We start from the raw sequence: 55150 nt of genomic DNA, 5'->3' as shown, positions 1-55150 counted from the left end.
ACACCGCGCGCATTGCCCCGCCGCCGGCGATCACCCCCCTGCCCGGCCCGGCCCGTCGCAACACGCCCTGAGCGCACTGCGACGGGAAGCAGGCCCAATCCGCCGGCCGCGCACCGCGCCAGCCTGCAGGGATCACCCGGAACCCGGCTTGTCCCGCCGAATTTCCGCCGCGACAGGTTGCCCCGATTGGCCGCAACGCCGGGGAATATGCCACTCGCCCCTTGACCTTTGGGCCGCGCAAGGGTTGAACCCGGCCTGATACCCTAGTGACAGGTGGCGGTCCCCCCAATGGACGATCAGAACAAGAACCTCATCCTCGCAACTGCGCTCAGCTTCGTCGTGATCCTGATCTGGTTCGTGCTGTTCCCGCCACCAGAGCAGGACACCGTCGCGCCGGCGCCCTCGGTGGCCGAAGGCACGGCCACCCCCGGCGACGTTGCCGTCACCCCCGGCGTGGCCGACACCCCGGCGGCTGCCCCCGGCAGCACCCCGGTGACCGAAGAGGCCGCGGCCAAGGTCTCGGACGCACCGCGGATCGCCATCGAGACGCCGCGCCTGTCGGGCAGCATCTCGGCCCAGGGCGGCCGGATCGACACCCTGGCGCTCAAGGATTACCGCGAGACCACCGATGCCGACGCGCCGATCGTCTCGCTGCTGCGTCCCGTGGGCACCCCCGGCGCCTATTACGCGCTGCATGGCTGGGCGCCCGGCCAGGGCCTCGCCATCGCCGACGTGCCCGGCCCCAACACTGAATGGCAGATCGCCGGCAACGCCACCCTGACCCCCGAAACCCCGGTCACCCTGACCTGGGACAACGGCAAGGGCCTGCGCTTCACCAAGCAGATCGCGGTCGACGGCGACTACATGTTCACCGTCACCCAAGGCGTCGAGAACACCTCTGACGCCGCCGTTTCGCTGGCGCCCTACGGCCTGCTGGCCCGCCACGGCGAGCCCGAGGACCTGAAGAACTTCTTCGTCCTGCACGAAGGCGTGGTCGCCATGGCCGACGGCGAATTGTCCGAAATCGACTATGACGGCATGACCGATTTTGACATCGATGCCCGCGAAGGCGTTCCGGCCGAGGTCACGCAAGTGACCGAGAACGGCTGGATCGGCTTTACCGACCACTACTGGATGGCGACCCTCGTGCCGACCCCGGGCGAAGCCTTCCGCGCCGCGGCAAAATACGATCCGCGCCGCAACATCTACCAGACCGAGACCGTGCTGCCGACCCAGAGCCTTGCCGCCGGCGCCAGTGTCGAGGTCACCACCCAGCTCTTTGCCGGTGCCAAGGAATGGGACACCATCCGCGAATACGAGGCGGAAGGCGTCGCAGGCTTCATCGACTCGATCGACTGGGGCTGGTTCTTCTTCCTGACCAAGCCGATCTTTGCCCTGCTGCACTGGCTCAACCAGATCATCGGCAACATGGGCTGGGCGATCATCGCGCTCACCCTGATCATCAAGGCGGTGCTCTTCCCGCTGGCCTACAAGTCCTATGCTTCGATGGCCAAGATGCGCGAACTTCAGCCCGAGATGGAGAAGATCAAGGAGCGCGCCGGCGACGACCGCCAGAAGCTCCAGCAAGAGATGATGGGTCTCTACAAGAAGGAAAAGGTCAACCCGGCCTCCGGCTGCCTGCCGCTTCTGCTGCAGATCCCGATCTTCTTCTCGCTCTACAAGGTGATCTTCGTCACGCTCGAGCTGCGCCATGCGCCCTGGATCGGCTGGATCGACGACCTCTCGGCGCCCGATCCGTCGTCGCTCTACAACCTCTGGGGCCTGCTGCCCTGGGCCGCGCCGGAGCCCGGCACCATCCTCGCGCTGGTCTTCATCGGCATCCTGCCGCTGCTGCTCGGCATCTCGATGTGGCTGCAGCAGAAGCTGAACCCGGCGCCCACCGATCCGACCCAGCAGATGATCTTTGCCTGGATGCCCTGGGTCTTCATGTTCATGCTGGGCAGCTTTGCCTCGGGCCTCGTGGTCTACTGGATTGCCAACAACACGATCACGTTCATCCAGCAGTACCTGATCATGCGCAGCCACGGCTACAAGCCTGACCTCTTCGGCAACATCACCGGCAAGAACAAGAAGAAGAAGGCCGCGGAAGCCGCCAAGAAATGACCGGCAGGATCACCGAAATCCTGCGCTATCCGATCAAGAGCCACGGCCGGGAGGCCGTGGCCCGCGTCGTTCTGAGCGAGGGGCAATCCCTGCCCTGGGACCGGCACTGGGCGGTCGCGCATGAGGCCTCCGAGGCTGATGGCAGCGCTTGGGTGCCCTGCCGCAACTTCACCCGCGGCGCCAAGGTGCCGGGGTTGCAGGCGATGAGCTCCGCTCTCGACGAGGACAGCGGCATCGTGACGCTGACCCATCCCGACCTCGGCGAACTGCGGTTCGACCCGGATACCGAAGGCGACCAGCTGATTGACTGGACCCGGCCGCTGATGCCCGAGGGCCGGATGGGCTCGGACCGGGTGGTGCGGGCCGAGGCGCGGGCGATGACCGACAGCGATTTCGCCTCGGTGACGCTTTGCAACCGCTCGTCGCACCGGGCGGTGTCGCAGCGGATCGGGCGTGACCTGTCGATTCACCGCTGGCGCGGCAATATCTGGTTCGACGGTCTGGCGCCTTGGGAAGAATTCGACTGGATCGGCCGCGAGGTACAGATCGGGTCAGCCGTGGTCCTGGTGCGCGAGCGGACGACCCGCTGCGCCATGACCCAGGCCAACCCCGAAACCGGGGCGCGCGACGCCGATGTGCTCGGCGCGCTGGAGAGCTGGGATCATCGTGATTTCAGCGTGTTGGCCGAAGTGATAAAAGGCGGCGAGATTGCCGTCGGTGACGAGATCGGACGCCTATGATGCAACTGCCCTTCCCCATTGCCGAAGAGCCTGACGACTTTACCAGAGAGGCCGGCCGGCTGCTTTTTGCCGGCGAGAAAGACTTTCTCAAGGGCGTGGTCGCCATGTCCGGCCTGCCGCCGGATGACCGGATCGAGGTCTGCTTTGCCGGGCGCTCGAACGTCGGCAAGTCCAGCCTGATCAATGCGCTGACCGGCCGCAAGGGGATCGCGCGCGCCTCGAACACGCCGGGGCGGACGCAGGAGATCAACTTCTTCACCCTCGCCGAGAGCCATTACCTCGTCGACCTGCCCGGCTATGGCTATGCCAATGCGCCGGTGGCGGTGGTCGAGAAGTGGCAGCGGCTGCTCAAGCAGTACCTGTCGGGCCGGCAATCGCTGCGCCGGGCCTTCGTGCTGATCGATGCGCGCCACGGGGTCAAGAAGGTCGACGAAGAGATCATGACCCTGCTCGACAAGAGCGCGGTGACCTTCCAGGCGGTGCTGACCAAGGCCGACAAGGTCAAGGCGGAGGAGCGTGCGAAGGTGCTCGACCAGGTGCGGGGCCGGCTTTCGGCGCATCCGGCGGCCTATCCCGAGATCGTGGTGACCTCGTCTGAAAAAGGTGACGGGATCGAGACCCTGCGGTCGATCATCGCAACGCTGGTCTGACGCCCCCTCACGCGGAATCAAGGCCGCAGGCCGCCGCGTGATCGCCGACCCGCCCCCCGGGGCGGCGATTTGTCTGGCCTAGTTGCGTCGAACCGATCTGCTTCGGATTTGGCTACCATAAAGCGCGGTCGAACTAACGTGGGATCGCCACCCCGCGGGTCGGCGCACACGCGGCTTGCGCTTTGGGGCTGACGGTAGCCAGTTGGCTTAACGTCTCGGTCTGTTCTTTTTCAGATACGACCGCCCTAAAGCGGATACTAGGGTCTGCGCCCACGCGGCTTGCGTGCCAAGGCCAACCGGCCCCTTGCACCCGCCTTCCGCTATTGTGATAACAACGGTTCAAGAGGGCCGAAAATGAGAACCCAGGACATGAACCGCGATTGGATCGCCACCGCCCGCACGCTGAGCCAGGCGCTGCCCTATCTTCAGCGCTACACCGACGCCATCGTCGTCATCAAGCTCGGCGGTCACGCCATGGGCTCTGACGAGGCGATGGAGGAATTCGCCCGCGACGTGGTGCTGATGCAGCAGGTCGGCGTGAACCCGGTCGTGGTGCACGGCGGCGGCCCGATGATCAACGCGATGCTCGACAAGCTCGACATCCAGAGCTCTTTCGTCAACGGCAAGCGGGTGACCGACAAGGCCACCGTCGAGGTGGTCGAGATGGTGCTCTCGGGCCTCGTCAACAAGCGCATCGTCCAGGCGATCAACGGCCAGGGCGGCAAGGCGGTGGGCGTGTCCGGCAAGGACGCCAACCTGATCGTCTGCGAACAGACCCACCCCGATCTGGGCTTTGTCGGCACGCCCGACAAGATCAACACCGCGGTGCTGCATGACATGTTCCGCTCGAACACCATTCCGGTGATCGCGCCGCTGGGCGCTGGCCGCAATGGCGAGACCTTCAACATCAACGGCGACACCGCCGCCGGTGCCATTGCCGGCGCGCTCAAGGCCGACCGGCTGCTGCTGCTGACCGATGTGGCGGGCGTCAAGAACGCCGAGGGCGAGGTGGTGACCGAGCTGACCGCGGCGCAGATCCGCGAGATGACCGCCGAGGGCGTGATTGCCGGCGGCATGATCCCCAAGACCGAGACGGCGCTCGACGCGATCGAGCGTGGCGTGCGGGCGGTGGTGATCCTCGACGGGCGCGCACCCAATGCCTGCCTGCTCGAGCTTTACACCGAACACGGCGCCGGCTCGCTGATCCGCGACATGCCCAAGACGTGAGTTGTCACATTCGAGCCATGGCATATATTCGCCGCCATGGAGAATGAAGCGCTTATCCGGCTCGGCGTTTTCGCCGCGCTGTTTCTGCTACTGGCCGGGCTCGAGGCCATCGCCCCGCGGCGCGTCCGGCGGCAGCCTCGCACCCGCCGCTGGCTGACCAACTGGGGCATTTCGCTGGCCAATGTGCTGATCCTGCGCGCGCTCGCGCTGGGCCTGCCGCTTCTGGCGGTGGGCGCGGCATTGGATGCCGAGGCGCAGGGATGGGGGCTGTTCAACCTGACCGGCTGGCCGCTCTGGCTCGAGATGATCCTGGCGGTGCTGATCTTCGATTTCGCGATCTGGCTGCAGCATCTGGTGACCCACAAGGTGCCGCTGCTCTGGCGGCTGCACCGGGTGCACCACGCCGATGTCGAGTTCGACGTGACCACCGCGATCCGCTTTCACCCGGTCGAAATCGCGTTGTCGATGCTGCTCAAGATCGGGCTGGTCTATCTGATCGGGCCGGCGGCCTGGGCGGTGGTGATCTTCGAGGTGCTGCTGAACGGCACGGCGATGTTCAACCATTCCAACCTGCGGCTGCCTTTGGGGCTGGACGCGCTGCTGCGGCGGGTGCTGGTGACGCCCGACATGCACCGGGTGCATCATTCGGTGCAGCGCCACGAGCATGACAGCAACTACGGGTTCTCGCTTTCGCTCTGGGACCACATCTTCCGCACCTACCGCGCCCAGCCCGAGGAAGGCCATGACGGCATGACCATCGGGCTGGAATGGCAGGATGCGCGGCCGACGCGACTGGGGTGGAGCCTGTGGCTGCCCTTCTTCAAACGCTAGAGGCCGAGGCCGAGGCGCGGCACTTGCGGGTGTTGGGCGGCTTTCATCCCGGGCCTAGCGACGGCGCGCCCGAGGGCTGCGGCACGCTGCTGATGATCGGCCCGGCAGAGCCCGGCTTCTGGCCGGAGTTCCGCGCCGCGCCGGAGTTCGCCGATGGCGGGCCGGACCCTCTGGACCGCTGGTCGAAGCGGGTTCTGGGCGGCTGGGCAACGGCGCTGGGGGCGCAGGCGCTCTTCCCGTCGAACGGGCCGCCCTACGCGCCCTTCATCGCCTGGGCCAAGGCCACGGGCCGGGTCTGGAACTCCCCCGCCGGTATTCTGGTGCATGACCAAGCCGGGCTGATGGTGTCCTTCCGTGGCGCGTTGGCGCTGCCCGAGCGGGTCGCGCTGCCCCCTGCCCCGCCGCGGCCCTGTGACACTTGCGCCAAGCCCTGTCTCGGTGCCTGCCCGGCGGGGGCGCTGGGGGCTGGCGGGGACTATGACGTGCCGCGCTGCAAGGACTGGCTGGACACGCCCGCAGGCGAGGATTGCATGACGCGAGGATGCGCGCTACGCCGGTCCTGTCCGCTGTCGCAGGCCTATGGCCGGCCCGAGGCGCAATCGGCGTTCCACATGAGGAGCTTTCATTCGCCATGACCCTGCGGTTGATCCTGATGCGCCACGCCAAGTCGAGCTGGGACACGCCCCGGCAGGACGATCATTCGCGGCCTTTGAACGGTCGTGGCCGGCGCTCGGCCGAGGCTTTGGGGGAGTGGCTGCGGAGCAAGGGCTACCAGTCGAATGCGGCGCTGAGTTCCGATGCGGAGCGGACGCGCGAGACCTTTGCGCGGTTGGAGCTGGACTGCCCGGTGCGCTTCACTCCGGCGCTGTACCTCGCGGATACCGGCACGATGCTGGAGCGGCTGCGGCAGGCCGAGGGGCGCTGTGTGCTGATGATCGGTCACAACCCCGGGATCGGCGCCTTTGCCGCGCGGTTGGTGGCGTGTCCGCCGACGCATCCGCGGTTTGACGATTATCCGACCGGCGCGACGCTGGTGGCGGATTTCGCGGGGGATGACTGGAGCGAGGTCGGCTATGGCACCGGGGCGGTGGTCGATTTCGTTGTGCCAAGGGCGCTGCTCTCGGAGTGAGGTGCATTGCACGCTAACAGCGGCTGCAAGCCGCCGCGCGTCATGCCAGAGGCATGCCTTCGACATGACGGGCCGCCCCCCGGCAATGCGCGGTTTGTTCCAGTAGCTGGCTTTGCCCTCCCTATGTCTCTTCTCCCAGCGCGTTAACAGCGGCTGCAAGCCGCCGCAGGGGCCTGCGGGGGCGCATTTTTCAAATGTCGTGACCTCAGTGGCCGAGGATCTGGCTCAGGAAGAGCTTGGTCCGCTCGTTCTGCGGGTTGTTGAAGAACTCTTCCGGCTCGTTCTGTTCGACGATCTGGCCGGCGTCCATGAAGATCACCCGGTTCGCCACCTGCCGCGCAAAGCCCATCTCGTGGGTCACGCAGAGCATCGTCATGCCCTCTTCGGCCAGCGATACCATGGTGTCGAGCACCTCCTTGATCATCTCGGGATCAAGCGCCGAGGTCGGCTCGTCGAACAGCATGATCCGCGGCCGCATGCAGAGCGACCGGGCAATCGCCACCCGCTGCTGCTGACCACCCGAGAGCTGGCCGGGATACTTGTTGGCCTGCTCGGGGATCTTGACCTTCTTGAGGAAGTGCATCGCCACCTCCTCGGCCTCCTTCTTGGGCGTCTTGCGCACCCAGATCGGTGCCAGGGTGCAGTTCTCGAGGATGGTCAGATGCGGGAACAGGTTGAAGTGCTGGAACACCATGCCGACTTCTGACCGGATCTTGTCGATGTTCTTGACGTCGGACGACAGCCGCGTGCCATCGACGGTGATCGAGCCCTTCTGGTGCTCTTCCAGCGCGTTGATGCAGCGGATCAGCGTCGACTTGCCGGAGCCCGAGGGCCCGGCAATGACGATCCGCTCACCGCGGTGAACGGTCAGGTTGATGTCGCGCAACACGTGGAACGTGCCGTACCACTTGTTCATGTTCTCGATCTGGATGGCGACTTCGTTGGAGATTTCCATCTGGGTTTGTGCAGCTTGAGCCATGGACAATCCCTCCTCTTAACGGTGATCGGTCTGAAGCTGACGCTCCAGCCATTGTGAATATTGCGAGATCGAGTAGCAGACGATGAAGAACAGGAAGACCGCAAAGCCCCAGAGTTCCCAATAGACGCCGTTCCACTCGGTCGAGGCGAGGATCGGACCACGGATCATGCCGACAAGGTCGAACATCGAGATCACCGAAACCAGCGTGGTGTCCTTGAACAGGCCCACCGCCACGTTGACGATGCCGGGGATCGAGATCTTCAGCGCCTGTGGCATGATGATCAGCCGGGTTGCCTGGGCATAGTCGAGCCCGAGCGAATCCGCCGCCTCGTATTGCCCGCGCGGCAATGCGGCCAGACCACCTCGGATCACCTCGGCGATATAAGCCGAGGAGAAGGCGGTGATCATGATGATCACCCGGATGATCAGGTCAAAGCTGGTGCCCGGCGGCAGGAAGTAGGCCAGGACCACGTTGGCCACGAAGAGCAGCGTGATCAGCGGCACGCCGCGGATGAACTCGATGAAGAGCACGCAGATCCACTTGATGATCGGCATGTCCGACTGCCGCCCCAGCGCCAGCAGGATGCCGAAGGGCAGCGACAGCGACACGCAGACCGTGCCGAGGATCATGTTCAGCATGAAGCCGCCCATGTCGCGCGAGGCCACGCTCTCCAGCGCCAGCAGGCCCGGCGCCGCATCGACGATGAAGCCGCCGATGAACCAGGTCACCACGGCCGCCACCAGAAAGGCCAGCGCGCCCATGGCAAAGCTCTGATGCTCGAACTTCTTGAAAGCGACATAACCCGCCACGAAGCCCGCCAGCGCCACCAGCGGCGCGAGGATCGTGCCGCCCCAGATCAGCCAGAAGGCGATGAAGGGATAAAGTGCGGTGAAATAGAGCATCGGCCGGGGCAGCTTGTTGAACAGCACCGGTGCCGCGGCGAGACCGAGGAACAGGAAGGCCAGGATCAGCCGCCAGTACTGGTCCTGCGGATACTTGAAGCCGAACAGCAGCTGGTTCCAGCGTTCGGTCAGCACCGAGAAGCAGCCGCCGGTGGCGCCTTGCAGGATCTCGCGGCATTCGGCCAGCGAGTCGGTGCGCCAAATGCCATTGGCAAACCACGGCAGGGCGCCGGCGACGATCTTGTAGATCACGAAGATCGCGATCAGCGTCATCAGCGTGTTGGCCCAGCCGCGGAACAGGTTTTCCCGCATCCAGTGGACGACGCCCACTTCGGAGGCCGGCGGATCCTGTTCCGGCAGCATGGTCTCGCGCACGTAAGCGACGGAATGTGCGTGCATGTCACTCATGGCTCAGCGCTCCTTCAGCTTCACGGCGTTGTTGTAGACGTTCATCACCGCCGAGATCGCCAGCGAGATCGTGAGATAGAACAACATCAGCAGCAGCACGCATTCGATGGCGCGGCCGGTCTGGTTCAGCGTGATGCCGCCCAGGGTGCCGGTCAGGTCCATGTAGCCCACGGCAATCGCCAGCGACGAGTTCTTGGTGAGGTTCAGGTATTGCGAGATCAGCGGCGGGATGATCACCCGCAGTGCCTGCGGCAGAACCACGAGGTTCATGATCCGGTTCGGACGCAGCCCGAGCGAGGCCGCGGCCTCGGTCTGGCCCTTGCTGACCGCAAGGATGCCGGCGCGGACGTTCTCCGCGATGAAGGCGGCGGTGTAGATCGACAGCGCGAACCACAGCGACAGCAGCGAGTTGCGCATGTAGATGCCGCCCTGGAAGTTGAACCCCGTGAGCGCGGGGTATTCCAGCGAGACCGGCATGCCCATGACAAAGAACATCAGCAGCGTCGGCACAAAGAACAGCGCGGCAGTGGGCCAGGCCCGCGGCAGCAGCACGCCCTCGTCATAAAGCTTCTTGGTGGTGTAGCGGCGGTAGAACACGATCGCCACGAGCGAGACGATGAAGGTGGCAACCACCAGCCACGAACCCGGTTCGAAGATCGGCGCCGGCAGATAGAAGCCGCGGCCGGTAAAGGCAAAGGCGTCCCAGAGCATCGAGGCTTCGGCCGGATCACCGCGGAAATCCCGCGGCTGCGGCAGAACGGCGACAAAGACCGCCATGATGATCAGGATCCAGATCAGCACCGGCACGTTGCGGAAGATCTCGACATAGACCGACATCAGCTTGCGGATCAGCCAGTTCGGCGACAGCCGCAACACGCCCACAAAGACACCGACGATGGTGGCGGCGATACAGCCCATGACGGCGATCAGCAGCGTGTTGAGCACACCGACCACGGCCGCGCGCCAGTGCGGAGACTGGCTGTTGTAGTCGATCAAGGTCTGGTTGATGTCATAGCCTGCCGGCTCTCCGAGGAAATCGTAGGAGATGTTCAGCCCGGCTGCGGCAAGGTTCTGGACGAGGTTCAAACCGAGATAGCCCATGGCGAAGATCAGCAGGATCAGCGCGATGAACTGGAATGTGATGGACCGGTAACGGGTGTCGTTGATCAGCTGGGAAAGCCGGAACGACTCCGCCGGGGGGTCGGTGACGGTCGACATGAGTAGGATCCCTGAGTGTCCGCGGTCGTTTGGGCTGGCGGTTTACCCGCTCTGTCGCCCGGTGCGGTGGTTATTGTGCAAGATGCAACAAGGGCGCGGTGTGACCGCGCCCTTGCCTTGTCTATCTTAGCGGAACGGCGGCGCGTAGAGCAGGCCGCCATCGGTCCACTGTGCGTTCAGACCACGCGACAGACCGACCGGAGTGTTTTCACCGATGTGCTTCTCGAAGAGCTCACCGTAGTTGCCGACGGCCTTGATGGCACGTGCGGCCCAGTCGGCGTCGAGGCCGAGCATCTCGCCCAGGTTGCCTTCGGTGCCGAGCAGACGGTTGATCTCGGGGTTCTCCGTGCCCGACATCATCTCGTCGACATTGGCCGATGTCACGCCCAGCTCTTCTGCCACGATCAGCGCGTTCAGCACCCAGCGGTTCACGTCACCCCATTCGTTGTCGCCATGGCGCACGAGCGGGCCGAGCGGCTCCTTGGAGATGATTTCCGGCAGAACGACGTGGTCACCCGGGTTTTCGAACGCGGCGCGCGTGGCGGCCAGGCCCGAAGCGTCGGTGGTGTAGACGTCGCAGCCCCCTTCGAGATACAGCGGCTGCGCCTCTGCGTTGGTTTCGATCGGCACCGGCTCATAGGTGATGTTGTTCTTGCGGAAGAAGTCCGCGAGGTTGAGCTCGGTGGTGGTGCCGGTCTGAATGCAGACGGTGGCGCCGTCGAGTTCCTTGGCCGAGCTGACACCCATGTCCTTGGGGATCATGAAGCCCTGGCCGTCATAGTAGTTCACCCCGACGAAATCGAACTTCAGGTCGACATCGCGCGAGAAGGTCCAGGTGGTGTTGCGTGCCAGCAGGTCGATCTCGCCCGAAGCAAGCGCGGTGAAGCGCGTCTTGCCGGTGGTCGGGACGAATTCGACAGCCGTCGGGTCGTTCAGCACTGCGGCCGCCACGGCGCGGCAGATGCCGACGTCGAAGCCATCCCAGTTGCCGTTGGCGTCGGGAGCCGCAAAGCCCACCAGACCCGTGGTCACACCACAGTTCAGCGTGCCGCGTGCCTTGACGTCGTCGAGGGTTGCCGCGGCAGCAGCGCCAGCAGCAAGACCGGCGACCGTCACCGCGCCAAAGAATACGGATTTTTTCATGATTACCTCTTCCTGTTTTTTTGAGCCGCCATGTCATTCCAGACGGTCTCAACCGTCCCGAAGGACAGCATCTCATGTGCAAGGAAGCCTCGCTCCCCAACGGGCCGAGTGTGGGCGGATTTCCGCGGTAAGGTCAAGTCTGGCGAAGGACAAATTGCCCGGGGATTGAGCACTATCGCGGCACTGACGCCGGGTCAGTGCATGCCCGATAAGCGCCAGACCTCGGCGGCGTGCAAAAACGCGGCACGTTTCAAAGCGGCTTGATTCTGCGCTTCCTCGTCCTCGCCCCACTGCTCTTCCTGCCAGGTCTCGTCGATCCGCGACAGCGCCCAGAGCGCCTCGGGGCTGGACTGGCCATTGGCGACCGCAAGGCCGATCACCAGCGACCCCGAGAGCGACACAAGATCATGCAGCGCCGCCAGCTGGAAGGGATTGCAGGCATGCACCGCGGCGCGCAGCGGCACCAGCGCCTCCGGCGCCTGGGCCAGGTGCATCACGCCCGAGGTCACCGCCAGCCGGGCGCCATAGGTCTGCCGCGCCCAGTCGAGCAGCGGGTCCCAGCCGGCATCCTGCCGCGCGCGCAGCGCCTCCGGCGCCTCGGCGCGGTAGCACAACAGATCGGTGCCGCCGTACTCGGCGATCATGTCGGCCACTTCGTCCTTCTGCACCGCGACCTTGTCGATCGCCGCGTTGGCCGTGCGGGTAAAGGGCATCTGGCCGGGATCGATCACCTCGTCCACGGCCTCCCACTCGGCGCGGACCGCCTCGGCAAAGCCTTCGGTGGGCAGGATCAGCGGCACCTTGGCCGGTGTCCTGACCGGCCGGCCATCAAGAAAGACGCCGTAGCCATCGGCCTCTGCCCTGGTCTCGACGCTCTTCCAGAACCGTTTCGCCTTCCACTCGCTCATGCGCCCTGCCCCCATCTGTCTGTCAGCACGTCCGGCAGCGCGCTCATGTCGTCGATGATCACATCCGCCGAGGTAAGCGCGCTGACCGGGTGATAGCCCCAGCTCACGCCGATCGCAAAGATGCCGGCCGCGCGCGCCATGTCCATGTCAAAGCTGGTGTCGCCCACCATGACCGCATCCTCTGCCGCGACCCCGGTTTCGGCCAGGGCGGCCTGAAGCATGGCCGGATGCGGCTTGGAGGGATGAAAATCCGCCACTTGTTCGGTCACGAAGCGCCCGGTCAGCCCCTGCGCCTCGAGCAGCGCGGTCAGCCCGCGCCGCGACTTGCCGGTGGCGATGCCGAGCAGCCAGTCGTCCCTGCGGCCGAGCTGCGCCAGAACCTCGGTCACGCCAGGAAAGAGCGGGCCGCTGTGGCCGGCCTGGCGCGCGCCGACATAGGCGTCCTTGTACTGCGCCACCAGTTCGGCGTGCCCCGCGGCGTCCAGGTCCGGTGCCAGCCGCGCCATCGCCACGTCGAGCGACAGGCCGACGATCGACAGGATCGCGTCGCGCGCCGGGGCCGGTCTGCCGACGGCGGCAAAGGCCACTTCCATGGCACCGAGGATATCGCCCTGGCTGTCCACCAGCGTGCCGTCGACGTCGAAGATCACCAGCCGCAAAGGGCTCATTGCAGCGCCTCGAAGGGATCCTCGTCGGCGAGGTCCTCGGTCCAGCCGAAGGTCTCGAAGGTATGGGCGATATGCTCTGGCAGCGGCGCGGTGATGGTGATCGGCTTGCGGGTCTTGGGATGTTCCAGCCGCATGGTGCGGGCATGCAGGTGCAGCTTGTTCGAGATGATCCCGCCCAGCTTGGCACCCCAGCCATCGCCGAGGTTTTCCTGCCCCGAACCGCCGTATTTGCCGTCGCCGATGATCGGATGGCCGATCTCGGCCATATGCGCGCGCAGCTGGTGGGTGCGGCCGGTGATCGGCTCCATCGCCACCCAGGCGGCGCGGCTGGCCACCCGGTAGAGCGTGGCGTACTGGGTGATCGCCCGCTTCGCGCCCGGCGTGCTCTCGATCTCGCGCGGGTGCACCGCGCGCATCTTCTCGCCTTCGCCATGGGCACCGTGACCGCCGGCCTTGACCAGGCCGAACTTGATCTCGCCGAGATAGGGCACCGGCACACCGGCGACGACGGCCCAGTAGATCTTGCGGGTCTCGCGGTGGCGGATCGCGGCGGTCAGCAGACGCGCCATTTCCTGGGTGCGGGCCAGCAGCAGCACGCCCGAGGTGTCCTTGTCGAGCCGGTGCACCAGCCGCGGCTTGTCGTCGTAGCCGAAGCGCAGCGCCTCGGCCAGGCCGTCGACGTGCTTGAGCTGCTTGCTGCCGCCCTGCGTCGGCAGGCCCGGCGGCTTGTTCAGCGCGATGATGTGGTCGTCCTTCCAGATAACGCAGGCGCGGATCATCTCGGCATCGGCGTCCGACACGGTGTCGCGCCGGGGCGCCGGCTTGGAGAGCTCTTCCTCGGGGATCGGCGGAATGCGCACCTCCTGCCCCGGCTCGATCCGGGTCGAGCTCTTGACCCGGCCGCCGTCGACGCGCAGCTCGCCCTTGCGGCACATCTTTTCGATGCGGCCCTGGCTCAGGTGCGGGAACATCCGCCGCAGCCAGCGGTCGATCCGCTGCCCGCCATCGGCCTCACCGACGATCTGTTTCTGGACGCCACTCATGCGAAATACCCCCGGGCCGCCATCAGGCCGGCAAAAAGCGCCGCAATCGCCAGGCCGAGCGAGGCCGAGACGTAAAGCGCCGCGGTGGTCAGTTGACCGCGTTCGAAAAGCGCCACCGCATCAAGCGAGAACGCCGAGAAGGTGGTGAAGCCGCCGAGCACGCCGGTCATCAGCAGCGGTGCGAAGCGGGTGGCATGGTAATGCGCCAGCACCACCACCAGCACGCCCATCAGGAAAGAGCCCAGGACGTTCACGATCAATGTGCCCCAGGGAAAGCCATGCCCGATGACGCGCACCGCGGCCACCCCGGTGAGATAGCGCGCGCTCGCGCCCAATGCGCCGCCAAGGGCGACTTGAAGAAGGGTTGATGTCATGGCGCGTCTGTCGCGCGGCGGTGGCGGCTTGTCAAGCGTGGGGGGTGTCGCGGGACGTGGGGTTGCGAGAGGGATTTGCCGAAGGGTGGACAGTCCTCGCCCCGCCGTCCCGCGCAAGCCGCGCCATCGCCGACCCGCGGGGTGGCGATCTACCCTGCGTTCGGCCGCACTTTATCCCCGCCAAATCCGAAGATGATCTGATCGACGCGCCTACTGCAGACGTATCGCCGCCCCGGGGGGCGGGTCATGCCGGAGGCATGCCTTTGGCATGACGATGGCGCGGCGGCCTGCGGCCTTGATTCCGCGCCCGGCCACAAGCCCGACGTCGTCCCGGGCCTGATCCGGGACCTCCCACCAAACCCTACGTTTCGCGCTTCAGTCGCAGCTTGGTGAAATAATCCACCCGCTTCTTCAACTCGCGCTCGAACCCCCTCTCGACCGGCAGGTACATCACCGGCCGCTTCATCGTCTCGGGGAAGTAGTTCTGCCCGGAAAACCCGTCCTCGGCGTCATGATCATAGGCATAGCCATCTCCGTAGCCCTGCTCCTTCATCAGCTTGGTCGGCGCGTTGAGGATGTGCTTGGGCGGCGGTTCCGAGCCGGTGCGCTTGGCCTCGCGCCGCGCTGCCTTGTAGGCGACATAACCGGCGTTGGATTTCGGTGCCAGCGCCAGGTAGATCAGCGCCTGGGCGATCGCCAGCTCGCCCTCGGGGCTGCCGAGCCGCTCGTAGGTCTCCCAGCTCCGCAGACAGATCGCCTGGGCCTGCGGATCGGCCAGGCCGATGTCCTCGACCGCCATGCGGGTGATCCGCCGGGCCAGGTAGCGCGGGTCCTCGCCCCCTTCGAGCATCCTGGCAAACCAGTAGAGCGCCGCGTCGGGGTCGGAGCCGCGCACCGATTTGTGGAGCGCCGAGATCAGGTTGTAGTGCGCATCGCCCGATTTGTCGTATTGCGCTGCGCGCCGCATCAGTCGCTGCGCCAGGGCTCCGGTGTCGAGCTTGCCCTCGACCTTCCAGGCCATCACCTGTTCGATCAGGTTGAGCAGCGCCCGGCCGTCGCCATCGGCCATTTCGAGCAGCGCCTCGCGCGCCGGGCCGTCCAGCGGCAAGGGCCGGTCGAGGTCCTTCTCGGCGCGCTGCACCAGCCGTTCCAGATCGGCAAGCTCGAGCCGGGTCAGCACCAGCACCTGCGCCCGGCTGAGCAGAGCGGCATTCAGCTCGAACGACGGGTTCTCTGTGGTGGCGCCCACCAGCAGGATGGTGCCATCCTCCATATGCGGCAGAAACCCGTCCTGCTGCGCCTTGTTGAAGCGATGGATTTCGTCGACGAAAAGCAGCGTGCCCTGGCCATTGGCGCGGCGGTGCTTGGCGGCCTCAAAGACCTTGCGGAGTTCCTGCACGCCGGTGAAGATCGCGCTGATCTGGACGAAATGCAGGTCGGTGACATCCGCCAGCAGCCGCGCAATCGTGGTCTTGCCGACGCCGGGCGGACCCCAGAACACCAGCGAGGACAACGCGCCGGATTTCAGCATCACGCCGAGCGGCGCATCGGGGCCCAGCACCTGCTCCTGGCCGATCACCTCGTCCAGCGCCTTGGGCCGCAGCCGGTCGGCCAGCGGGCGCGGGGCGGCGCCAGAGGGGGCCTCGCCGCCTGTGTCAAACAGATCCGCCACCCGCTCAGACCCGGAACCGCAGTGCCAGCCGGCGATTGCCGCGCTGGACCTGAAGCGCCACGCGCCCCGTTGCCTGGCGCAGGATGCGCGCCGCATCGCCGGGCCGCTCGATGACGTAGCGCCCGACGCTCAGCAGGATGTCCCCTGCCCTGAGCCCGACACGCGCGCCCACTGCACCGGGGTCGAGTACGATCACACCCTCGGCGCCCTCGTCCAGCCCCAGCTCGTCGCGCAGTGCCGGGTTGAGCCGCGCCAGCCGCAGCCCTTCGAGCAGCGCGCCGCGGCCCAGCACGGTCTCTTCCCGCGCCGGTTCCTCCGGCGGGGCGATCAGGGTCACGCGGGCCTCGACCGGGCTGCCGTCGCGGATGTAGTCGACCGTGATCCGCGCGCCGATGCCGCGCACCGACATGCGATAGACCATCTCGGCCGGCGTGTTCACCGGGCGGCTGTCGACGGCAAGGATCACGTCGCCGATTTCGAGCCCGACCTCGGCAAAGGGGCTGGCGTCATGCAGGTCCGAGATCACCACACCGCCGGGCAGCGCCAGCCCGAGGCTGTCGGAAAGGTCGGCGTCCACCGCCTGCCCCCTGAACCCGGACCAGGGCCTGAGGAAGCGGTCGTTGCCGGCCCGGGCCTGGGCCATGAACTGCTCGACCAGCGAGGCGGGAATGGCAAAGCCGATGCCGTTCGACCCGCCTGAGCGGGTCAGGATCGAGGTGTTGATGCCGATCAGCCGGCCCTGCACGTCGATCAGCGCGCCGCCGGAGTTGCCGGGGTTGATCGGCGCATCAGTCTGGATGAAATAGCCGCGCATGTTGCCGGTGGCGAGGCCCGAGCGCGCCAGCCCCGAGACGATGCCGGACGACACCGTCTGGCCGACGCCGAAGGGATTGCCGATCGCCAAGGTCAGCTCGCCCACCTCGACGGTATCGCTGTCGCGCAGCTGCAGATGCGGCATGTCGCTGGCACCGTCGAGCTGCAGGATCGCCAGGTCGCTCTGCTCGTCCGACAGCAGCACCGAGGCGCTATATTCGCGCCGGTCATTCAGCACGACGCGGATGTCGGTGGCCTGGCCGATGACGTGGTAGTTCGACACCACGATGCCATCGTCGGACAGGATCACGCCCGAACCCAGCGAGTTCTGCACCCGCGGCTGCGCCTGGGTGAAATTGCGAAAGAACTCGCCGAAGAAGGGATCGTCGGCAAAGGGGCTGCGCCGCGCCTCGACCACCCGGCGGGCATAGATGTTGACGACGGCCGGCGCGGCCTCTCGCACCAGCGGCGCGAAACTCATGGATATTTCGGCCCGGCTTTGCGGCACGCGGGTCTCGGCACCGACGGAGCCGGCGATCAGGGCAAGAGCAACGGCAAGGATCAGACGCATCTTCGCTCCTTCAACGGGGTCCGGGGCTGATATGCCTGTCCGCCCCCGGTGTTTCAAGCCGCACCGGAACCCGAGGTGCTGCCTGCGCGTTGACCGGCTGAACCGCTTGGAGAAGGAGGCTATCATGGCAGACCGCAAAAGGTCACAGGACGGCACGCGCGAAACCGAGAAATACGTCGACGATGCCGCAACCCCCGGCCAGCAGGGCCGCGCTGACGGCAATCTCGAACGCAAGGTCGGCACACGCGATCTGCTGAAGCAGGCCGAGCAGGACAAACCCGGCATCACCCGCGTGCAGAAGCGCGACGAGCTCGACAAGGGAGGATCGTGAGATGGCCCGGATCAAGAACGGCACCTGGATCGTCGTGGCCGACAGCGAAAAGGCCCTGTTCCTGCAGAACCTGACCGACCACGATGACCCGCATCTCGAGGTCACCGACAAGGACGAACAGGACAACCCCTCTGACCGCGAGCAATCGGCCAACCGTCCCGGCCGGATGAACGACACCGGGGTGCAGCAGCGCTCGGCGATGGATGACACCGACTGGCACGAGCTGGCCAAGGAACGCTTTGCCGCCGATCTGGCCGAAAAGCTGTACCAGGAAGCGCACAAGGGCAACTTCGAACGGCTGATCCTCGTAGCCTCGCCGCAGGTCCTGGGTGACCTGCGCAGCGAGATGCACCAAGAGGTCAGCGACAAGGTCGTGGCCGAGATCCCCAAGACCCTGACCAACCACCCGGTCGGCAAGATCGAAGAATTGGTGAAGAAGGAACTCGACGCCGGGTGAGCGCGTTGGTCCAGTGTTAACAAGTAACGGCCAGCCCGACGGGGCTGGCCATTTTCATGCGCCCTGATCTGCGCCTCGCTTGGCAGAGCGGCCATAGCCCGGCCGTCCGGTGGCGCTCTGGGCGACATCGAAGTTCCAGATCACCGCGAAATTGGTGATCAACGCGCCGAGAAACGAGTAGAACAGCTGCGAGGGCGTCAGCACGAAGGCCGAGGCGAGGAACACCAGCGCATCGACGGCAAGCTGGAACCAGCCGGCCTTGAAGCCGGTCTTCTGCTCGATCAGGATGCCGACGATGGTCATCCCCCCGGCCGAGGCATTGTGGCGGAAGACCGCGACCAGCCCGACGCCGCAGCAGGCCCCACCCAGCAACGCCGCCGCCCAGGCTTCGAGCCGCTCGAACAGGATGGTCTGGGCAAAGAGCTGAGACACCACCGAGACGCCCAGCACCACGATCACCGTGCGCAGGGCAAAGACCGGGCCGCGTTTCACCCAGGCCAGCAGCAGGAACGGCAGGCCGACCAGAAAGAACAGCGGGCCGAAGTCGAGCGGCAGCACGTAGGACAGCAAGAGCGCGATCCCGGCGGTCTGGCCGGTGACGAGACCCGCGGATTTCAGAAAGACGACGCCGATGCTCAGCATCACGATGCCGAAGGCCAGCCCCTGTACGTCGAACACCGACAGCCGCATTTTCATTCCGATCTCCGATCACAAGACAAAGAAAAACCCCCGCTGGGTAAAGCGGGGGTTCGAAACCGGCAAGACGGGATCGTCTTACTCTTCGGCTGCTTCCAGCTCGGCCAGGCGGGCCTTGTCGGCGGCGCCTTTGGCGTCGACGTCGCGGTCGACCAGTTCGATGATCGCCATCGGCGCCATGTCACCATAGCGGAAGCCGGCTTTCAGAACGCGGGTGTAGCCACCCTTGCGGTCTGCATAGCGCGGGCCCAGCACTTCGAAGAGCTTGGCAACGTCCTTGTCTTCCTTCAGCGCGGCTGCGGCCTGACGGCGGGCGTGGATGTCGCCGCGCTTGCCAAGCGTGATCAGCTTCTCGACAACGCGCTTGAGTTCTTTTGCCTTGGGCAGGGTGGTCTTGATCTGCTCATGTTCAATGAGCGAGCCGGCCATGTTCGACAGGAGCGCCTTGCGGTGCTCGTGAGTACGGTTCAGGCGGCGGTAACCTCTTGCGTGACGCATGGTATCTTCCTTCAGTTGCCCTCTACGGGCGGTTTTGCTTTGTCTGGCCGGCGATGCGTGTCACCGGCTCTCCTTGGGGCATTTTGCCCGGGGTGGTGGGGCAGGATGCCCCGGGGGTGGTGGGTTGCAAACCCACCCTACGGGGGGATGCTGCAACCTTGGCCGGGGGGCGGACCTCCCGGCCGTAGGGTGGGTTTTCAACCCACCGTGTCTCAGAACGCGTCTTCGAACTTCTTGGCCAGATCTTCGATGTTGTCCGGCGGCCAGTCCTCGACGTCCATACCGAGGTGCAGGCCCATGCCCGAGAGCACCTCCTTGATCTCGTTGAGCGACTTGCGGCCAAAGTTCGGCGTGCGCAGCATCTCGGCTTCGGTCTTCTGAATGAGGTCGCCAATATATACGATATTGTCGTTCTTCAGGCAGTTGGCCGAGCGCACCGAAAGCTCGAGCTCGTCGACCTTCTTAAGCAGAAGCGGGTTGAACTCGAGACCGTCGTCGTCGTCCTGACGGGTCGCCGATTCCGGCTCGTCGAAGTTGACGAAGATTGACAGCTGGTCTTGCAGGATGCGCGCGGCATAGGCCACGGCGTCCTCGGGGGTGACCGAGCCGTCGGTGTCGATTTTCAGCGTCAGCTTGTCATAGTCGAGAACCTGGCCTTCGCGGGTCGGCTGCACGTCGTAGGAGACGCGCTTGACCGGCGAATAGATCGCGTCGATCGGGATCAGGCCGATCGGCGCATCTTCCGGCTTGTTCTTGTCGGCAGCGACATAGCCCTTGCCGGTGTTGACCGTCAGTTCCATGTAGACATCCGCACCCTCGTCGAGGTGGCAGATCACGTGGTCCTTGTTGAGAACCTCGATGCCGGCGCTGTCGGAGATGTCACCGGCGGTGACGACACCCGGGCCCTTGGCATTGATCGACAGGCGCTTGGGCCCTTCGACTTCCATGCGCAGCGCGACGCCCTTGAGGTTCAGAACGATATCTGTCACGTCTTCACGCACACCGGCCACGGACGAAAATTCGTGCAGCACGTTGTCGATCTGGACGGAGGTGATTGCGGCGCCTTGCAGCGACGACATCAGCACGCGGCGCAGCGCGTTGCCGAGGGTAAGACCGAAGCCGCGCTCGAGAGGCTCGGCGACAGCGGTGGCCTGACGCGCGGGATCGTTGCCAGGGCGGACCTCCAGCTGCGTCGGCTTGATCAGCTCGGCCCAATTCTTGTGGATCATGCGTCCCTCCATTCCTGCTCTTGCCCCATGTCCTAAAGGCGAAAGCGCCCGAGGTTAAAATGACGGAATGGGGCCGTGCGGATGCCCGGCCCCAAACTTGATAGTTGTTGATCAGACGCGGCGGCGCTTCGGCGGACGGCAGCCGTTGTGCGCGATCGGGGTCACATCACGGATCGAGGTGATGTTGAAGCCGATGGCGGCCAGAGCGCGGAGCGCCGATTCACGGCCCGAACCGGGGCCCTGAACTTCGACTTCCAGCGTCTTCATGCCGTGCTCTGCTGCCTTCTTGCCTGCGTCTTCGGCAGCCATCTGGGCGGCATAGGGGGTCGACTTCCGCGAGCCCTTGAAGCCCATGGTGCCGGCCGACGACCATGCAATGGCGTTGCCCTGCACGTCCGAGATCAGGATCTTGGTGTTGTTGAACGAAGAGTTCACATGCGCCACACCGGTGGCGATGTTCTTGGAGACCTTCTTCTTGCCTCCGCGACGGGTATCACGTGCCATGTTCTCAGACCTCCCTTACTTCTTCTTGCCAGCGATGGGTTTCGCCGGGCCTTTGCGCGTGCGCGCATTGGTGTGGGTCCGCTGACCGCGAACGGGGAGGTTGCGGCGATGGCGCAGGCCGCGGTAGCAACCGAGGTCCATCAGACGCTTGATGTTCATCTGCACTTCGCGACGCAGGTCGCCTTCGACGGTGAAGTTGGCGTCGATGTGCTCGCGCACGGCCAGAACTTCGGCGTCGGAGAGCTCGTTCACACGACGCGCGGGGTCGATGTTCACGGCTTCACAGATTTGCTTGGCCGAGGTGTGGCCAATTCCGGTGATGTAAGTCAGGGCAATCGGGACCCGTTTGTGGGTCGGGATGTTAACGCCGGCGATGCGTGCCAAGTGTCACTTTCCTTTTGTTGCGGTTCCGTAGTGCCAGAACCTTTTTTCACAACGTAAGCCCGAGGCATTGAGCACCCGGGCCGCAGCTGATTTCGAAGTGATGGATTCCCTCGCGGGAATCGCTCGCTGAGCGCGAGATAGGGCTAACTATGAGCCTGAGGGGGCATCGTCAACCCCCTGTCAAGGCTTTTGTGTCCATGGGTGCCGGAGACGGCTTTGACGCGCCGGAGCTTCGGGCGATGAGGGGCATGTGCCGACCTGGGGTGGACACTCCAGCCCACCCTGCGCGTTCCTACTTGGTGGAGATCAACCCAGCTCGCCTGCGAGTGCGCCAGCGACCTCGTCGGGGCTGCCCATGCCGTCGATCGGGCGCAGCGTGCCCTTGCAGTGGTAGTAGCCCACCAGCGGCGAGGTCTGCTTGTAATAGGCCATCAGCCGGGTGCGCAGGCTGTCTTCGTTGTCGTCGGCGCGGCGCTTCTGGTCGGTCGAGCCGCAGTTGGCGCATTTGCCGTCGGCGGGCCAGGACTTGGTCTGGTCGTTGTAGACCTCGCCGCAGTCGCCGCAGGTCGAGCGTGCGGTGATCCGGGCCACCAGCGCCTCGTCGTCGACGCGCATCTCGATGACCGCATCAAGGCTCTTGCCGTGCTTGGCCAGCAGCTCTTCGAGCGCGTCGGCCTGCGCCAGCGTGCGCGGGAAGCCGTCGAAGATGAAGCTGCCTTCGGGGTTGGCTTCGAGCTTTTCCTCGATCAGGCCGATCACGATCTCGTCGGTGACAAGCTCGCCGCGGGCCATGACACCGGCCACGCGCTTGCCCATCTCGGTACCGCTTTCCTTGGCGTCGCGGAGCATGTCGCCGGTCGAGAGCTGGGTCATCCCCCGCTCCTCCACCAACTTGCGTGCCTGCGTGCCTTTTCCTGCCCCCGGGGGCCCAAGAAGAATGATGTTCATGCGGGATTATCTCCGAACGGGGCTGCGTTTCTTGCGGGCCTTACCTTTACCACGCAGTTGCGATTTCTGGATCAGACCTTCGTACTGGTGGGCCAGAAGATGGCTCTGGGCCTGCTGGATGGTGTCCATGGTCACCGAGACGACGATCAGCACAGAGGTGCCGCCGAAGTAGAACGGGATGGCGAATTGACCGCGCAGGATTTCCGGCAGCAGACAGACCGCGGCAAGATAGGCCGAGCCCAGAACCAGCACGCGGTTGACCACGTATTCGAGGTATTCCGCGGTCTTCTTGCCCGGACGGATGCCGGGGACAAAGCCGTTCTGGTTCTTCAGGTTGTCGGCCACGTCATCGGGTTTGAACGAGACGTTGAAGGTGTAGAAATAGGCAAAAAACACGATCATCAGCGCAAAGAACAGCAGGTAGAGCGGCTGACCCGGGCCGAAATAGGCCAGGATGGTCGACATCACCGGGCTGGTCTGGTTGCCGGAGAATGTGGCAATCGTGGTCGGCAGCAGCAGCAGCGACGAGGCAAAGATCGCCGGGATCACGCCGGCCGGGTTGACCTTGACCGGCAGGTGCGACTGCTGGGCCTCGGAGATCTTCATGCCCTGCTGGCGGCGCGGATACTGAATGGTGATCTTGCGCAGCGAACGTTCCATGAAGACGACGAACATGATGACGGCAATCACCATGACGATCACGCCGACGATGACGGCGGGGCTGATCGCGCCCGAGCGGCCGGAGGCAAAGAACTGCGCCAGGGCCGCCGGAACCTCGGCGATGATGCCGACGAAGATGATCAGCGAGATGCCGTTGCCGAGACCGCGGGCAGTGATCTGCTCGCCCAGCCACATCAGGAACATTGTGCCGCCGACAAGGGTGATCACGCAGGAGGCAATGAAGAAGCTCTGGTCGATATCGGCCGAGACGAAGTCATTGGCATACAGCCCGACCGAGAGGCCATAGGCCTGGAAGGTGGCGAGAACCACGGTGCCGTAGCGGGTCCACTGGTTGATCTTCTTGCGGCCCTGCTCGCCCTCTTTCTTGAGCTGTTCGAGCGCCGGAACCATCGAGGACAGCAGCTGCACGATGATCGAGGCCGAGATGTAGGGCATGATGCCCAGAGCAAAGATGCCCATCCGCCCCAGCGCGCCGCCGGTGAACATCGAGACCATGCCGCCGATGCCCTGACCCGCCTGCTCCATGAAATCACGCAGCGCGGCGCCGTCGATGCCCGGAACCGGGATGAAGGTACCCAGCCGGTAGACGATCAGAAGACCGAGGGTGAAGAGAATGCGGTTGCGCAGGTCTGTGGCCTTGCCGAGCGCCGCCCAGCTGGTGTTGGCCGCCATCTGCTCTACTGCTGATACCATGGCTCGTTAATCTCGCTCTATGAAAACGCCGCCCAGAGCCGTTTTCCGGCGGGCGGCGTTTGGAAAACTGAAAGCTATGTAAGCGGCGAGAGCACCGCTCACAACCCGCTTATTCGGAAGCTTGCGCACCCGTGACCGTCAGCGAGCCTCCGGCCTTCTCCACCGCGTCCACAGCTGCCTTCGAGGCGCCGGTGACCGAGATGGTGGCTTTCGAGGTCAGTTCACCCTTGGCCAGAACGCGCACACCGTCGAGCTTGCGGCGCACAACGCCCGAAGCCACGAGGGTGTCTTCGTCGATCTTGCCTGCGTCGAGCTTGCCGGCTTCGATGAATTTCTGGATCAGGCCGAGGTTGATGACAGCGTACTGCTTGCGGTTCGGCTTATTGAAGCCACGCTTGGGCAGACGTTGATAGATCGGCATCTGGCCGCCTTCGTAGCCTTTGATGGCCACACCCGAACGGGATTTCTGACCCTTGATACCGCGGCCTGCGGTCTTGCCCATGCCCGAACCCGGGCCACGGCCAACGCGTTTCTTGCGTTTGTTTGCGCCTTCGTTGTCGCGCAGTTCATTGAGTTTCATGTCGCTTCTCCTTGCCGGATGCTGCCCCGAAGCGAGTTGGCAGACCACGGCGTTTCTTGCTTGATGTGAGTCGCGGCCCCGAAAGGCCACCGTGCGCGTATAACCGTGGCCCGCGCGCGGTGCAAGAGCCGCGGAAGGTCCGCGGCCTTGTCACGTGGCGTTCCCCGGTCTCAGGAGTTGGGGCGGGTCTCGCGCAGGTATTCGGTCCAGCAGGGCACCGGCTCCTGACGGAGGGCCCGGGTGATGCGGCTGGCGAGTTTGGAAAGGAAGGTCATGTCGTTTTCCTGGATAGAGACTTCAGTTGGCCCGAGGCATAAACCCGCAGCGCCTTGACCGCTAACGCCAATTCGGCATGGCTGCGTTGCACAAAATGCATGCAGTCTGCGAACGTCGGGAGCGGGGCAAATGCGGGGTCCCGGAAACATAAAACGCGGGCCAAGGGATTGGCCCGCGTGATGCGGCAGCGCCTGAGTGGCGCGCCAGCTGAATTCCTGGGGTTAGCGAACCTTCGCGGCTTCCTGCAGCGCGAGGTCGCGGATGTCCGAGCGCGAGACGCCGATGTCGTTCAGATCGCGGTCGGAGAGCACGGCCAGTTCGTTGTACGTCTGGTTGAAGACGGCGCGACGGGTACGTGCGGTTTTGTACGCCTCGGCAGCATTGTGCAGCAGAGCGGAAAAGCTGAAGGTGGAGACGGTATTGGACGATGCATAAGCCATTGTCGTAGTCCTTTCGTGTGGGGATCATCCCCGAGAGAAGTTGTTTCGTTTCCTCCGTGACCCTTATCTAGGGCCAAGTGGTGGCGCTAACAATCTACACTTCGGACGACCTGATATGCGTTTTCTGCAACGCAGCATGGGTTGAAATCGGCGCGGCGCGGGTCATGCGCGCGCGGGTCTTTCAGCTAACCAATTGAAATTGCTTGCGCGGCCAGCTCAGTTGAGCAGCCCCCCTGCCCCGAAGCCTTCACTGCCAAGGGCGCGTCTTGCTGCAAGGCGGCATTCGGGGCAGATGACGTAGTGCACGAACATGTCCCTTGCCGGGACCGACATGGTCTGATCGTACCATCCGTCCGGCCCGTGCCAGTTCAGACATTGCGAACATTGCTCGGCGGTGCCGTCGGGTTCGAGCACGTGATACCCCTCGACCTCCTCGATCAGCAGCACGTCATGGCTGATCTCGAGCCCGCCCTCGCTGTGCGGGACGATCTTCATCCGGCATTCGCGGCGCAGGTTGGGCGCGTCGCAGCGATAGGGCATGGTCAGCACGTGGCCGGTCTGCCGACACCAGAAGAACAGAGCGTTGAGATAGGACCTTGTGTCGCCGCCGTTGACGAAATCCCAAAGCGACCGCCCGACAATCCGGCTGCTCGTCACCGCCGCACCGCCCTCCGGCAGGACCAGGCTGTCCCAGTCCGGCGAGACGTCGATGATCTTGTTCGACGGATCGAGAAAGAACCACATTTTGTAAATCCAGATCGCGGTTTCGGACAATATTCCGGGCGACAGGTCGGCAAGAATGGCTCAGACTACCAATAGCTCAGCGTTATTTCTACGTTTAATCCCATTCTGCGCCAATGTGTTACGTGGCGACAGGGTGCAAACGCGAAACGCCGCCGCCCCTCTCGGGGCGACGGCGTCTGATTTTAGCAACATCGAGACGGGCTTAGCCGCGCTCTTCGACGATTTCCACCAGATGCGGGATCTTGTTGATCATGCCGCGCACCGAGGGGGTATCCTCGAGCTCGCGGGTCTTGTGCATCTTGTTCAGGCCGAGACCGATCAGGGTCTTGCGCTGAACTTCGGGACGGCGGATCGGCGAACCGACCTGTTTGACGACGATGGTTTTTGCCATGGGTCTCAGGCCTCCTCGGCGACTTGGGACGATTCCGCCGGCGCGTCTTCACGCTTGGGCAGGATGTCGGCCACTTTCTTGCCGCGACGCTGGGCCACCATGCGGGGGCTGGCTTCGCGGGTCAGCGCGTTCAGGGTTGCGCGGATCATGTTGTAGGGGTTCTGCGAACCGGTCGACTTGGCAACCACGTCCTGCACGCCCAGCATCTCGAAGACGGCCCGCATCGGACCACCGGCGATGATACCGGTACCTTGCGGTGCGGTGCGCATGACGACCTTGCCGGCACCGTGACGACCTTCGATGTCGTGGTGCAGCGTGCGACCTTCGCGCAGCGGCACGCGGATCATCTGACGCTTGGCCTGCTCGGTGGCCTTGCGAATGGCCTCGGGGACCTCTTTCGCCTTGCCTTTGCCGAAGCCCACGCGACCTTTCTGGTCACCGACGACGACGAGGGCTGCGAAGCCGAAGCGCTTACCACCCTTGACGGTCTTGGAGACCCGGTTGATCGCGACCAGACGGTCGGCGAATTCCGGTGCTTCATCGCGTTCGCGACGACCGCCCCGGCCTCTGTTTTCACGTTCTGCCATATGGCAATTCCTTTGTAACTGGCGCGGATGCGCCGGGTCTTGTCAATCGAAGTGGCCCCGGATTGCGCCGAGGCCCCCGATCATCGAGGGGCGCCGAAGCGCCCCTGCACTTAGAACTTCAGGCCACCTTCGCGGGCGGCATCGGCCAGAGCCTTGATGCCACCGTGGAACAGGAAACCACCGCGGTCGAAGTAGCATTCCTCGACACCGGCTGCCTTGGCGCGCTCTGCGATCACAGAGCCAACCTTGGCTGCGGCTTCCACGTTGTTCTTGCCAACGATGCCCAGGTCCTTTTCGAGGCTGGACGCCGCCGCCAGGGTCTTGCCCTGGACGTCGTCGATCAGCTGGACCGAGATGTTCTTGTTCGAACGATGCACCGACAGACGCATGCGCCCGCGGTTCATCTTGCGAAGTTTGTTCCGGACGCGCAGGCGGCGTTTGAGGAACAGTTGTCTTTTGCTGTTTGCCATTGTCCGCGTCCTTACTTCTTCTTGCCTTCCTTCTGGAAGATATACTCACCCTTGTAGCGGATGCCTTTGCCCTTGTAGGGCTCGGGCTTGCGCCAGTCACGGATGTTCGCAGCCACCTGGCCGACCTGCTGGATGTCATTGCCTTCGACAATGATCTCGGTCGGTTTCGGGACGGTCACGGTAATACCTTCCGGAATCTCGAAGTCCACGTCGTGGGACAGGCCGAGGTTCAGTTTCAGGGTTTTGCCCTGAAGCTGCGCCCGGTAACCCACACCCTGGATTTCAAGCTCTTTCTTGAAGCTGCTGCTGACGCCGGTGACCATGTTGGCCACGACGGTGCGGCTCATGCCCCACTGCTGACGCGCGCGCTTGGACTTGCCACGCGGCGCGACGGAGACCGAGCCATCCTCGACGGTCAGGGTGACGTCGTCGGTTGCGGTGAAGCTCTGCGTGCCCTTCGGACCCTTGACCTCGATGGTCTGGCCGGAGATCGACGCCGAAACGCCATCAGGCAGGGCTACAGGCTGTTTGCCGATACGAGACATTACACAGCCCTCCTTAGAATACGGTGCAAAGCACTTCGCCGCCAACGTTGGCAGAGCGTGCGTTTGCATCCGACATGACGCCTTTGGAAGTGGACACGATGGAAACACCAAGGCCCTGACGGACCGTGGGAATCTCGTCCACACCCAGGTACACCCGACGGCCCGGAGTCGACACCCGCTTCAGTTCGCGGATGACGGGGGCGCCGTCATAGTACTTGAGGCTGATTTCGATCGCGGGGTGGCCGCGCTCGTCGGTGGTTTTCTCGTAGCCGCGGATGTAACCTTCGTCCGCGAGCACGTCGAGCACCCAGGCGCGCAGTTTCGACGCGGGGGTGTTGACGGTGGATTTGCCACGCATCTGAGCGTTGCGGATCCGGGTGAGCATATCGCCGATAGGATCGTTCATCTATATACCCTCCCTTACCAGCTCGACTTGACCATGCCGGGAAGCAGGCCCTTCGAGCCCAGTTCACGCAGCGCGATACGGCTGATTTTCAGCTTGCGGTAGTACGCGTGGGGACGACCGGTCAGCTGGCAGCGGTTGTGCAGACGGGTGGGCGAGCTGTTGCGAGGCAGTTTTGCCAGCTTCAGGCGGGCCTTGAAGCGCTCTTCCATCGGCTTCGACTCGTCGGTTGCGATTTCCTTGAGTTCGGCGCGCTTGGCGGCGTATTTCACCACCAGCTTCTCGCGCTTCTTCTCGCGTTCGATCATTGCTTTTTTAGCCATGTCTTAATCCTCTTCCCGCGATTACGACGTGAAGGGCATGTTGAAAGCTTTCAACAGCGCCTTGGCTTCGTCGTCGGTTTTCGCGGTGGTGGCGATCACGATGTCCAGGCCCCAGGGCTCGTCCACCTTGTCGAAGTCGATCTCGGGGAACACGATGTGTTCCTTGATGCCGAGGGCATAGTTGCCACGGCCATCGAACGACTTGCCCGAAACGCCGCGGAAGTCGCGGATACGGGGCATCGCCACGGTGATCAGACGATCGAGGAAATCGTACATGCGGGCGCCGCGCAGGGTGACTTTCGCCCCCATCGGCATGCCTTCACGGACGCGGAAACCCGCGATCGAGTTCTTGGCGTTGGTGACGACCGCGTGTTGACCGGCAATGGCAGTCAGATCGGCCTGGGCCGACTTGGCTTTCTTGCTGTCCTTCACGGCGGCACGACCGCAGCCGATGTTCAGAACGATCTTGTCCAGACGCGGGATCTGCATGTCGTTCTTGTAGCCGAACTCTTCTTTCAGAGCGCCGCGGATGGTCTCCTGGTACAGGGTACGCAGGCGCGGGGTATAGGTTGCAGCATCAAGCATCGATCACGTCCCCCGTGGTCTTGGCGAAGCGGACCTTCTTGTCACCTTCCATGCGGAAGCCGACGCGGGTGGCCTTGCCGTTGGCATCAAGCAGCGCCAGGTTCGAAAGCTGGATCGGCATCGCTTTCGGGATGCGGCCACCTTGCGAGGACTGGGTCTGACGGGTGGCGCGGATCGAGACGTTGATCCCGTCCACGATGGCTTTGCCCGACTTGGGGTCAACAGAGGTGATGGTACCCTCTTTGCCCTTGTCCTTGCCGGTAAGCACGACGACCTTGTCGCCTTTGCGGAGTTTGGCAGCCATTACAGCACCTCCGGAGCGAGCGAGATGATTTTCATGAAGTTCTTGGCACGCAGCTCACGCACAACCGGTCCGAAGATACGGGTGCCGACGGGCTCGCCGGCGTTGTTGAGGATCACGGCTGCGTTGCGATCGAAGCGGATCGCGGTGCCGTCTTCACGGCGAACTTCCTTGGCGGTGCGCACGACGACGGCCTTGCGGACGTCACCTTTCTTCACGCGACCACGCGGGATGGCTTCCTTCACCGAGACGACAATGATGTCGCCGACGGAGGCGTATTTACGCTTGGAACCACCCAGAACCTTGATGCACTGCACCCGGCGAGCGCCGGAGTTGTCAGCGACATCCAGATTGGTCTGCATCTGGATCATGGGGTTTCTCCTGACCTTTGGGGGGCGTCATTGCCTGTTCCCCAGGGTTTCTCTCAAACCAAAAGGTCTGGCGGCTTACGCCTCCAGAACCTCCCAGCGTTTCGTCTTCGATTTCGGCGCGCACTCGATGATGCGGACAGAGTCACCGACCTTGAAGGCGTTCTTTTCATCGTGAGCCCGGTACTTCTTGGACTTACGGATGGTTTTCTTCAGGACCGGGTGCTTGAAGCGGCGTTCAACCGAAACGGTCACGGTCTGTTCGTTGGCGTCGCTGGTCACGGTGCCGGTAAGAATACGTTTGGGCATGTCTTTGGCTCCTTATTCAGCGGCCGCGGCGGCTTTTTGGTTCAGAATGGTTTTCACACGGGCCACATCGCGTTTGACGGCGCGCATGCGGGCGGTGTTTTCCATCGAGCCGGTCGCCTGCTGGAAGCGCAGGTTGAACGATTCTTTTTTCAGGTTGGCCAGATCTTCACGAAGCTGATCCGGCGTCTTTTCACGCAGTTCCTTGGCGTTCATCGCCTTTTTCCTTTCTCAACATCAACGGAGGGCCCCCATTTGAGGGTCACCCTAAATCCGCTGGAGTGCATGGATGAGCGCGCCGTATAGGCGAGGTTCGCGGGGTTGGCAACCCTTTTCGGCGCCGGGTCCGGCCCCGGGCCGGGGCCGGGCTGCCAAAGCGAAACGCCCGGGCGATGCCGGGCGCTTCGGTGTCATGTTCCTGGGGCGTCCTCAGGCCGCGCGCGACAGCACGCTGGCGGGCCGCGCCTTGGCCAGAGCACCGGTCAGCATGCCCGCCACCGCCGCCTTGAGCACGTCGCCGGGGATGAAGGCCGTGACCAGCGCGGTGGCTTCCAGCAGCGACTTGTCCAGAACGATGGCCATGCCGATCACGCCGAAGACATAGATCACCCCGATGCCGCCGATCACCGAGGCCACGATCGCCGCCAGGGTCAGCGGCACGCCGCGCCAGCGCTCGACGATCCAGCCCGTCACATAGGCACCCAGCGGCCAGCCGATCAGAAAGCCTGCCGAAGGCGAGGCAAAGGCGCCCAGACCGCCACGACCGCCGGACAGCAGCGGCAGGCCCAGCGCCACCAGCAGCAGGAACAGCAGCACCGCGAGCGCCCCGCGCCGCGCGCCCAGCACGGTGCCGCAGAGCATGACACCAAGGGTCTGCGCGGTGATCGGCACCGGCACGAAGCCCAGGGTGATCTTGGGGATCAGCCCCAACACGGCGATCAGCGCGGCAAAGAGCGCGATCATGACGACGTTACGTTCCATCTATTGGTCCTCCATGGAAACAAGGCCTCCGCGGGCGCGCAGCGCGTCGGAGATGTGATCGGCGTCATCCAGCGCCGCCAAAGTCAGCGGCAGCAGGATGCGCCAGTTGGCGCGGCGCGGGCTGCGCGCGCGCCAGGCATCGATCAGGGTCCGGGCCCGCGCAAAGAGCACCGGGGTCATGCGGATGACCAGCGCAATGGCGATCTCGAGCGGCCGGGTGCTGACGCCCAGCGCCCTGAGCGGTGTGCAGAGCCAATGCACCACGGCAATCATATCAGACAGCCGCGTCGTCATCGTCACAAGGTTGGCCAGCGCCACCGCTGACAGAAGCCGCAGCAGCACCACCGCCCCGGCCGAGAGGCTGCCGTCGATCAGATGATAGAGCGTCAGGATCAGCAGGAAGGGCCAGAGCATCCGCAGCTTGCCCAGCCCGTCGCGGAAGAAGACCCAGCCCGGCAGGGCATAGAGCACCAGCACACCGGCGGCGATCAGCAGTTGAAACCCGAGGCTCTCGACAAAGAACAGGCCCAGCGTCGCCACCGACAGCGCCGCGAGCTTGGCACCGGCGGGCCAGTCGTGCGCGCGGGTTCTAACCGGCGAGGTCAGCGATATCATCGGCCTCTCCCAGTTCTGTCATCCGCGCCACGTAATCCGCGATCACCGCCGCGCTGTCGCCTTGCCGGTGAATCCGCCCCCGCTCCAGCCAGAGCGCCTGGTCACAACCGGCAAGGTCCGCCGGGTCATGGCTGATGTGGATCAGGTTGCCCTGATAGTGGCCGAGATAGCGCATCAGCTGCGCCCGTGTCGGGATGTCGAGCCCGGCAAAGGGCTCATCAAGAATGAGCAGCCGCGGCGCCATCGCGGTGATCGCCATCAGGCAGACAAGGTGCTTCTGGCCGTGGCTCAGGGTGTCGACATAGGCCGCGTCCCAATGGGACTTGCCGAAACGCGCCAGCGTCTCTCGCGCAGCCGCTTCGGCCTGTTTCTTGCCCCGCCCCTGCTGCGCCAGGCCAAAGGCCAGCTCTTCAAGCACGGTGGGAAAGATGATCTGGTGGTCGGGATTCTGGAACAGGATGCCGACCTCGCCCAGCGCCGCCTTGCGGTCGCGCGCCATGTCGACGCCATTGATCGTGACCTGCCCTGCATCCGGCGTGACCAGCCCGGCCAAAAGCCGCGCCAGTGTCGATTTCCCCGATCCGTTGCGCCCGACGATGGCCAGCCGTGAGACCGCGAGATCGAGCGTCAGATCCTCGAGCACAACCTTCTCGCCGCGGGCGACACGCGCGCCCTCGAGCCGCAGCCGGCTGGCATGAGCCCCCGGCGCCGCGGTGTCCGGCTCTTTGTCTGACATGTGCTGAGCGATCACTCTGCCACCCCGGCTGAAAACGCAGTTCGCGCGTGCATTTCAGAACCGCGCGCCGATTGCAACCGCGACAGAGGTCAGAGAATCGGCCCGATGGTGGCGACCATGTTGTTCCAGGCGCGCCGCCAATGCGGCCAGCGCAGCACGTCCTCGAGCGTCACCTGCCGCGACTCGGGCAGGTAGCTTTGCTGGCGGTCGTGGATCATCCGGGTAACTTCTGGGTCCTGCAGCAGGATGTTGTTTTCGTAGTTCAGGTCGAAGCTGCGCAGGTCGAGGTTGGACGAACCGATCAGGCTGATGCAGCCGTCGATCGTCAGGGTCTTGGCATGCAGCAGCCCGTCGCAGAACTCGAAGATCTCGCAGCCGGCCTCGAGCAGCCGGTGGTAGTAGCTGTGGCTGGCGGCGGCGACGATCCAGCTGTCGTTGCGGCGCGGAAAGATCAGCACCACCCGCACGCCGCGCAGCGCGGCGGCGATCAGCGACTCGAGCACCGTGGTGTCGGGCACGAAATAGGGGGTCGTCAGCACCATCTCGCGCCGCGCGCAGCCGATCAGGCTGGAAAACAGCTGCGGCGTGGCGCCATGGCGTTCGGTCGGGCCGTCGCCGATCACCTGCGCGGCAAAGCCGTCGGGATGCGGCGCCCCGATCAGCTGCACATCCTCCAGCACCTCGCCGGTGGCCTGCATCCAGTCGGAGGCAAACAGCAGCTGGTTCTGATCGACCACCGGCCCGGTAAAGCGCAGCACGATGTCGACCCAGGGCGCGTAACGCGCCTTGATGCGGAACTCGGGGTCGGCGGTGTTCTGGCTGCCGCAATAGGTGACCAGCCCGTCGATCACCGCGATCTTGCGGTGATTGCGCAGGTCGATGCGGCTGGTGGCCATGGTGCGCAGCACGTTGCTGAAGGGGAAGGCAATGGCGAGGTTGACGCCGGCGTCCTTCATCTCCTGCCAGAGCGGTCCCTTGATCATCAGACGCGCGCCCAGGCCGTCGGCAATCGCGCGGCAGGTCACGCCGCGCCGCGCCGCCCGCATCAGCGCCCGACCGATGGCGCGGCCGGTGTAATCCTCGAGCCAGATGTAGGACAGGATGTGCACATGATGTTGTGCCGCGTCGATGTCGGCGATCAGACGGTCGAGGTAATCGCTGCTGTCGGCCATCAGCTGCGCCCGGTTGCCCGGCACCGGGTAGAAGCCGTTGATGCTGGCGGCATAGGCAAAGGCCGGGCGATAATCGCTGTGGATCAGCGTCTCGACACCGTCCTCGTCGCCCATGTAGCGCGCCGCGCGGGTGCGGATCAGGTCGAAGATCGCATGATGCCGCTTGCGCGCCCGGTGGCCCAAGTCGACCTCGCCGAACAGGAAATAGACCGCCGAACCGAAGAAGGGCAGCAGGAAGAGCGCGATGAACCAGGCCAGCCGCGCCGGCGGCGAGAGGTCCTCGCGCAGCAGGATGCGGACGGTGAAGGACAGGACGATCAGCCCGTGCAGGACCAGAAGCGCTGTCAGGATCATGCGGCCCCCCCGGTCATGCGGGCGCGTCCAGCGACACGTCGATCACCACCGGCAGGTGGTCCGAGGCCCGCGCCGCGAGCTCGGAGCGGTGCACGAAGGACGCCTCGTGCCGCACGGCGCCGCTCAGGATGAAGCGGTCGAGATGCGCCACCGGCACCCGGCTGTGAAAGGTCGGCCCCGGCTCGACCACTTCGCCCAGGTTTTCCACGTGGTCGGTGCCACGGCGCCATTCATTGAAATCGCCGCCGACGATCACCGGGTGATCGGCCGCCTCCATGTGGTCCTGCAGCACCGCCAGCTGCTTGCGCCGCATCGCTGCGTTAAGACCCAGGTGCACGCCGATACATTCGATCCTCGGCTCGGCCAGCGTCACCGAGACCGCGCCGCGCGGCTCGGCCGAGGGCAGGTCGATGCGCCGGGTCTCGGCGATCGGAAAGCCCTGCCGGACAAGGATGACATTGCCGTGCCAGCCATGGCTGTCGGGCCGCACCGCCACCTCGGCCAGCTGATAGCCCATCTCGTCGCAGAGGATGTCGCGCGGCAGCACGCCCTCGCGCTTGCGGACCCGCTTGTCGGCCTCCTGCAGCAGGATCACGTCGGCGTCGATCTCGGCCAGCACCGCGACGATCCGCTCGGGATCGCGGCGCCAGTCGAGGCCCACGGCCTTGCGGATGTTGTAGCTGACGATGCGCACGGTCACACGGCCCTGTTCTTCCTCGAATTTCCAACGCATATCGCAAGCCTTGGGTCCATGCCACCTCCTGAAAATCTCGCGCCCTGCCCCCTTGCCCCCCTTCCCCGGCTTGATACTAATGCCGGCGACAGTGACATCGCGAAAGGCGCAGGCATGACGTATCTCGGCATCGATCTCGGAACTTCGGGGTTGCGCGCGCTTCTGATGGGCCAAGACGGCACGGTGCTGGGATCGGCCGAGCGGCACTATCAGGTGGCGCATCCGCATCCCGGCTGGGCCGAACAGGACCCGGCCGACTGGATCGCCGCGCTCGACGGCGCGGTGAACGAGCTGCGCGCCCTGCCCGGCTTTGACGGCCTGCGCGGCATCGGCGTCGCCGGCCACATGCATGGCGCGACGCTGCTCGACACCGACAACAGGGTGCTGCGGCCCTGCATCCTGTGGAACGACACCCGCTCGAGCGCAGAGGCCGCCACCCTCGACGGCACCGAAGGCGTGCGCGAGGCCTCGGGCAATATCGTCTTTCCGGGCTTTACCGCGCCCAAGCTGCTCTGGGTCGAGCGGCACGAGGCCGAGGTCTTTGCCAGGGTCGCCAAGGTGCTGCTGCCTGCCGCCTATCTGAACTTCTACCTGACCGGCACGCATGTCGCCGACATGTCCGACAGCGCCGGCACCTCGTGGCTCGACACCGGCGCGCGGGATTGGTCGGAGGCGCTGCTCGAAGCCAGTCACATGCGGCGCGACCAGATGCCCCATCTGGTCGAAGGCTGCGCCGAGGCCGGCACGCTTCGTGCCGAACTGGCCGAGCAATGGGGCCTTGCCGGGCCGGTCAGCGTGGCCGGTGGCGCCGGCGACAACGCGGCGGCGGCCTGCGGCATCGGCGCGCTGAGCGAAGGACAAGGCTTTGTCTCGCTCGGCACCTCCGGCGTGCTGCTGGCGGCGCGCGACGGCTATGCGCCTGATCCGGCGACGGCGGTGCACACCTTCTGCCACGCCGTGCCCGACCGCTGGTACCAGATGGGGGTGATGCTCTCGGCCACCGACAGCCTGAACTGGCTGTCGCGGATCACCGGCGCCACCCCGGCCGAACTGACCGCGCCCTTGGGCGAGACCCTGCAGGCGCCGGGCGCGGTGCGCTTCCTGCCCTATCTCTCCGGCGAGCGGACACCGCACAATGACGCGGCGATCCGTGGCAGCTTTACCGGGCTCTCGGCCGGAACCAGCCGCGACGACATGACCCGCGCGGTGCTGGAAGGCGTGGCCTTCGGCCTGCGCGACAGCTTCGAGGCGCTGAAGCAGACCGGCGCGCAGATCGACCGGCTGATTGCCATTGGCGGCGGCAGCCGGTCGGAGTACTGGCTCAAGCTGATTGCCACGGTGCTGGACCTGCCGCTCGACCTGCCTGCCGAGGGCGAATTCGGCGCGGCACTTGGTGCCGCACGGCTCGGGCAATGCGCGGCCGGTGCCGACTGGCAGGCGGTGATGACGCCGCCGGAGATCGCCCGGACGGTGAGCCCCGATACCGCGCAGACCGCCGCCTATGACAGCGCCTATGCCGCCTTTCGCGCCGCCTATCCGGGCATCCGCGCCGTGCAATGAGCGCCGCCGTCCCGGACCCCGATCCGGGATCTCCCGGGTGCTGGCGATGAGGCCCCGGATCAAGTCCGGGGCGCGAAGCATCAGGCTCGGGCCACCGAGGCGCCTGGCCGGCCCGGACACGCAGACCGGAAAGCCGGGGATCTTCCCGGCTTTTCCTTTCCCGCCCCAACCACCAGGTAGATGACATGGACTTTCGCGCAATTCTGATGGGGCTGGCCTTTGCCGCCATGTGGTCTTCGGCCTTCACCTCGGCCCGGATCATCGTCGAATATGCCCCGCCGATGGGCTCGCTTGCGCTGCGCTTCCTGCTCTCTGGCGCGATCGGCATCGTCTTGGCATTGGCCATGGGCCAGAGCTTCCGCCTAAGCCGGGCGCAATGGCGCGCGACGTTGGTCTTCGGGGTCTGCCAGAACGCCATCTACCTCGGGCTCAACTTCATCGCCATGCAGACCATTGAGGCCTCGCTGGCCTCGATCATCGCCTCGACCATGCCGCTGATGGTGGCGCTGGCCGGCTGGCTGGTGTTTCGCGAGCGTCTGCCGGGGCTGGCGGTGGCCGGGCTGGTGGCGGGCTTTGGCGGGGTGACGCTGATCATGGGCGCGCGGCTGGGCGCCGGGGTCGACCTTTATGGCGTGACGCTCTGCGTGATCGCCGCCGTGGCGCTGACCATCGCCACGCTCTCGGTGCGCGGCGCGTCCTCGGGCGGCAACGTGATGATGATCGTCGGGCTGCAGATGCTGGTGGGCGCAGCGATTCTCGCCGTTGCCTCGGCGCTGCTGGAATGGCCCTTCGAGGTGCAGATGACCCAGCCGCTGGTGCTGGCCTTCCTCTATACCACGCTGGTGCCGGGGCTGGCGGCCACATTCGTCTGGTTCACGCTGGTCAACCGGATCGGCGCGATCAAGGCATCGACCTTCCACTTCCTCAACCCGTTCTTCGGTGTCGCCGTGGCGGCGCTGCTTCTGGGCGAGACGCTGGGACTGCTCGACATGATCGGCGTCGCCATTGTCGGCGGCGGCATCCTCGCCGTGCAGCTGTCGCGGCAGAAAGGCGCCAAGCCCGTGCCCAAGACCCCGCGCACCGTGGTCTGAGGCGCGGGCATCACCCTCTTGTCAGGTGACAATCGGCGCGCGCGGCGCAACTAATGTCACATGGAAATGCTGTTTGCCTACGGCGCGGGGCTGTTGACCCTGATCAACCCCTGCGTGCTGCCGGTGCTGCCGATTGTTCTGGCCAGCGCCTTGCAGACCGGGCGCGCCGGGCCGCTCTGGCTGGCGGCGGGGATGAGCCTGTCCTTCGTGACCCTGGGCGTGGCGGTGACGGCGCTGGGGCACCTGGTCGGGCTGACCACCGATGACATTGCCCAGGCGGGGGCGGCGCTGATGGTGCTTTTCGGGGCCGTTCTGCTGATCCCGCGGCTGTCGCTGGCCTTTTCCACCGCCACCGCCGGGATTGCCGCCAGCGCCGATGGCAGGCTCGACCGGATCGACCGGTCAACGGCGCGCGGGCAGTTTCTTGGCGGTCTGCTCCTCGGCGCGGTCTGGAGCCCCTGCGTCGGGCCGACGCTGGGCGGCGCGATTGCGCTGGCCTCCCAGGGCCAGGACCTGTGGCGCGCCACCGCCATCATGGCGCTCTTTGCCGCCGGCGTGTCGACCCTGATCCTCGGGCTGGCCTATCTGGCCCGGACCACCGGCGTGCTGCGCCGCTTTGCTTCCATGTCGCGCCCGGTGCTGGGCGCGGTCTTTGTCGCGGTCGGGCTGATGCTTCTGTTCCGGCTGCACCATGTTCTCGAAGGCTGGGCGCTGGACCACATGCCGGCCTGGCTGATCGATCTCTCTGTCTCATTGTAAAGGAGACCCCAGATGCAACGACGCGATTTTCTGATCCTCGCCGGCGCTGCTGCCGCCCTGCCCGTTTCGGCCATGGCGGAGGCGCTGCAATACAAGTCCGGCATGCTGCAACAGCGGCTCGACGCCGGCGAGACGCTGTTTCTCGATTTCACCGCCAGCTGGTGCAGCACCTGCCGGGCGCAGGGCCGGATCATCGAGAAGCTGAAGGCCGCGAACCCGGCCTACGAGGCCAACATCACCTTCATCGACATCGACTGGGACACCTATGGCAGCTCGCAGATGGCCACCCAGATGCGCATTCCCCGGCGCTCGACGCTGGTGGTGCTGAAAGGCTCGGAAGAGCTGGGCCGGGTGGTCGCCGAAACCCGCGAAGACAGCATCCGCGCGCTGATGGACACCGCCCTGGCCGCCGCGACCAGCGCCTGAAGCTTCCGGGGCCTGTGCGGCGCTCGGGATCGATTGTCGGAGGCCTGCCGCATGGGGTTCGGTGGGCTTAACTTGAGAGCTGTCTGCCGGTGAGCGGACCGCCCCGCCGCGTTGTTGAGCGCTGGCGGGGCTGTTGGTGTTTCTGTCCATGACCTGCGTCACAGAGTTGTGCCGCGCGGTCACGAGCGAAACCGCCCTTGGCCTTCCTCGGCGGCAGGTCTAGGAGGGGGGAACGCCAGTGAAGGAAGGTTACGCCCGATGACAGGTTCCCCCCGCCCGAAGGCAGCCTTTGCCGAATACATCGCGCTGGTCGCTCTTCTGATTTCGATCGGGGCGCTGGGCACCGACATCATGCTGCCGGCGCTCGAGGCGATCAGCCGCGATCTCGGCGCGCCGAACCTGCATGACGGGCATTTCCTCGTCACCGCCTTCTTTCTGGGCCTCGCCGGTGGGCAGTTGGTCGTTGGGCCGCTGTCTGACAGTTTCGGGCGCAAGCCGGTGGTCTATTGCGGCTATGGCGTCTTTGTCGTCGGCTGCCTCGTCGCGGGCTTCACCGACAGCTGGGCGGTGATGCTGGCCGGGCGGGTGCTGCAGGGCATGGGCGCCGCCGCGCCGCGCATCGTTACCGTCGCCATGGTGCGGGATCAGTTCGAAGGACGGGCGATGGCGCGGATCATGTCCTTCGCCATGGCGGCCTTCATCATCGTGCCGATTGTCGCCCCGGCGCTGGGCCAGGGGCTGATCGCCCTGGGCGGCTGGCGCGCGACCTTTGCCGGGCTGGGGGTGCTGTCGGTGGCGGTGCTGATTTGGTTCTACTTCCGCCAGACCGAGACCCTGCCCCCCGCCGACCGCCGCGCCTTCAGCCTGCGGCAGATCGGCGGCGGCATCGCCGAGATCCTGCGGTCGCGCGTGGCGCTGGGCTATACGCTGACCGCCGGGCTGGTCTACGGCATGTTCGTGGGCTACCTGGGCGCGGCGCAGCAGATCTTTCAGGGGGTCTACGGCGTGGGCGAGCTCTTCGCCGCCTATTTCGCGCTGGCCTCGACGGCGCTCGGCGGTGCGGCGCTGGTCAATGCGGCGCTGGTGATGCGGCTGGGGATGCGGCGCCTGACCGGCGTGGCGCTGGTGGCGCTGACCGCGCTGTCGTTCGGCTTCTGGATGATGATGCCGCTCTTTGCCGGGCAGCCGCCGCTGGCGCTGTTCCTCGTCTGGCAACTGTCAGTGTTCTTCTGCGTCGGCATCAACTTCGGCAATCTCAACGCGCTGGCGCTTGAGCCGCTGGGCCATATGGCGGGGCTTGGCGCGGCATTCGTGGGCTCGCTGGCGACCTTTTTGTCGCTGCCTCTGGCGGCGGCGATCTCTGCGCGGGTCGACGGTACGGTGGTGCCGTTGATCGCGGGCTTTGCGCTCCTGGGGCTGGCGGCCTGCGGCATGATGGTCTGGACCAACCGGGGGCGCGCAGACGCCTGACCGGGGTGGTGGGCAGAACGGCCCACCCTGCGGGGCAGCGCCGAGGTTTCCGGCTGCAGTGGACAGTCCCCGTGGCGCACAGTAGATTCGCACAGGGTGTTCTGTCATGAGGCGGACAGTCAGATCGAAGGCCGCTTGCATTTGGAACCAGACACCATGGCGATGACAGAGGATCGGCTCGCAGGCGGCGGGCCGCTCTATGCCTGTCCGGTCTGCGACACGCTGCACACCGAGCCCGAGATCCCCGAGAAATCCATCGCGCTCTGCCAGCGCTGCGGCCATGTGATCGCAGCGCCGCGGGCCGGGTCCTTTGCCAGGGTCACGGCGCTGGCGCTGACCTCGGCCATCCTGATGGTGGCGGCGGTGTTCTTTCCCTTCATCGACCTGCAGGCCGGCGGGCTGCACAACCGCACTTCGATCCTCGATGCGGTGCAGGTGTTCTCGACCGGGCTGATGGTGCCGCTGGCGGTAGTGGTGGCGCTGCTGATCGTGCTGATCCCCGCCCTGCGGCTTCTGGCCATCGTCTATACCCTGCTGCCACTGATGCGCGGCCGCGCGCCCTACGCGCACGCCAAGGCGGCTTTCAGACTGGCCGAACAACTGCGCCCCTGGTCGATGGCCGAGATCTTCATCGTCGGCGTCGCCGTGGCGCTGGTCAAGGTGGGCGGGCTGGCCACGCTCGACCTCGGGCCGGCCTTCTGGGCCCTTTCGGGATTTGTGGTGGTGACCGTGGTGCAGGACACCAGCATGTGCCGCCATACCATCTGGAACGCGCTCGAGGCGAACTCGCCATGATGACAGCGCGCCAGGCCGGGCTGATCGCCTGTGTCACCTGCGGCCGGGTCGAGCCCCCCGGCACCGAGGAATGTTCGCGCTGCGGCGATACCCTGCCGCGCACCAATCGCCGCTCGCTCGAGCTGGTCTGGGCCTGGCTGATTGCCGGGGTAATCGTCTACTTCCCGGCCAACCTCTACCCGATGCTGCGCACCTCGACCCTGCTCGACAAATCGGAAAGCACCATCGTCGGCGGTGCAATCGAGCTCGTGCACCATGGCTCCTACGGCGTGGCCTTCATCGTGTTCTTTGCCAGCATCGTCATCCCGGTGGGCAAGTTCATCGCCATCGGATATCTCGCGCTCAGCCTGCGCCGGGCGCGGCCCGACCGTGTACATCAGCGCCACCTGCTGTATGAGGTCGTCGAATTCATCGGCCGCTGGTCGATGATCGACGTCTTCGTGGTGGCGATCCTGTCGGCCCTTGTTCAGCTGGGCTCGGTCGCTACCATCAACCCCGGAATTGCCGCCGTGAGCTTTCTGCTGTCGGTCGCGTTTACAATGCTGGCCGCCCAGAGCTTTGATCCGAAGCTGATCTGGGATGCCGATGAGGAGCCGCAATGACCGAGCCCACAGCAGCCCGACCGGTGGTGCGCCCCGCGCGCGGGCCCCGCTTTTCGGTGGTCTGGCTGGTGCCGATCCTGGCGCTCGCGGTGTCGCTTGGCATCGCCTACCAGAGCTATGCCGAACGCGGCGTGCTGATCGAGATCACCTTTGACACCGCCTCTGGCATTGCCGCCGAGAAGACCGAGCTGCGCTATCGCGATGTGACGGTCGGGCTGGTCGAGGATGTGCGCTTTGCGCCCGATCTCAGCAATGTCATCACCAGCGTGCGGATCGACCGCGAACTTGCGCCCTATCTCGACGAAAATGCCGAGTTCTGGGTGGTGCGCCCCGAGATCTCGGCCCAGGGTATCAGCGGGCTGAATACCGTGCTGTCGGGCGTCTATATTGTCGGCCAGTGGGACAGCACCGCCGGCACCCCGCGCACCCGGTTTGAGGGGCTCGCCGCGGCGCCGCTCAACCAGCTGGACGACGACGGCACCCGCATCCGGCTGAGCGCGCGTGACAGCAATTCCATCATCGCCGGCGCGCCGATCCTCTACAAGGGCATCCCGGTGGGCAATGTCGAGGCGCCGGAACTGGCCGAGAGCGGCGATCACGTGGTGATCACCGGTTTCGTCCGCGAGCCCTATGACAGCATCATCACCTCCGACACCCGGTTCTGGGACATCTCCGGCGTTTCCTTTTCGCTCGATACCAGCGGCGTCTCGCTGAACTTCTCGTCGCTGGCCTCGCTGGTGCAGGGCGGCATCAGCTTCGACACCTTCGTCGCCGGTGGCGCCCCCGCCGCGCCCGGCGAGGTCTTTCCGCTCTATTCCGACGAAAGCGCCGCCCGGTCGAGCCTGCTGGACGATCCCACCGCCGAGCGGCTACGTGCCATCGTGTCGTTTGACGGCACCGTCGGTGGCCTGGCCGAAGGCGCCGCCGTGCGTTTTCGCGGCGTGACGGTGGGCGAGGTCGACAGCGTCGGCATGGTGGCCGCCGACCGCGACGGCCGCAAGGTCGTCCGCATGCGCGCCACACTGGCGATCATCCCCTCCAGCCTTGGCCTGTCGGACGAAGACGGCGTGGAAGAGGCGCTCGACCTGCTGACCGTCTATGTCGAAGAGGGGCTGCGGGCGCGGCTCGCCCCCGCCAGCCTGCTCTCGAGCGACCTCGTGGTCGACCTGGTGGACGTGCCAGACGCGGAACCTTCGGCAATCACCATGACCGAGATGGGTGTGCCGGAACTGCCCACCATCGAGGCAGAGGTCTCTGACCTCAACGCCACCGCCGAAGGCGTGTTCAAGCGCATCAACAACCTGCCGGTCGAAGAGCTTCTGGCCTCGATCCAGGGGCTGATCGACAATGCGTCCTCGCTGGTCGGGTCGGACGACATCCGTTCGATCGCGCCCAGCATCAATGCCACCCTCGCCGATCTGCGCCTGCTGCAGCCCGAGGTCGCCACCACCCTGGCCGAGTTCCGCACCATCACGCCGGAGCTGACCCAGACCCTCGACGAGGCCACCGCCACGCTCGAGGAGGTTCGCCTGATCGTCGCCGGCCTGCGCGAAAGCGGCGCGACCGAGAACGTCAACAACGTCTTTGCCTCGGCCGCCAATGCCGCCGATGCCATCGAGGCGGCGGCCGGCGAATTGCCCAAGCTCACCGCGCGGCTGACCACCCTGGCCAACCGCAGCGAAAAGGTGATCGAATCCTACGGCGACAACTCCCGCCTGATCAACGGCGCGCTTTCGACCCTGCGCGACGTGAGCGAAGCCGCCGACGCCCTGCGCAGCCTGGCGCGTACCATCCAGCGCAACCCGAATTCCCTGATCATAGGACGATAAGATGACAGTCGCGAAAGTCCTTTCTGCCTTGGCGCTTGCCGCCCTCACCGCCTGTGCCGACAGCGAGCCGCAGTACCTGCTGGAACCGGCGCCGTCGAAGCTCCGGGTCAATTCGGTGGTGCGGACGGTGCTGGTGCGCACGGTGTCGCTGCCGACCTATGCCGCCGATCAGAAGATCGCGGTGCAGGGCGAAAACGGCGAAGTGCTGGCCAGCGACTTCGGCCTCTGGGCGGACGAGCCCGAGCGCGCCACGACGCTGATCATCTCGCGCAACCTCAACACCATGACCTCGGCCCGCGTGGCGCCAGAGCCCTGGCCCCTGCCCGAGCCGCCCAAGGGCGTGATCGATATCCGCATCGAGACCTTCATCGCCACCAAGGCGAACACCTTCCAGATGTCGGGCCAGTATTTCATGGGCTCCGAAACGCCCGACCCGATCGACAACTTCGACGATCCCGACAAGCCGCCGCGGATCCTCCCCGCGCCGCTGTCCGACAAGGCACGGGTCTTCGACATCCGCGTCGCCCTCCCGGTCAACTCCGCCGCCGCCATCGCCACCGCCCAGGCCACGGCGCTGACAACGCTCTCGGAACAGATCGCCCGCGACCTGTCTACGCGGTAGCTGGTCGGGAGTGCCAGGAAATGCAAAAGGCCCCGCATCGTGATGCGGGGCCTTTTTTCGGGCCAGCAAGGGGGTTGCGAGCTGATTGTCCTCGAGATGAAGAGGCCACTCAACCAGACGCCGTAGCTGCCAGGTCCTCGAACGCAAAAACCGCCGCTGCCTTTATGGCGCGGCGTGTTTTGCGGAGTTGATCTTGGTGGTGTTTGCTGTTTCGACCTGGTTGCGGGAGCATGCAAACAGCGATGTCGAACAAAGCTAATGTGCCGCGTCTGAGCGCGCGCTGCGGCCGAGGCGAGGTCAATCCTTAAGGAATCCGTCCTACATCGCCCGACACCCAATTGTACCTGCGCCCCAAGCACAGTCAGCCCTGAGCTTCTCCACTACGAACTCACGCCAGACGACAATGCACTTCTAATGCGCGGTTCGCCACAAGGTGCTGCAAACAGCTCAAAGTGCGCACAATGCGGGTGTGGGCTCAGCCTTCAGTGCTCGGGCAAGCCAGACGGATTGCGGACTTTCGCTACACCGAGCGCGATCGGCAACATTCAGCAGCAAACGGCCGGTTAAATTGGCGATTAAACCGGGCCGTCCTGCCTGGTTAGGCGCCGATGATCGACCTGACAAACATGTCTAGAGTGCGTCCGGCCGGCCGGTGAGAGATCGAGGCGCACCGGTGGGCCAAGTGCTGGACTATGTTGGCGTCCGCATAGAGTTCAGTCTCGAATAGCTCCAAGACCCCAATCGCGCGACCGATGTCGGCTCCATAGGCAATGAGGTCGACTTTCCGGTTCTGGAAATCAGTGCCTTTCTCCGCAAACGGATAGGCGATGTTAAGTTCGAAGATCCGGTCGCTCGCGCTGCGTACCAAGAATGCCTGGCCGTAATGGGTGTCATTCCCGAAGTTGGAGCCCGGATTTTTTGCACCGAAGTCGATGTAGCGATACCGATATTCGTCGCTAATCGGGATCAATACGGTGCGGCCCCTTGGGAAATGCTCAAGGAGCAAGGGCTGGATCAGCTTCCCATGCTCGACCACCCGGCCGCTTTTCGTAACCCCCATAACCAGCGGCGGCAAACCATTCACTCGGGATCGCACGTCGGAGATCATCTTCATCATCGGCTTATGAAGCTTGGCGGGCTCGCCGAAGATGCCGAGAGGGCCGTCGACAAGGAAGATAGCCCCGTTCAGAATTGCACGGGTATGCTCCGCCGCATCCAACCGCATGATGGTATGCGCGAGCACCAAATGCTCAAGCGCGCTCATGGCCCGAGTGTAGGCCTGCTGGTTGCTGCCCTCTTCTGCGAAAGCCTCGGAGAGGCGCAGAATATCGGTGAGATAGAGCGGGCTGTCCGGCACATGCGGCGAGGGTACTTGGCCAAGATCTTCAGGAATGAGTACGTTCTGTCCAAGCTTCTCGCCCGTGATCGGACAGCTCATGGTCGCCTTCAGAATCAGATGGCGCTTTCCGTCAACAACCTCTGTTTCTCCCCCGATCTCAAACAGGTCAATCAGAGTCCGCTCGAGTTTTCCACCGAGGAGCTCAAACCGGCTCGAACGAAATGCCTCGAAGGTGGAGCGTCTGAAGCTTTCCCGGGGACCGTAGTCGTCCAGATAGATTCCCGCACCCGTGAGCGGCACCGAATAGGTGTTCTTCTCGCGTTCAATTTTGGCGATGGTGATCGGATCCGGCGTACCCCCGGAGCGCGGGTCGATTTTGTGGTACTCTGCGATATCGATCCCGACCTGGCCTATTTTTAAAAGACCCATTCGTGAGCTGGGGAAGCCCTTGGAGATTGACGCCTCATAATTGGAACCGTCAGCCGCAATCACCAGCCCTTGTTCGGGGCGCACTACTTTATCGGAATAGTCAAGCGCGGCGCGAAGCACCTCACCGGAGAACGCCTCTGGATCGAGGTGATGCCGGCACCGCTGGAATAGCGCCGTCACCTCCGCGTCTCTCATGATGTCTTCCGCGCCCAGGGCAGAAGATGTCTCGTTCGCGAACGGCATCAGTTCTGGCCTTCGACCGGCAATGGCGTGAACCAGTCGTTATTGCCACCGGCCTTTGCCTCGTCATACTGCTTCTTCGCTCGCGCGGGCTCGAACTTCAGAATCTGAGTCGGCGTGACGAAGCTCGCCGACAAGGTCTTGATGCGCGCGAAGCCGACGTCCTGACTTCGCTTCAGCCCGGCCGCGAAGTCAGCAAAATCATAAAAGCCAGACAGAGTGCGGATCTCTGAATCGTTGTTCAGATGCGTGACAAAGAAGTTTTCTGTATTGGCCAGAATGTTCTGGTGGATCGAACTTGGCTCCTGGGTAGCGTAGACTAGAGCAATGCCATACTTTGCCCCTTCCTTGGCGATGCGCGGCCAGATTTCCGTGAGCTCCGCTCTTTTGCCAATGAGATTATGTGCCTCTTCGACATAAATCACAATCCGCGGCGGTCTTTCGCCGCGGTTGAATTGCGCGCTACTCGTATTAAAAAGCTCTCGCACAAGCTTTTTCGAGAGCTCTTCTCTTATCGACGGGCTGCCGACAGATAGGTCCAAAATAACAATCCTGCCGACAGCAAGAAGCTCATAGATGTCAGCAGCAATTTGGTTCGAGCCGTTAGGGCCGTGATATTCACGCGCCGATCCAATCGCAGAGGTTCCGATGATGGGAGTGTTTTGTCGGGAGGACTTGCCAACTAACACACTGAGAAGGCTGCGCTCATCGTCATCAAGCCATGGAATTCCTGGCCTATTACGAGTGCCCATATCCTTCAAGATTCGGCTACCTTCGTTCTCGTATCCGCCGCTCTCTTTCTCGATTTCGCGAACTGTACGCCAGAAGCGGGCGAGATCCTCGAGCGAAGCCGTATGACGAGGTCCATTTCCCTGAACGGTGAGGCCGAAATACTCGCGACAGGCATTGGCAAGATCTTGTTCACCGCTTGCAGCATCGACACCGGCAAGTCGATCTTGATCCAAAATAGTTCCTACTGCGAGGCCTTTCCGAATAATATCTGCTAAAGGCACCCTGCCTACTTCTATTTGCTGCCTGCGTGCAGTGCGGCCGTCAGGTAGATAATTCGCAGAAAACAGGATGGCTCGAAAGATCGAAGCGCGTCGAAGCCAACGATTATGAGCCGCTCTGTCGCTTTCAGGCGGTCGATCAATATTTAGCGCTAAAAAGTTTTTGAAATCGTCACTGCTGGCGAGGCGGCCCTGTTCTTCGACCGCGTGCCTGATTAACTCCAGTGCAACAGGGAGATCGTCGTAGAAGTTTGACCTAAGGTCCCTAAAACCAGGAGTATTCATTATGCGATACCGGACCGTCATATCCGGGAAGACGTCGTTAATCGCGCTTCCTTGGTCCTGCTGGTTCGCATTGGAATACTCGCCGTTGATGTCAAAGATCAACTGGCCAATCGGCTGTCGGGTTTGGAAGGCGGTCGTTGCAACTTGTGAAACCATCGTTTTCGTTGTGTTGGACTTACCAGTCCTGGTCATACCGAAAACGGCGGTCCGGCGCGCAAGGAAATCGACTGGAGAGATAAAAACTGGAACGTTCGAGCTGCCACCGCGCTCAGCCATATGCTGAGTTGACGTGTAGCGGACCGTTCCGATCTGGAACGGCACCGGTATGCCAACGCCCTCCGCAGAAGCGTCTTCCTCCGCTTTTCTGCGGCGGTCCGGATCGACGTAATTAACGATACTGCGGAGCGCTTTGGGGGTCGGTTTGTAGACCCGCATCATTCGTGTCGCGAAAACGTCTTCGATATCGGTGCCCATGCGCAAATCACCGTCCACTCCAACAAAAAATGTGCCAAGGATGTGAGCCCGCATCCCGCTCCAACTCATTCTGTTAACAGTAATCGGTTCTAACTCTTCAAGCCGACCATTCTTCACGTCCGGATTGTCTTGGAAGAACTGGGTGATCGCCCGCAGATGCTCAGAATCCGTCTCGATGGGCGCTCGCCCAGTCACCCGCAGTAAAATGACCCGGCGATCCACCGGTTGAGCGGCTGCGAAGTCAGCAGGATTAAATGTTGCTGCGAGCAGATACGAATTGTGAGGAATCCCTTCGACTTCGCTACGCCACTTGTCATGAACCATGACAAGTGCCTCGCTATAGTCCATCGACAAAGTGAAGCCTACCCGTCGGCTGTCATGCGTGTCATGTTTCGCGACATCGTCGACGAGCAGGGAAACAAGAGGCGATTTCTCGGCAATGCCGCGTTCAAAAAGGGTTTTCATCAATTTATAACTGCTTTTACCGTTGGAATTGAGGCTTGGACGTCGAGTGCGCTCCAATTTTTTCGAAATTTAATATTCTCGACAATCATTTCCGTGCATTCAATCTTCTGCACGGTCTTTGCCTTTGCCGCCGTATAGCGCATGTCTACAGCGCCGCGTCCTGCATAGTGTCGATACATATGCCGCGCTTCAGGGCAACTATCATACGAAAGTATCCATGGCTCATCTAGCCGCTTCAGGTAACTTGCAAGCGCCCGATGGTCCTCATCTTTAAACCAGTACCGGTAGAGCTTGTCGGCCTTGTGGAAAAACGGCGGATCGAAATACCAGAGTGCCAACATATCCGGATTCCGGGTGTGCGCAGAACGATAGGAACGGATCAGACTTCTGAAGTCCCGATTATATACTCGAACTCGGTCGCTGAGGCGTCCAAGGCTCCAAATGCGCTCGGCGAGCTCTTCCGCGTTCCACCTACAGTCAATCGGATTGCCACTCTTCTGCGCCTTACCGCCGAGCGGCCCAGTTGACGGGTTCAGAGAACCGGAAAAGGACGTACGATTCAGGAAAATGCACTTAAACGCCTTGTCGACAATGCTGGCAGGGTTTTCAGAGCGCTGCTTTTCCCATTCCGCTAATGTGACATTCGCGTCGAGGATGCGGTCGGCGAGTTCATAATGGCGGTCGGAGAAAACGACCTTCCAGAAGGCCGAAACCAGCGGATCAAGATCATTCAGAATCGCTTGGTTTGCAATTCCAGCCTCGATCAACGAAATCGACATCGCCGCTCCTCCGGAAAACGGCTCGATAATTCGATCAATCTCGGGGGTGCCGTTGCGATCCAAGGCTGCCGCTACATGAGTAACCAGTTTGCGTTTCCCGCCTGGGTAGCGAAGGGGTGACAAATATTTCCGCGCGAGCGCCTTGCCAGCGGCTTGGAGCGCCGTCGTAGTCCCATCGTCGGCAAGCACACTCGTATCCCTCTAACAACCCGATTGGCTCGCCACCCTAACTGGCAGGAGCGAAATTTTTTGTAGTATTATGCATTAGTGGATACATCTAATGGTATTTCTGTCAAGATGTTGCGTGCCACAATCAGAGGTTCCCGCCAGTTCCGAAAATCCTGACGTGATCTGGCTCCCTGATCGCAACCAATTGGGACTCTGAGCGCTTGCCTAAAGCGCATCCTCCGGCTGGATCGCTTACGCCTGATGGCCGGAACGGTACGAGCCATTACCTAGTTCCTAAGGACAGGACCTGTGTCGAAGAGCGCAGTACGACATACTTCCCACTGCGTCTGCGCACCACGATAGTACGCAAGGCTTTCGTGCAGCGCTAGGACACGACCGTAAGCTTCGGGCTACTTTTGTTTTTAACCCTCCTGTCGCAAAGGTCAGGTAAGTGTGGAGATGGCTTATCAAACTGGTTGCCGCGCCACCTGAGAAGCTGTCGGAATCGGACTATAGCCGACCTCAACACTGGGAGCAGCGAATGACCGATCCCAACCCAAACAACCTAACCAACCTAGTTTGGTACAATCCTTCCAAGACCTTGCGACGACCAAACGAGAACCACCACGCAAAATTCTGCCCTCAAAGTAGTACGCAAAAGTGGCCCTGGACAACGCTTAAAGTTCGTTGGTTCTAAGTCTATTTCCAGAAAAATAAGCGATAGCTATTGACTGAGATCCCACTGGATGAGACTTAGGCTAAAGTATCCTATCCAAACAGGTGAGACAACAGTGTCAACAGAGGCTGTAAGACTGCGTTTGTACGCCCTTCTAACCGCGATGGAAGCTGATTTACGCGATCTAATCAGAAATCATATAATTCCAGAAAAGCCAATAGACGATCTCTTTAGCGAGGAGGTTGTCGCAAGACTCCGGGATCGACAAAAAAAAAGATTCTGATAGAGATACGGAACTACCAGCCCAAGACCTAATTGAGTACGCCGACCTAGGCGATACAATTGACGCCGCCAGGAAAGGCGCAAGCCACTTGGGGGCCGATTGCCTTCGCCACTTCAAAACGTTTCATTCGAAGCTGCACTCCTTGGTTCCGATTAGAAATCGCGTGATGCATTCTCGCCCGCTATTACTCGATGACATGCCAAATTCAGCATCGTACTGTCAGGAAATTGCCAAATCTCGGCCTGAACTGTGGCGCAAGCTCCGAGAAACCCTTGTCAAACTTGAGAATGATCAGAGCTACCTTCTTCGAATTGAGTTTCGGCCAGACAGGTTTTCCGAATCGAGCATTCTACACAACCTCCCGCTACCCGATTTTGATGACACAGGGTTTGTTGGCCGCGGAGAGGAAGTTTCCATTATCACTAAAGCGATACGTGGAGCGTATCCCGTAGTAACGATTACTGGCGAGGGCGGACTTGGAAAAACAGCAGTCGCCCTTAAAGTTTGCTACGACCTCCTAGACAGTGATGACTGCAATTTTGATGCAATAATTTGGGTTACGGCGAAAACAACAAAACTAACAGGTCGCGAGATCCAGAACATAGACAACGCGATAATATCGTCGCTTGGTCTTTTTGAAACCGCAGCAAGTCAGATTGATGACGCCGCCGAAGGCGATCCTCTTGAGAGACTAATCAGTCAACTTGAGGCCTTCAAGATTCTCCTAATTATTGATAACTTAGAAACGGTTCTGGATGAAAATATTAGATCACTAGTTCAACAAGTGCCCACAGGTAGCAAGATTCTGTTTACTACAAAAAAGAGCATCGGCGCTTATGATTTCCCAATCCCCTTAAAGGCATTCACAGATAAGGAAGCGGAGTTCTATCTGCGTGCCATTGCAAGATTTTGGGGTCAAGAGGAAATCGCGAGAGCTCCATCAGATCAGGTGAAATCTTACATTGCGAGACTTCAGAGGAATCCCCTGTTTATCAAATGGTTTGTACAGGCTGTGTCGGAAGGGCAGTCGCCGCAGAAGGTCCTGGCCGATCCAAAAATTGTTCTAAAGTTCTGCTTGTCGTTTGTATTTGAAAATCTGTCAACGCCATCCAAGAAGGTTTTGCAGACGCTCGCGTTTGACAGCCGTGGCGCCACAGAATCTCTAATTATTTATTTCACAGACCTGGAACCCTCAGACGTCCAGACCGCGCTAACGGAGCTGATGGCATCCAACCTAGTCAGAATGACCGCCGGTGTGAGTGAAGCAGGCGACGCAGTATTCACTCCCTCCGAAATGGCTCTCTTTTACATTAGGAACTATCACGACGGCAAAGAAATAGATGAGACCGCAATAATTAAAAAGAAAAGAACGCTCACCGCGGCCAGGGAGCAATTTGCGTCGATACATAAAATTGACCCATACGACTACAATAATATCTCCGTTAGAGGTGACGGCGATTTGATCGCAGCCAAGCTTCTGAAAGACTCTATGTTGGCATTGAGGAACTCACAGCCGGAGATCTCCAAGGAAAATGCACGAAAAGCTGAAGGCATAAGCCCAACCTATTTCGAGGTTCACCGCGTGTTAGCGTTGATTTATCAGCATGAAGGCATGCTGATGAGGGCCAACGAAAGGTTCCAAAGCGCGATATCATTGGAAAGAAAATCAGCGGCGCTTCGGTTTTGGTACGGGGATTTTCTTTTTAAGTGTATGGACGACCATGACGCCGCTTATGAGCAGTACGAGGAGGGACTGAAATCTGATCCCAATTCCATCCCGCTTATGGCATCTATCGGCCGGCTTAAACTAGCGGAAAAAGACTTCGAGAGCGCTATAGAGTGGCTCACAAAAGCTGAAGGCATTGACACACGAAACACAAAGCACAAAAGACGCCTGCTAGACCTCATATTCCAATACTATGCGCGCAGTATCTATAACTTCGTTTCTTCTGGCGAGATGAGGACCGCTCTCCATCGACTTATTCAGCTACAAGGGAAGATAAATTCAGTCGATACTTCACTAATAGACAAAGTAATGGTCCAGAAGGTCCTCAAGGTAAATTCCGCGGTCTCTCAAATACGAACTTTTTTCGAAGAGGGAGACGATGCAGAGCAGTCTGCCCGTGTGACTGCTTGGTTTGCCGCCTATTTTGGCTCAAGCGCGTTACTCGGGTCACCCAGCGGCTGGCGGGACGACGTCGCATCTGAGAAAATATTCGATGGTACACTCAAAAGTCTCCATGACGGATATGGTTTCATTGATGGAGAAAAAGGTACGCTATTTTTCCCGTTCTCGGAATGGGTAGATGCAGGAAGCCCTCTAGAACTACATCTTGGTGTAGGCTTGAAATTCAAGGTGGGGGAAAATAATCGCGGACCTATCGGGGTGAAAGTTTATAGCTCCGATAGGATGTCGTCCGCAGGATCCTGGGCCCTGGGAGTTCAAGGAGTTATTTCATCCGATCATGCGACTTATTGCTTTATCGCCGGAGAGGACGGGAAGACTTATTTCCTCTCGTACAGTGACTTTCTGTCTACAGTGCCTTCGGAGAAAAAAGTTGGAATGATGCTCGAGTTTGACGTTTCTCCGGAACGAAAAGGAAAGTATCCTGCAGCGAAATTTGCAAAAGTTGTGTAATTTTTTATTTACTTCCAGGAAGCTTGCGAGGTGGTGTGAACGTCCACTACTTGCCCATTGCCTCGGCAGGTGTTTAGCGCGACAAACACTTCTGCCTGCCCGACCTGCGGCTGGTTCCAGTTGAAGCCTTTGCCGCACAAATGTTCGGATTAGGCTGGGTCAGGTGATCCTCTACGTTCGACGTGAAGTCCGCTTAGGGATATTGATCTACATAGTTTCCCCAATTTTCGGTCGGTCCGTTCACAGCGCAAGGTGACGTCCCGAGACGTGGTGTAGCTTTCGGTGGCCACCGGGTTTCTCGGTAGGGTCGGGTTGTGACGACCAACCTGAACCGAGGATTACACCCGATGACCAAACAGATGATGGACCTGCGCGCGCTCGTGGAAAAGAGCGCCGATGCCGACCTGCTTCGCGAGATGATCGGTTTCGCCGCCGAACGGCTGATGGACCTGGAGGTCGGCGCCAAGACGGGCGCCGAGTATGGCGAGAAGAGCGTCGAGCGTCTTGCGCAGCGTAATGGTTACCGTGACCGGGACTGGCAGACCCGGGCGGGCAGCGTGGAGCTGCGCATCCCCCGACTGCGCACCGGCTCCTACTTTCCCTCCTTCCTGGAGCCTCGGCGTGCTGCGGAGAAGGCGCTGACAGCCGTTATCCAAGAGGCTTACGTCCATGGCGTTTCGACACGGTCCATGGACGATCTGGTTCAGGCCATGGGCGGCACCGGAGTATCGAAGAGCCAGGTGAGCCGCTTGTGCGAGGAGATCGACGAGCGTGTGGACGCCTTCCTGACGCGGCCGATCGAGGGCGAATGGCCCTACCTCTGGATCGATGCCACCTACCTCAAGGTGCGCCAGGGCGGCCGGATCGTATCAGTCGCGGTCACGCTCGCTGTGGGCGTCAACACCGACGGCAGGCGCGAAGTCTTGGGCATGGCGATCGGTGCCTCCGAGGCCGAGCCCTTCTGGACCGAGTTCCTGCGTGACCTCGTCCGCCGTGGCCTCGGCGGCGTGAAACTGGTGATCAGCGATGCGCATGAGGGCATCAAGGCCGCCACGGCCCGGGTTCTGTCCACGACCTGGCAACGCTGCCGGGTCCACTTCCAGCGCAACGCGCTCGCCCATGCCGGCAAGAACAGCCGCCGGGTGGTCTCGGCTTTCATTGCCACTGCCTTCGCCCAGCCCGACCATGCCGCGGCGAAGGCCCAGTGGCGGCTGGTGGCGGACCAGATGCGGGGCAAGCTACCGAAGCTGGCCACGCTTATGGACACGGCCGAGGAAGACGTCCTGGCCTATATGACCTTCCCGGCCCAGCATCGCACCAAGCTCCACAGCACGGATGAGATCGAGAAGAAATTTTTGCTGGTTTCTGTTAATTTACTCCCGTGCGGTCGACCTCGTGGCGAAGCGTGGCGCGTCGGCTGGAAGCGTCACCGGGCAGCCTATTCAGTTCCTGCCGGTTTGAGGGGGCCGCACACCCTCCGCTATTTTTCGGAGGGCGGGGCTGCCATGCGACGACGAAGTGCTCATAGCTCCTTTCGGCGTGCTCCGCGATCCTGGCCTCTTGCTGGCGCAATTCCCTCACGTTGTAGGCATAGCTCGCGCCGCGCTTGCTACCCTTCTTCTGTGGCTGGCCAGCGGCCAGTTCCATGGCGCGGTGCTTGTGGGCGACCAGACTCGGCCGGGCCCAATGAAAGTCCTCACTCTTGGTCAGCATGTGCCAGCACAGGGTTGCGAGCTTGCGTGCTACCGCGACGGCGGCGATCTGATGACCGCGCCGCGCCCGGATGCGGATGAAGAAGGCCCGTAGTGGTCCGGGTGCTTTCGCCGCGGCCCAAGCCGCCTCGACCAGCATGGCACGCGCGTGGCTGCGCCCGGCCTTGCTGATGCGGCCGTGGTGAGCGGCGCCGAGGCCGGACTGGCGGACTCGTGGGTTCAGTCCGAAGTAGCTCACCAGTTTCTGCGGAGAGTTGAACCGGTCGATGCTGCCGATCGCGGCCATCAGCCCGGCCGCCACGGCCAGATTGACTTCGGTGATGGTCAGCAGCCGTCGGATTGCGTCGTCGTGCAGCGCGTCCTGGGCAATGTCCCGATCCAGCACGGCAAGATCCTCCCCGAGCCGATCCAGTTCCCGGACATGGCGGGCAATCGCCGCCCGCTCATCGTCGGGAACGGGCTGTCGGGCCAACCAGTCCCGACCCCGACGATTGAACAGGTCAGCATGGGGGCACTTGGGAATCAGATGCGCATGCAGAATGGCATGGACCTCGTTCTTGATCCGGGTCCGGTGATCCGGGTCCGGTGTCGCACGACCTGGTAACGGCGTGCGACAAGCCTGCGCAGCCGTTCTGTTGCTGCGTCCGGGGTCCAGATCTCGGGGAGATAGCCGGCGGCGTACAGGCTGGCCTGTCAATCGGCATGCAATTTTGACCCCCTATCGGCGTCCAAAAATGACCCCCTGTTTGGCGCACGTGTAGCTGGC

Annotated in this window: 60 protein-coding genes and 1 pseudogene (1 of these 61 cut by a window edge); 21 read left to right on the top strand and 40 right to left on the bottom strand. The window is 63.1% G+C overall.

Annotated elements, in window-relative coordinates; all coding sequences use genetic code 11:
- The 8 genes from ACN0SE_RS02700 to ACN0SE_RS02665 form a co-directional block, all read left to right on the top strand.
- Positions 1 to 71, top strand: the 3' end of a protein-coding gene (locus tag ACN0SE_RS02700) for a putative bifunctional diguanylate cyclase/phosphodiesterase (RefSeq protein WP_417522940.1). The gene continues 1492 nt to the left of window position 1, outside the view; only the last 71 of its 1563 coding nucleotides appear in the window; the start codon falls outside the window, past its left edge; the stop codon is at positions 69 to 71.
- A gap of 217 nt (positions 72 to 288) precedes the next feature.
- Entirely contained in the window at positions 289 to 2124 is a 1836-nt protein-coding gene (gene yidC / locus ACN0SE_RS02695; protein ID WP_417522939.1) for a membrane protein insertase YidC, read from the top strand.
- Complete coding sequence (locus ACN0SE_RS02690) at positions 2121 to 2864, top strand: MOSC domain-containing protein (protein WP_417522938.1); 744 nt, start codon at positions 2121 to 2123, stop codon at positions 2862 to 2864. Before yidC ends, ACN0SE_RS02690 begins: the two co-directional genes overlap by 4 nt.
- Entirely contained in the window at positions 2864 to 3514 is a 651-nt protein-coding gene (yihA, locus tag ACN0SE_RS02685) for a ribosome biogenesis GTP-binding protein YihA/YsxC (RefSeq protein ID WP_417522937.1), read from the top strand. The genes ACN0SE_RS02690 and yihA overlap by 1 nt, the downstream gene beginning before the upstream one ends.
- Before the next feature lie 354 nt (positions 3515 to 3868).
- Entirely contained in the window at positions 3869 to 4741 is an 873-nt protein-coding gene (gene argB / locus ACN0SE_RS02680) for an acetylglutamate kinase (protein WP_417522936.1), read from the top strand.
- A 36-nt stretch (positions 4742 to 4777) separates the two neighbouring features.
- Positions 4778 to 5572: a sterol desaturase family protein gene (locus tag ACN0SE_RS02675; protein WP_417522935.1), complete on the top strand. Its 795-nt coding sequence runs from the start codon at positions 4778 to 4780 to the stop codon at positions 5570 to 5572.
- A complete protein-coding gene (locus ACN0SE_RS02670; protein WP_417522934.1) occupies positions 5509 to 6207 on the top strand; it encodes a ferredoxin in 699 nt (232 codons plus the stop codon). The genes ACN0SE_RS02675 and ACN0SE_RS02670 overlap by 64 nt, the downstream gene beginning before the upstream one ends.
- Positions 6204 to 6701: a SixA phosphatase family protein gene (locus ACN0SE_RS02665; RefSeq protein ID WP_417522933.1), complete on the top strand. Its 498-nt coding sequence runs from the start codon at positions 6204 to 6206 to the stop codon at positions 6699 to 6701. The genes ACN0SE_RS02670 and ACN0SE_RS02665 overlap by 4 nt, the downstream gene beginning before the upstream one ends.
- Positions 6702 to 6906: 205 nt before the next feature.
- Here the strand turns inward: ACN0SE_RS02665 and ACN0SE_RS02660 are convergent, their stop codons facing one another.
- From ACN0SE_RS02660 to ACN0SE_RS02615, 10 genes are all read right to left on the bottom strand, one after another.
- Positions 6907 to 7680, bottom strand: coding sequence for an amino acid ABC transporter ATP-binding protein (locus tag ACN0SE_RS02660; protein ID WP_417522932.1), 774 nt, complete (start codon positions 7678 to 7680; stop codon positions 6907 to 6909).
- Positions 7681 to 7695: 15 nt separating this feature from the next.
- Entirely contained in the window at positions 7696 to 8991 is a 1296-nt protein-coding gene (locus tag ACN0SE_RS02655; RefSeq protein ID WP_417522931.1) for an amino acid ABC transporter permease, read from the bottom strand.
- Positions 8992 to 8994: 3 nt separating this feature from the next.
- A complete protein-coding gene (locus ACN0SE_RS02650) occupies positions 8995 to 10209 on the bottom strand; it encodes an amino acid ABC transporter permease (RefSeq protein WP_417522930.1) in 1215 nt (404 codons plus the stop codon).
- A 126-nt stretch (positions 10210 to 10335) separates the two neighbouring features.
- Complete coding sequence (locus ACN0SE_RS02645; RefSeq protein ID WP_417522929.1) at positions 10336 to 11352, bottom strand: amino acid ABC transporter substrate-binding protein; 1017 nt, start codon at positions 11350 to 11352, stop codon at positions 10336 to 10338.
- A 194-nt stretch (positions 11353 to 11546) separates the two neighbouring features.
- Positions 11547 to 12260: an ATP12 family chaperone protein gene (locus tag ACN0SE_RS02640; RefSeq protein ID WP_417522928.1), complete on the bottom strand. Its 714-nt coding sequence runs from the start codon at positions 12258 to 12260 to the stop codon at positions 11547 to 11549.
- The gene (locus ACN0SE_RS02635) at positions 12257 to 12928 is read right to left on the bottom strand and encodes an HAD-IA family hydrolase (protein ID WP_417522927.1); all 672 of its coding nucleotides are present in this window, start codon (positions 12926 to 12928) and stop codon (positions 12257 to 12259) included. Before ACN0SE_RS02635 ends, ACN0SE_RS02640 begins: the two co-directional genes overlap by 4 nt.
- A complete protein-coding gene (locus ACN0SE_RS02630; RefSeq protein ID WP_417522926.1) occupies positions 12925 to 13971 on the bottom strand; it encodes an RluA family pseudouridine synthase in 1047 nt (348 codons plus the stop codon). Before ACN0SE_RS02630 ends, ACN0SE_RS02635 begins: the two co-directional genes overlap by 4 nt.
- Positions 13968 to 14345, bottom strand: coding sequence for a fluoride efflux transporter CrcB (gene crcB, locus ACN0SE_RS02625; protein ID WP_417522925.1), 378 nt, complete (start codon positions 14343 to 14345; stop codon positions 13968 to 13970). Before crcB ends, ACN0SE_RS02630 begins: the two co-directional genes overlap by 4 nt.
- A 361-nt stretch (positions 14346 to 14706) precedes the next feature.
- Positions 14707 to 16017: a replication-associated recombination protein A gene (locus tag ACN0SE_RS02620; RefSeq protein ID WP_417522924.1), complete on the bottom strand. Its 1311-nt coding sequence runs from the start codon at positions 16015 to 16017 to the stop codon at positions 14707 to 14709.
- A 4-nt stretch (positions 16018 to 16021) separates the two neighbouring features.
- Positions 16022 to 17401, bottom strand: a complete 1380-nt coding sequence (locus ACN0SE_RS02615) for a trypsin-like peptidase domain-containing protein (RefSeq protein ID WP_417522923.1) — start codon at positions 17399 to 17401, stop codon at positions 16022 to 16024.
- A gap of 124 nt (positions 17402 to 17525) precedes the next feature.
- Here ACN0SE_RS02615 and ACN0SE_RS02610 point away from each other — a divergent pair, with 124 nt between their 5' ends.
- Both ACN0SE_RS02610 and ACN0SE_RS02605 read left to right on the top strand, forming a co-directional pair.
- Entirely contained in the window at positions 17526 to 17732 is a 207-nt protein-coding gene (locus tag ACN0SE_RS02610; RefSeq protein WP_417522922.1) for a hypothetical protein, read from the top strand.
- Position 17733: 1 nt separating this feature from the next.
- Complete coding sequence (locus ACN0SE_RS02605) at positions 17734 to 18189, top strand: host attachment family protein (protein ID WP_417522921.1); 456 nt, start codon at positions 17734 to 17736, stop codon at positions 18187 to 18189.
- Positions 18190 to 18243: 54 nt separating this feature from the next.
- On the opposite strand, the gene ACN0SE_RS02600 is transcribed toward ACN0SE_RS02605, so the two are convergent.
- The 26 genes from ACN0SE_RS02600 to ACN0SE_RS02475 form a co-directional block, all read right to left on the bottom strand.
- On the bottom strand, positions 18244 to 18885 hold the full coding sequence (locus ACN0SE_RS02600) for a YitT family protein (RefSeq protein ID WP_417522920.1): 642 nt from the start codon (positions 18883 to 18885) through the stop codon (positions 18244 to 18246).
- A gap of 78 nt (positions 18886 to 18963) precedes the next feature.
- A complete protein-coding gene (rplQ, locus tag ACN0SE_RS02595; RefSeq protein WP_417522919.1) occupies positions 18964 to 19383 on the bottom strand; it encodes a 50S ribosomal protein L17 in 420 nt (139 codons plus the stop codon).
- 212 nt (positions 19384 to 19595) lie between these two features.
- Positions 19596 to 20612: a DNA-directed RNA polymerase subunit alpha gene (locus tag ACN0SE_RS02590; RefSeq protein WP_417522918.1), complete on the bottom strand. Its 1017-nt coding sequence runs from the start codon at positions 20610 to 20612 to the stop codon at positions 19596 to 19598.
- 111 nt (positions 20613 to 20723) lie between these two features.
- Positions 20724 to 21116, bottom strand: coding sequence for a 30S ribosomal protein S11 (gene rpsK, locus ACN0SE_RS02585; protein WP_417522917.1), 393 nt, complete (start codon positions 21114 to 21116; stop codon positions 20724 to 20726).
- 15 nt (positions 21117 to 21131) lie between these two features.
- Positions 21132 to 21500, bottom strand: coding sequence for a 30S ribosomal protein S13 (gene rpsM, locus ACN0SE_RS02580; RefSeq protein ID WP_417522916.1), 369 nt, complete (start codon positions 21498 to 21500; stop codon positions 21132 to 21134).
- A 306-nt stretch (positions 21501 to 21806) separates the two neighbouring features.
- Positions 21807 to 22448, bottom strand: a complete 642-nt coding sequence (locus ACN0SE_RS02575; protein ID WP_417522915.1) for an adenylate kinase — start codon at positions 22446 to 22448, stop codon at positions 21807 to 21809.
- A 6-nt stretch (positions 22449 to 22454) separates the two neighbouring features.
- A complete protein-coding gene (gene secY, locus ACN0SE_RS02570) occupies positions 22455 to 23822 on the bottom strand; it encodes a preprotein translocase subunit SecY (protein WP_417522914.1) in 1368 nt (455 codons plus the stop codon).
- Between the two features lie 109 nt (positions 23823 to 23931).
- On the bottom strand, positions 23932 to 24402 hold the full coding sequence (gene rplO, locus ACN0SE_RS02565; RefSeq protein ID WP_417522913.1) for a 50S ribosomal protein L15: 471 nt from the start codon (positions 24400 to 24402) through the stop codon (positions 23932 to 23934).
- Positions 24403 to 24899: 497 nt separating this feature from the next.
- Positions 24900 to 25118, bottom strand: a complete 219-nt coding sequence (locus ACN0SE_RS02560; RefSeq protein ID WP_417522912.1) for a DUF1127 domain-containing protein — start codon at positions 25116 to 25118, stop codon at positions 24900 to 24902.
- A 216-nt stretch (positions 25119 to 25334) separates the two neighbouring features.
- Positions 25335 to 25862, bottom strand: a complete 528-nt coding sequence (locus ACN0SE_RS02555) for a hypothetical protein (RefSeq protein WP_417522911.1) — start codon at positions 25860 to 25862, stop codon at positions 25335 to 25337.
- Positions 25863 to 26064: 202 nt separating this feature from the next.
- Complete coding sequence (gene rpmD / locus ACN0SE_RS02550) at positions 26065 to 26253, bottom strand: 50S ribosomal protein L30 (protein WP_417522910.1); 189 nt, start codon at positions 26251 to 26253, stop codon at positions 26065 to 26067.
- 5 nt (positions 26254 to 26258) lie between these two features.
- Positions 26259 to 26840 carry a 30S ribosomal protein S5 gene (gene rpsE / locus ACN0SE_RS02545; protein WP_417522909.1) on the bottom strand — a complete coding sequence of 194 codons (582 nt, stop codon included), beginning with the start codon at positions 26838 to 26840 and terminating at the stop codon, positions 26259 to 26261.
- A 110-nt stretch (positions 26841 to 26950) separates the two neighbouring features.
- Entirely contained in the window at positions 26951 to 27310 is a 360-nt protein-coding gene (rplR, locus tag ACN0SE_RS02540; RefSeq protein WP_417522908.1) for a 50S ribosomal protein L18, read from the bottom strand.
- 11 nt (positions 27311 to 27321) lie between these two features.
- The gene (rplF, locus tag ACN0SE_RS02535) at positions 27322 to 27855 is read right to left on the bottom strand and encodes a 50S ribosomal protein L6 (RefSeq protein WP_417522907.1); all 534 of its coding nucleotides are present in this window, start codon (positions 27853 to 27855) and stop codon (positions 27322 to 27324) included.
- Between the two features lie 13 nt (positions 27856 to 27868).
- Complete coding sequence (gene rpsH / locus ACN0SE_RS02530) at positions 27869 to 28261, bottom strand: 30S ribosomal protein S8 (protein WP_417522906.1); 393 nt, start codon at positions 28259 to 28261, stop codon at positions 27869 to 27871.
- 14 nt (positions 28262 to 28275) lie between these two features.
- The gene (rpsN, locus tag ACN0SE_RS02525) at positions 28276 to 28581 is read right to left on the bottom strand and encodes a 30S ribosomal protein S14 (protein ID WP_417522905.1); all 306 of its coding nucleotides are present in this window, start codon (positions 28579 to 28581) and stop codon (positions 28276 to 28278) included.
- A 21-nt stretch (positions 28582 to 28602) separates the two neighbouring features.
- Positions 28603 to 29166 carry a 50S ribosomal protein L5 gene (rplE, locus tag ACN0SE_RS02520; RefSeq protein ID WP_417522904.1) on the bottom strand — a complete coding sequence of 188 codons (564 nt, stop codon included), beginning with the start codon at positions 29164 to 29166 and terminating at the stop codon, positions 28603 to 28605.
- Entirely contained in the window at positions 29159 to 29470 is a 312-nt protein-coding gene (rplX, locus tag ACN0SE_RS02515; RefSeq protein WP_417522903.1) for a 50S ribosomal protein L24, read from the bottom strand. The genes rplE and rplX overlap by 8 nt, the downstream gene beginning before the upstream one ends.
- Positions 29470 to 29838, bottom strand: coding sequence for a 50S ribosomal protein L14 (gene rplN / locus ACN0SE_RS02510; protein ID WP_007427594.1), 369 nt, complete (start codon positions 29836 to 29838; stop codon positions 29470 to 29472). Before rplN ends, rplX begins: the two co-directional genes overlap by 1 nt.
- A 75-nt stretch (positions 29839 to 29913) precedes the next feature.
- The gene (gene rpsQ, locus ACN0SE_RS02505) at positions 29914 to 30144 is read right to left on the bottom strand and encodes a 30S ribosomal protein S17 (protein WP_417522902.1); all 231 of its coding nucleotides are present in this window, start codon (positions 30142 to 30144) and stop codon (positions 29914 to 29916) included.
- Positions 30145 to 30156: 12 nt separating this feature from the next.
- Positions 30157 to 30357, bottom strand: coding sequence for a 50S ribosomal protein L29 (gene rpmC / locus ACN0SE_RS02500; protein WP_417522901.1), 201 nt, complete (start codon positions 30355 to 30357; stop codon positions 30157 to 30159).
- A 213-nt stretch (positions 30358 to 30570) separates the two neighbouring features.
- Positions 30571 to 31122: a biotin transporter BioY gene (locus ACN0SE_RS02495; protein WP_417522900.1), complete on the bottom strand. Its 552-nt coding sequence runs from the start codon at positions 31120 to 31122 to the stop codon at positions 30571 to 30573.
- Positions 31123 to 31737, bottom strand: coding sequence for an energy-coupling factor transporter transmembrane component T family protein (locus ACN0SE_RS02490; RefSeq protein ID WP_417522899.1), 615 nt, complete (start codon positions 31735 to 31737; stop codon positions 31123 to 31125).
- Positions 31712 to 32473, bottom strand: a complete 762-nt coding sequence (locus tag ACN0SE_RS02485) for an energy-coupling factor ABC transporter ATP-binding protein (RefSeq protein ID WP_417522898.1) — start codon at positions 32471 to 32473, stop codon at positions 31712 to 31714. Before ACN0SE_RS02485 ends, ACN0SE_RS02490 begins: the two co-directional genes overlap by 26 nt.
- An 89-nt stretch (positions 32474 to 32562) precedes the next feature.
- Positions 32563 to 33999: a cardiolipin synthase gene (cls, locus tag ACN0SE_RS02480; RefSeq protein WP_417522897.1), complete on the bottom strand. Its 1437-nt coding sequence runs from the start codon at positions 33997 to 33999 to the stop codon at positions 32563 to 32565.
- Between the two features lie 13 nt (positions 34000 to 34012).
- Positions 34013 to 34732, bottom strand: a complete 720-nt coding sequence (locus ACN0SE_RS02475) for an endonuclease/exonuclease/phosphatase family protein (protein WP_417522896.1) — start codon at positions 34730 to 34732, stop codon at positions 34013 to 34015.
- A gap of 114 nt (positions 34733 to 34846) precedes the next feature.
- Between ACN0SE_RS02475 and xylB the strand changes: the two genes are divergently transcribed.
- The 9 genes from xylB to ACN0SE_RS02430 all read left to right on the top strand — a co-directional run bounded on the left by xylB (position 34847) and on the right by ACN0SE_RS02430 (position 43886).
- Positions 34847 to 36292, top strand: a complete 1446-nt coding sequence (gene xylB / locus ACN0SE_RS02470) for a xylulokinase (RefSeq protein ID WP_417522895.1) — start codon at positions 34847 to 34849, stop codon at positions 36290 to 36292.
- Positions 36293 to 36477: 185 nt separating this feature from the next.
- Positions 36478 to 37383 carry a DMT family transporter gene (locus ACN0SE_RS02465; protein WP_417522894.1) on the top strand — a complete coding sequence of 302 codons (906 nt, stop codon included), beginning with the start codon at positions 36478 to 36480 and terminating at the stop codon, positions 37381 to 37383.
- A 60-nt stretch (positions 37384 to 37443) separates the two neighbouring features.
- Complete coding sequence (locus ACN0SE_RS02460; RefSeq protein WP_417522893.1) at positions 37444 to 38142, top strand: cytochrome c biogenesis CcdA family protein; 699 nt, start codon at positions 37444 to 37446, stop codon at positions 38140 to 38142.
- Positions 38143 to 38154: 12 nt separating this feature from the next.
- Entirely contained in the window at positions 38155 to 38568 is a 414-nt protein-coding gene (locus ACN0SE_RS02455) for a thioredoxin family protein (protein ID WP_417522892.1), read from the top strand.
- 258 nt (positions 38569 to 38826) lie between these two features.
- Positions 38827 to 40038, top strand: a complete 1212-nt coding sequence (locus tag ACN0SE_RS02450) for a multidrug effflux MFS transporter (RefSeq protein WP_417522891.1) — start codon at positions 38827 to 38829, stop codon at positions 40036 to 40038.
- 156 nt (positions 40039 to 40194) lie between these two features.
- Positions 40195 to 40833: a paraquat-inducible protein A gene (locus tag ACN0SE_RS02445; RefSeq protein WP_417522890.1), complete on the top strand. Its 639-nt coding sequence runs from the start codon at positions 40195 to 40197 to the stop codon at positions 40831 to 40833.
- Complete coding sequence (locus ACN0SE_RS02440; protein WP_417523251.1) at positions 40833 to 41435, top strand: paraquat-inducible protein A; 603 nt, start codon at positions 40833 to 40835, stop codon at positions 41433 to 41435. The genes ACN0SE_RS02445 and ACN0SE_RS02440 overlap by 1 nt, the downstream gene beginning before the upstream one ends.
- Positions 41432 to 43264 carry an intermembrane transport protein PqiB gene (locus tag ACN0SE_RS02435; protein WP_417522889.1) on the top strand — a complete coding sequence of 611 codons (1833 nt, stop codon included), beginning with the start codon at positions 41432 to 41434 and terminating at the stop codon, positions 43262 to 43264. Before ACN0SE_RS02440 ends, ACN0SE_RS02435 begins: the two co-directional genes overlap by 4 nt.
- Before the next feature lies 1 nt (position 43265).
- A complete protein-coding gene (locus ACN0SE_RS02430) occupies positions 43266 to 43886 on the top strand; it encodes an ABC-type transport auxiliary lipoprotein family protein (protein ID WP_417522888.1) in 621 nt (206 codons plus the stop codon).
- A 598-nt stretch (positions 43887 to 44484) separates the two neighbouring features.
- Here the strand turns inward: ACN0SE_RS02430 and ACN0SE_RS02425 are convergent.
- Genes ACN0SE_RS02425 through ACN0SE_RS02415 form a run of 3 tightly spaced genes read right to left on the bottom strand, consistent with a single transcriptional unit; the run spans position 44485 to position 49096 of the window.
- Entirely contained in the window at positions 44485 to 45897 is a 1413-nt protein-coding gene (locus ACN0SE_RS02425) for a hypothetical protein (RefSeq protein WP_417522887.1), read from the bottom strand.
- Complete coding sequence (locus tag ACN0SE_RS02420; RefSeq protein WP_417522886.1) at positions 45897 to 48128, bottom strand: ATP-binding protein; 2232 nt, start codon at positions 48126 to 48128, stop codon at positions 45897 to 45899. Before ACN0SE_RS02420 ends, ACN0SE_RS02425 begins: the two co-directional genes overlap by 1 nt.
- Positions 48128 to 49096: a DNA adenine methylase gene (locus ACN0SE_RS02415; protein ID WP_417522885.1), complete on the bottom strand. Its 969-nt coding sequence runs from the start codon at positions 49094 to 49096 to the stop codon at positions 48128 to 48130. Before ACN0SE_RS02415 ends, ACN0SE_RS02420 begins: the two co-directional genes overlap by 1 nt.
- Positions 49097 to 50230: 1134 nt before the next feature.
- Here ACN0SE_RS02415 and ACN0SE_RS02410 point away from each other — a divergent pair.
- Positions 50231 to 52672: an NB-ARC domain-containing protein gene (locus tag ACN0SE_RS02410; protein ID WP_417522884.1), complete on the top strand. Its 2442-nt coding sequence runs from the start codon at positions 50231 to 50233 to the stop codon at positions 52670 to 52672.
- 347 nt (positions 52673 to 53019) lie between these two features.
- Positions 53020 to 54021, top strand: a pseudogene (locus ACN0SE_RS02405) (IS256 family transposase); the annotation flags it as partial.
- A 19-nt stretch (positions 54022 to 54040) separates the two neighbouring features.
- Here ACN0SE_RS02405 and ACN0SE_RS02400 read toward each other — a convergent pair.
- The gene (locus ACN0SE_RS02400) at positions 54041 to 55081 is read right to left on the bottom strand and encodes an IS110 family transposase (protein WP_417523250.1); all 1041 of its coding nucleotides are present in this window, start codon (positions 55079 to 55081) and stop codon (positions 54041 to 54043) included.
- Positions 55082 to 55150 lie beyond the last annotated feature (69 nt).

Origin of the sequence: Marinovum sp., from assembly GCF_048263515.1 — a bacterium.
Taxonomy (GTDB): Bacteria; Pseudomonadota; Alphaproteobacteria; order Rhodobacterales; family Rhodobacteraceae; genus Marinovum.
This window is presented reverse-complemented; position numbering and strand designations above follow the sequence as displayed.

Bases quoted from the DNA above. Each gene is read 5' to 3' on its own strand.
- rpsK (WP_417522917.1), bottom strand. From the start codon at position 21,116: ATGGCACGTGATACCCGTCGCGGAGGCAAGAAGAAGGTCTCCAAGAAC.
- ACN0SE_RS02430 (WP_417522888.1), top strand. From the start codon at position 43,266: ATGACAGTCGCGAAAGTCCTTTCTGCCTTGGCGCTTGCCGCCCTCACC.
- ACN0SE_RS02640 (WP_417522928.1), bottom strand. From the start codon at position 12,260: ATGAGCGAGTGGAAGGCGAAACGGTTCTGGAAGAGCGTCGAGACCAGG.
- rplX (WP_417522903.1), bottom strand. From the start codon at position 29,470: ATGGCTGCCAAACTCCGCAAAGGCGACAAGGTCGTCGTGCTTACCGGC.
- ACN0SE_RS02605 (WP_417522921.1), top strand. From the start codon at position 17,734: ATGGCCCGGATCAAGAACGGCACCTGGATCGTCGTGGCCGACAGCGAA.
- secY (WP_417522914.1), bottom strand. From the start codon at position 23,822: ATGGTATCAGCAGTAGAGCAGATGGCGGCCAACACCAGCTGGGCGGCG.
- crcB (WP_417522925.1), bottom strand. From the start codon at position 14,345: ATGACATCAACCCTTCTTCAAGTCGCCCTTGGCGGCGCATTGGGCGCG.
- ACN0SE_RS02590 (WP_417522918.1), bottom strand. From the start codon at position 20,612: ATGATCCACAAGAATTGGGCCGAGCTGATCAAGCCGACGCAGCTGGAG.
- rplQ (WP_417522919.1), bottom strand. From the start codon at position 19,383: ATGCGTCACGCAAGAGGTTACCGCCGCCTGAACCGTACTCACGAGCAC.
- rpmC (WP_417522901.1), bottom strand. From the start codon at position 30,357: ATGAACGCCAAGGAACTGCGTGAAAAGACGCCGGATCAGCTTCGTGAA.
- ACN0SE_RS02475 (WP_417522896.1), bottom strand. From the start codon at position 34,732: ATGCGTTGGAAATTCGAGGAAGAACAGGGCCGTGTGACCGTGCGCATC.
- xylB (WP_417522895.1), top strand. From the start codon at position 34,847: ATGACGTATCTCGGCATCGATCTCGGAACTTCGGGGTTGCGCGCGCTT.
- ACN0SE_RS02675 (WP_417522935.1), top strand. From the start codon at position 4,778: ATGGAGAATGAAGCGCTTATCCGGCTCGGCGTTTTCGCCGCGCTGTTT.
- ACN0SE_RS02495 (WP_417522900.1), bottom strand. From the start codon at position 31,122: ATGGAACGTAACGTCGTCATGATCGCGCTCTTTGCCGCGCTGATCGCC.
- argB (WP_417522936.1), top strand. From the start codon at position 3,869: ATGAGAACCCAGGACATGAACCGCGATTGGATCGCCACCGCCCGCACG.
- rplR (WP_417522908.1), bottom strand. From the start codon at position 27,310: ATGGCAAACAGCAAAAGACAACTGTTCCTCAAACGCCGCCTGCGCGTC.
- yidC (WP_417522939.1), top strand. From the start codon at position 289: ATGGACGATCAGAACAAGAACCTCATCCTCGCAACTGCGCTCAGCTTC.
- ACN0SE_RS02610 (WP_417522922.1), top strand. From the start codon at position 17,526: ATGGCAGACCGCAAAAGGTCACAGGACGGCACGCGCGAAACCGAGAAA.
- ACN0SE_RS02455 (WP_417522892.1), top strand. From the start codon at position 38,155: ATGCAACGACGCGATTTTCTGATCCTCGCCGGCGCTGCTGCCGCCCTG.
- ACN0SE_RS02465 (WP_417522894.1), top strand. From the start codon at position 36,478: ATGGACTTTCGCGCAATTCTGATGGGGCTGGCCTTTGCCGCCATGTGG.
- ACN0SE_RS02630 (WP_417522926.1), bottom strand. From the start codon at position 13,971: ATGAGTGGCGTCCAGAAACAGATCGTCGGTGAGGCCGATGGCGGGCAG.
- ACN0SE_RS02615 (WP_417522923.1), bottom strand. From the start codon at position 17,401: ATGCGTCTGATCCTTGCCGTTGCTCTTGCCCTGATCGCCGGCTCCGTC.
- ACN0SE_RS02420 (WP_417522886.1), bottom strand. From the start codon at position 48,128: ATGAAAACCCTTTTTGAACGCGGCATTGCCGAGAAATCGCCTCTTGTT.
- rpsN (WP_417522905.1), bottom strand. From the start codon at position 28,581: ATGGCTAAAAAAGCAATGATCGAACGCGAGAAGAAGCGCGAGAAGCTG.
- rplO (WP_417522913.1), bottom strand. From the start codon at position 24,402: ATGAAACTCAATGAACTGCGCGACAACGAAGGCGCAAACAAACGCAAG.
- ACN0SE_RS02435 (WP_417522889.1), top strand. From the start codon at position 41,432: ATGACCGAGCCCACAGCAGCCCGACCGGTGGTGCGCCCCGCGCGCGGG.
- ACN0SE_RS02450 (WP_417522891.1), top strand. From the start codon at position 38,827: ATGACAGGTTCCCCCCGCCCGAAGGCAGCCTTTGCCGAATACATCGCG.
- rplE (WP_417522904.1), bottom strand. From the start codon at position 29,166: ATGCTTGATGCTGCAACCTATACCCCGCGCCTGCGTACCCTGTACCAG.
- rpsE (WP_417522909.1), bottom strand. From the start codon at position 26,840: ATGGCAGAACGTGAAAACAGAGGCCGGGGCGGTCGTCGCGAACGCGAT.
- ACN0SE_RS02690 (WP_417522938.1), top strand. From the start codon at position 2,121: ATGACCGGCAGGATCACCGAAATCCTGCGCTATCCGATCAAGAGCCAC.
- rplN (WP_007427594.1), bottom strand. From the start codon at position 29,838: ATGATCCAGATGCAGACCAATCTGGATGTCGCTGACAACTCCGGCGCT.
- ACN0SE_RS02660 (WP_417522932.1), bottom strand. From the start codon at position 7,680: ATGGCTCAAGCTGCACAAACCCAGATGGAAATCTCCAACGAAGTCGCC.
- rplF (WP_417522907.1), bottom strand. From the start codon at position 27,855: ATGTCTCGTATCGGCAAACAGCCTGTAGCCCTGCCTGATGGCGTTTCG.
- cls (WP_417522897.1), bottom strand. From the start codon at position 33,999: ATGATCCTGACAGCGCTTCTGGTCCTGCACGGGCTGATCGTCCTGTCC.
- rpmD (WP_417522910.1), bottom strand. From the start codon at position 26,253: ATGGCAAAAACCATCGTCGTCAAACAGGTCGGTTCGCCGATCCGCCGT.
- ACN0SE_RS02665 (WP_417522933.1), top strand. From the start codon at position 6,204: ATGACCCTGCGGTTGATCCTGATGCGCCACGCCAAGTCGAGCTGGGAC.
- ACN0SE_RS02555 (WP_417522911.1), bottom strand. From the start codon at position 25,862: ATGTGGTTCTTTCTCGATCCGTCGAACAAGATCATCGACGTCTCGCCG.
- ACN0SE_RS02635 (WP_417522927.1), bottom strand. From the start codon at position 12,928: ATGAGCCCTTTGCGGCTGGTGATCTTCGACGTCGACGGCACGCTGGTG.
- ACN0SE_RS02485 (WP_417522898.1), bottom strand. From the start codon at position 32,473: ATGTCAGACAAAGAGCCGGACACCGCGGCGCCGGGGGCTCATGCCAGC.
- ACN0SE_RS02490 (WP_417522899.1), bottom strand. From the start codon at position 31,737: ATGATATCGCTGACCTCGCCGGTTAGAACCCGCGCGCACGACTGGCCC.
- yihA (WP_417522937.1), top strand. From the start codon at position 2,864: ATGCAACTGCCCTTCCCCATTGCCGAAGAGCCTGACGACTTTACCAGA.
- ACN0SE_RS02560 (WP_417522912.1), bottom strand. From the start codon at position 25,118: ATGGCTTATGCATCGTCCAATACCGTCTCCACCTTCAGCTTTTCCGCT.
- ACN0SE_RS02445 (WP_417522890.1), top strand. From the start codon at position 40,195: ATGGCGATGACAGAGGATCGGCTCGCAGGCGGCGGGCCGCTCTATGCC.
- rpsQ (WP_417522902.1), bottom strand. From the start codon at position 30,144: ATGCCCAAACGTATTCTTACCGGCACCGTGACCAGCGACGCCAACGAA.
- ACN0SE_RS02600 (WP_417522920.1), bottom strand. From the start codon at position 18,885: ATGAAAATGCGGCTGTCGGTGTTCGACGTACAGGGGCTGGCCTTCGGC.
- ACN0SE_RS02460 (WP_417522893.1), top strand. From the start codon at position 37,444: ATGGAAATGCTGTTTGCCTACGGCGCGGGGCTGTTGACCCTGATCAAC.
- ACN0SE_RS02575 (WP_417522915.1), bottom strand. From the start codon at position 22,448: ATGAACATCATTCTTCTTGGGCCCCCGGGGGCAGGAAAAGGCACGCAG.
- ACN0SE_RS02440 (WP_417523251.1), top strand. From the start codon at position 40,833: ATGACAGCGCGCCAGGCCGGGCTGATCGCCTGTGTCACCTGCGGCCGG.
- ACN0SE_RS02425 (WP_417522887.1), bottom strand. From the start codon at position 45,897: ATGCCGTTCGCGAACGAGACATCTTCTGCCCTGGGCGCGGAAGACATC.
- ACN0SE_RS02645 (WP_417522929.1), bottom strand. From the start codon at position 11,352: ATGAAAAAATCCGTATTCTTTGGCGCGGTGACGGTCGCCGGTCTTGCT.
- ACN0SE_RS02655 (WP_417522931.1), bottom strand. From the start codon at position 8,991: ATGAGTGACATGCACGCACATTCCGTCGCTTACGTGCGCGAGACCATG.
- ACN0SE_RS02670 (WP_417522934.1), top strand. From the start codon at position 5,509: ATGGCAGGATGCGCGGCCGACGCGACTGGGGTGGAGCCTGTGGCTGCC.
- rpsH (WP_417522906.1), bottom strand. From the start codon at position 28,261: ATGAACGATCCTATCGGCGATATGCTCACCCGGATCCGCAACGCTCAG.
- ACN0SE_RS02410 (WP_417522884.1), top strand. From the start codon at position 50,231: ATGCCAAATTCAGCATCGTACTGTCAGGAAATTGCCAAATCTCGGCCT.
- ACN0SE_RS02650 (WP_417522930.1), bottom strand. From the start codon at position 10,209: ATGTCGACCGTCACCGACCCCCCGGCGGAGTCGTTCCGGCTTTCCCAG.